We start from the raw sequence: 55820 nt of genomic DNA on the forward strand, positions 1-55820 counted from the left end.
CCCGCCCCTGTTACCGGGCACCCCGCCACATCGGCTCACCCGGACCGCAACGACGAGGGGCCCGAACCGGTACCGGTTCGGGCCCCTCGAAAAGTGTGCCGCGGAGGCTACGGCAGCTGTGCCGCCCGCGCCTCACGCCTGTTGTCGCGGAAGTTGTTCACCCGGCGGGCCGTGGCGAACAGGGGGATCACCGCGCCCATGACCAGCTGGAGGGCGCACCCCGTCTGGAGGAGGAGCTGGCCGCCCGGCGCGCCGAACGCCCAGGCCGCGAGCAGGCCCATGCCCAGGACGATCCAGGAGAGCATCCCGACCGCGAGGCGGCCCCGCGGCTTCGGGTACTCGACCCGGCTCACCATCAGCCACGCCGTCCCCAGGATCGCCAGGAGCGTCGCCACGAACGGCAGCTCCAGAAGGACGATCGAGACCACCGTCAGCGCCCCGAACGGCGACGGCATGCCCTGGAACGTGCCGTCCTTCACCGTCACACAGGAGAACCGCGCGAGTCTCAGCACCACCGCGAGCAGCACCACCACGGCCCCGACCGCGGCCACCTTCTGCGACGCGTCGTCCGCCACCATGCCGTAGACGAGGACGAAGTACGCCGGCGCGAGGCCGAAGCTGATCAGGTCGGAGAGGTTGTCCAGCTCCGCGCCCATCGGCGAGGACCGCAGCTTGCGCGCCACCAGGCCGTCGAACAGGTCGAAGACCGCCGCGCACAGCATCAGGATGACGGCGGTGGCCGCGCTGTTGCGCGCCATGCCGGACTCCTGGCTGTCGGTGAGGTGCGGGATCAGGATGCCGGTGGTGGTGAAGTACACCGCCATGAAGCCGCACGTGGCATTGCCGAGGGTGAGGGTGTCCGCTATTGAGAGGCGGAGAGAAAGAGGCATCTCCTCCTCGTCGTCGACCTCGTCGGCCTCGGGCACCCAGCCCGCCTGGGTCTCGGGATCAATCACGGTCAATGCGAGTCACCCCAGCCGTCGTCTTCTGGCCGACCTCGACCGCGACCTCCACGCCCTCGGGCAGGTAGATGTCGACGCGCGAGCCGAAGCGGATCAGACCGATGCGGTCACCCTGCTCGACCTTCGTGCCCTGCGGGATGTAGGGGACGATACGGCGGGCCACCGCGCCGGCGATCTGGATCATCTCGATGTCACCGAGTTCGGTGTCGAAGTGCCAGACGACGCGCTCGTTGTTCTCGCTCTCCTTGTTGAACGCCGGAACGAACCCGCCGGGGATGTGCTCGACCGACGTCACCGTGCCGGAGAGCGGCGCGCGGTTGACGTGGACGTTGAGCGGGCTCATGAAGATCGCGACGCGGGTGCGACCGTCCTTCCACGGCATGATGCTCTGCACCACACCGTCGGCCGGGGAGATGACCCGGCCCGGGGCGATCTCGCGCTCGGGGTCGCGGAAGAACCACAGCATGCCCGCCGCCAGCGCGGTGGTGGGCACGGCGACGGCCTTCGCGACGCCGGAGCGGCGTGCGCGCAGCAGGCTTACGGCTGCGGTGGCGACGGTCGGAAGAAGCCACGGCGATGCTCCGCGCGCGAGGCGTACGCCTGCCAGGCTGTCGCGAGGTGCAGAGGTTTGGCTGTGGGGCATGGATGACCTTCGTAGCGGATGATGCCGCGCACTAGACGGGGGACGGCGGCTTTCCGGGATCGTACCGGTCGGAGGCCACAACTGGGCAAGCCAGGAAGCCGAGTCGGCGGCTGAAGCCCGTTGACGGGGTGTGATCTTCTTCTCCAAGAAAACACCCCGTATCCGGACATCTAGCCCTGGAACCGATACTCTTCGAGCAGCCTGCGACCGATGATCATTTTCTGGATCTCGGCGGTACCTTCACCGATCAGCAGCATCGGAGCCTCACGGTAGAGGCGCTCGATCTCGTACTCCTTGGAGAAGCCGTAGCCGCCGTGGATCCGGAAGGCGTCTTCCACGACCTCCTTGCAGTATTCGGAGGCGAGGTACTTCGCCATCCCTGCCTCAAGGTCGTTTCGCTCCCCGGAGTCCTTTTTGCGTGCCGCGTTGACCATCATCGCATGCGCGGCCTCGACCTTGGTAGCCATCTCGGCCAGCTTGAACTGAATCGCCTGGTGCTGGGCGATCGGCTTGCCGAAAGTGTGGCGCTGCTGGGCGTACTGGACACCCAGTTCGAAGGCGCGCTGAGCGACGCCGCAGCCACGCGCCGCCACATTCACGCGACCCACTTCCACGCCGTCCATCATTTGGTAAAAACCTCGGCCGGTGGTCCCGCCGAGCACCCGATCGGCCGGAAGTCGCAGGCCATCCATGATCAGCTCGGTGGTGTCGACACCCTTGTAGCCCATCTTGTCGATCTTCCCGGGGATGGTGAGGCCGGGCCGGACCTCTCCGAAGCCGGGCTCCTTCTCGATCAGGAAGGTGGTCATCGACTTGTGGGGCGCGGTGCCCTCAGGGTGTCCTTCATCACTTCGGACGAGAACGGCGACCAGACTTGACGTTCCACCGTTGGTCAGCCACATCTTCTGGCCGTTCAGGACGTACTCGTCGCCGTCCTTGACCGCCTTGGACGTGATGGCGGACACATCCGAACCCAGGCCCGGCTCCGACATCGAGAAGGCGCCCCGGATGTCGCCGGCCGCCATGCGTGGCAGGAAGTGGTCCTTCTGCTCCTGCGTGCCGTGCTGCTTGAGCATGTACGCCACGATGAAGTGGGTGTTGATGATGCCGGACACCGACATCCACCCGCGGGCGATCTCCTCGACGCACAGCGCGTACGTCAGGAGGGACTCGCCCAGACCGCCGTACTCCTCGGGGATCATCAGGCCGAACAGGCCCAACTCCCTGAGCCCGTCGACGATCTGCTGCGGGTACTCGTCGCGGTGCTCCAGCTCGGTCGCGACCGGGATGATCTCCTTGTCCACGAAGTCCCGGACGGTGGACAGGATCTCCTGCTGGATGTCGGTCAGACCGGCGGTCTGGGCGAGGCGTGCCATGGGGGTCAGCCCTCCTGAAGTTCCGGGCGGCCGGGCTGCTCGCCGCCGCGCTCCTTGATGTAGGTCTCGGTGGGCACCATGACCTTGCGGCGGAACACGCAGACCAGCGTGCCGTCCTGCTTGTAGCCCTTGGTCTCGACGTAGACGATCCCGCGGTCGTTCTTCGACTTGGAGGGCCACTTGTCGAGCACGGTCGTCTGGCCGTAGATCGTGTCGCCGTGGAAGGTCGGTGCCACGTGCTTCAGCGACTCGATCTCCAGGTTGGCGATCGCCTTGCCGGAGACGTCCGGCACCGACATGCCGAGCAGCAGGGAGTAGATGTAGTTCCCGACCACCACGTTCTTGCCGAAGTCCGTCGTCTTCTCGGCGTAGTTGACGTCCATGTGGAGCGGGTGGTGGTTCATGGTGAGGAGGCAGAAGAGGTGGTCGTCGTACTCCGTGACCGTCTTCCCGGGCCAGTGCTTGTAGACCGCCCCGACCTCGAACTCCTCGTAGGTGCGTCCGAACTGCATCGCGCTCAGGCCTCCGGGATCTCGAACTTGGAGGTGCGCTGCATGCCGGCCGCGCGTCCCTTGCCGGAGATGACCAGGGCCATCTTGCGGCTGGCCTCGTCGATCATCTCGTCGCCGAGCATCGCCGAGCCCTTCTTGCCGCCCGCCTCGGACGTGTAGTAGTCGTACGCGTCCAGGATCAGCTCGGCGTGGTCGTAGTCCTCCTGGGAGGGCGAGAAGATCTCGTTGGACGCCTCGACCTGGCCCGGGTGCAGCACCCACTTGCCGTCGAAACCGAGCGCGGCGGCGCGCTGGGCGACCTCGCGGTAGCCGTCGATGTTGCGGATCTGGAGGTAGGGGCCGTCGATCGCCTGGAGGTTGTTGGCGCGGGCGGCCATCAGGATCTTCATCAGGATGTAGTGGTAGGCGTCCGCCGGGTAGCCGGGCGGCTGCTCGCCCACGACCAGCGACTTCATGTTGATCGACGCCATGAAGTCGGCCGGGCCGAAGATGATCGTCTCGACACGTTGACTGGCTTGAGCGATCTCATTGACGTTGTTGAGGCCCTGCGCGTTCTCGATCTGCGCCTCGATGCCGATCTTGCCGAGCTCGAAGCCCATCGTCTTCTCGATCTGCGTCAGCAGGAGATCGAGGGCGACGATCTGCTGGGCGTCCTGCACCTTCGGCAGCATGATGCAGTCGAGGTTCTGGCCGGCCCCTTCGACGACCGTGACGACATCGCGGTACGTCCACTCGGTCGTCCAGTCGTTGACCCGCACGACCCTCGTCTTGCCGGTCCAGTCACCCTCGTTGAGGAACTTGACGATGGTGTGCCGCGCCTCGGGCTTGGCGAGCGGGGCGCACGCGTCCTCCAGGTCGAGGAAGACCTGGTCCGCCGGGAGGCCCTGCGCCTTCTCCAGGAAGCGGGGGTTGCTTCCCGGTACCGCGAGACACGAGCGGCGGGGACGCAGACGGTTGACGGTCATGCGGGGACCTCCAGGGGGTCGAGCTTGTTCGCGTTGCGGATCTCGTCGACGATCCGGCCGATGATTCCGGTGATGTCGAAGTCCTTCGGGGTGAAGACCGCGGCCACGCCGGCTGCCCGCAGCTGCTCGGCATCTCCATTGGGGATGATCCCACCGGCGATGACAGGTATATCTGTGGCACCGGCCACACGGAGCCGTTCGAGGACGTCCGGAACCAGCTGCGCGTGCGAGCCGGACAGGATCGACAGGCCGACCGCGTGCACGTCCTCCGCGAGGGCCGCGTCCACGATCTGCTCCGGGGTCAGCCGGATGCCTTGGTAGACCACCTCGAAGCCGGCGTCACGCGCGCGCACCGCGATCTGCTCGGCCCCGTTGGAGTGCCCGTCCAGACCCGGCTTGCCGACCAGGAAGCGCAGCTTGCCGACGCCGAGGTCCTTCGCCGTGAGGTCCACCTTCCGGCGCACCTCGGCCATCGCCGAGCCCTCCTCCGCGGGGACCGCGACCGGCGCCGACGAGACGCCCGTGGGCGCCCGGAACTCCCCGAACACCTCCCGCAGCGCTCCGGCCCACTCACCGGTCGTGGCACCCGCGCGGGCGCACTCCAGGGTGGCCTCCATGAGGTTGCCGGTGCCGCGCGCGGCCTCCTTCAGCTTCTCCAGCGCCTTGCACGGGCGCGGGTGGTTGAAGGGCGGCTGGTAGCGGGTGTCGCGCCAGTTCTGGAGCGACGCGATGACCCGGGCCTCGACAGCTGGATCGACTGTCTGGATCGCTTGATCGAGATCCGCGGTCAAGGGATTCGGCTCGGTCGTGTTGAAGATGTTGACGCCCACGATCTTCTCTTGACCGGACTCAATACGAGCCCGCCGCTCGGCGTGCGACGAGACGAGCTGCGACTTCAGGTAGCCCGACTCGACGGCCGCCATGGCGCCGCCCATCTCCTGGATCCGCTCGATCTCCGCGAGGGACTCCTCGACGAGCTTCGCGACCTTCGCCTCGATGACGTGCGAGCCCTCGAAGATGTCCTCGTACTCCAGCAGGTCGCTCTCGTGGGCGAGGACCTGCTGGATGCGCAGCGACCACTGCTGGTCCCAGGGCCGGGGCAGACCCAGCGCCTCGTTCCAGGCCGGCAGCTGCACGGCACGCGCGCGTGCGTCCTTGGAGAGGGTCACGGCCAGCATCTCGAGGACGATCCGCTGGACGTTGTTCTCCGGCTGCGCCTCGGTCAGCCCGAGGGAGTTGACCTGGACGCCGTACCGGAAGCGGCGGTGCTTGGGGTTCTGGATGCCGTACCGCTCCAGCGTGATCCGGTCCCAGATGCGGCCGAAGGCGCGCATCTTGCACATCTCCTCGATGAAGCGGACGCCCGCGTTCACGAAGAAGGAGATCCGGCCGACGACGTCGCCCATGCGCTCCTGCGGCACCTGGCCGGAGTCCCGGACGGCGTCCAGGACCGCGATCGCCGTGGACATCGCGTACGCGATCTCCTGGACCGGTGTGGCGCCCGCCTCTTGCAGGTGGTAGCTGCAGATGTTGATCGGGTTCCACTTGGGCAGGTGGGAGACCGTGTACGCGATCATGTCCGTCGTCAGGCGGAGCGAGGGCCCCGGCGGGAAGACGTGCGTCCCCCGGGACAGGTACTCCTTGACGATGTCGTTCTGGGTCGTGCCCTGGAGCTTGGTGATGTCCGCACCCTGCTCCTCGGCGACGACCTGGTAGAGCGCCAGCAGCCACATGGCGGTGGCGTTGATCGTCATCGAGGTGTTCATCTGCTCCAGGGGGATGTCCTGGAACAGCCGGCGCATGTCACCGAGGTGCGCGATCGGCACGCCGACCCGGCCCACCTCGCCGCGGGCGAGGATGTGGTCGGAGTCGTAGCCGGTCTGGGTCGGCAGGTCGAAGGCGACCGACAGACCCGTCTGGCCCTTGGCGAGGTTGCGCCGGTACAGCTCGTTGGACGCCTCGGCCGTGGAGTGACCGGCGTACGTGCGCATGAGCCACGGCCGGTCCTTTTCCCTTTGCGCCTGCGGCGCAGGCGCGGGCTCCCTTGCCCCGTCGGCGTTCTGACGCTCAGTCATCTATGACCCCGGGTGTCTCAGATGTTGCGGAAGCGGTTGATGGCGTCGATGTGCTGGGCGCGCATCTCCTCGTCGCGCACGCCGAGACCCTCCTCGGGGGCGAGGCACAGCACGCCGACCTTGCCCTGGTGGAGGTTGCGGTGCACGTCGTAGGCCGCCTGGCCGGTCTCCTCCAGGGAGTACACCTTGGAGAGAGTCGGGTGGATCTTGCCCTTCGCGATGAGCCGGTTGGCCTCCCAGGCCTCGCGGTAGTTGGCGAAGTGCGAGCCGATGATCCGCTTCAGGGACATCCACAGGTAGCGGTTGTCGTACTCGTGCATGTAGCCCGAGGTCGAGGCGCAGGTGGTGATGGTGCCGCCCTTGCGGGTGACGAAGACGGAGGCGCCGAAGGTCTCGCGGCCGGGGTGCTCGAAGACGATGTCGATGTCCTCGCCGCCGGTGAGCTCACGGATGCGCTTGCCGAAGCGCTTCCACTCCTTGGGGTCCTGGGTCCGCTCGTCCTTCCAGAACTTGTAGCCCTCGGCGTTGCGGTCGATGATCGCCTCGGCGCCCATCGAGCGGCAGATGTCCGCCTTCTGGTCGCTGGAGACGACACAGATCGGGTTGGCGCCGCCGGCGAGGGCGAACTGCGTGGCGTACGACCCGAGTCCACCGCTCGCGCCCCAGATCAGGACGTTGTCGCCCTGCTTCATGGCGGCGCCGTTGCGGGAGACGAGCTGCCGGTACGCGGTCGAGTTCACGAGCCCCGGGGCGGCGGCCTCCTCCCAGCTGAGGTGGTCCGGCTTCGGCATCAGCTGGTTGGACTTGACAAGTGCGATCTCTGCCAGGCCGCCGAAGTTGGTCTCGAAGCCCCAGATGCGCTGCTCGGGGTCGAGCATGGTGTCGTTGTGGCCGTCGCTCGACTCCATCTCGACCGACAGGCAGTGCGCGACGACCTCGTCACCGGGCTTCCAGGCGTTGACGCCGGGGCCGGTGCGCAGGACGACGCCCGCGAGGTCGGAGCCGATGATGTGGTACGGCAGGTCGTGGCGCTTGGCCAGGTCGTTGGTACGGCCGTAGCGCTCCAGGAAGCCGAAGGTCGAGAGCGGCTCGAAGATCGAGGTCCACACCGAGTTGTAGTTGACACTCGATGCCATGACGGCGACCAGGGCCTCGCCCGGGCCGAGTTCGGGCACGGGCACGTCGTCGAGGTGGATCGACTTGCGCGGGTCCTTGTCGCGGGTCTCCAGGCCCGCGAACATCTCCGTCTCGTCCTTGTGCACGGTGATCGCGCGGTACGACTCGGGGAGCGGCAGTGCGGCGAAGTCGGCCGGAGTCGAGTCCGGCGACTGGATCGCGTCCAGGATGTCCTTCACGGTCACGGTGTTGCCTCCGGCGAATGGCGTCTTGAGGGGAGACGCTGAGGGTTACGTCGGTGCCGTCGGTTCGGCGGTGGTGCTGTTCGGCAGCGCTTTGTGGCGCGGGAGGTTGCCTGTGACGCAGGCGTCCGGGCGGGCAAATCGATGACTTGCTGGGACAGCCGACGTACGAAAGGTCTCTGCACGCCGGCCGCCCGGACACCCTCAACGTAAGACACCGCGTGCCACCGCGCAAGGCACTGAGTGCCATGGATTGCTCTCAGATGAAATCTTTACGTAACAAATGAGCGATGATCGATCGAACGGGGCTCGGAAGCTGCCTGAAATGGGCCCCTGACATGCCAAAACGGCCACCCCGAAGGGTGGCCGTCATCACAGCCGTCACCGGCCGTCCATAGAGCGACGAGGAGCCGCTCAGCGCTCCTTGAGCACCTGCTCGATGGCCCGCATCACCTCGTCGAGCGGCGCGTCGGTGCGAGCCACGGCCACCAGCACCTCGCCCTGGGACGTCACCGCGGCGGGAGCCGGCCGCGGTGCGGTGCCGGTGTCCCGCCCCGCTCCGATGCCCGTCCCGAAGGTCTTCTGCACGATCGCGAAGGCGTGGTCCAGCTGCGCCTCCACGTCCCCCTGGCCCCCGGCCCGCAGCCACCGCCGCAGCACGTGGTTGTGGGCCGTGACCACGGCGGACGCGGCGACCTCCGCGAGCAGCGGGTCGTCGTTGGCGTCGTCGTCGTGGGCGTGCTCGTCGAAGTGCCCGAGCAGGTACCGCGTGAACAGCCGCTCGTACCGGGCCACCGACGCGATCTCCGCCTCCCGCAGCGTCGGCACCTCGCGCGTCAGCTTGTAGCGGGCGACGGAGATCTCCGGCCGGGCCGCGTACATCTTCATGACTTCCTTGATGCCACGGCACACCGTGTCGAGCGGATGCTCGTGCGCCGGCGCCGCGTTGAGCACCGCCTCGGCCCTGATCAGCGTGTCGTCGTGGTCGGGGAAGATCGCCTCTTCCTTGGAGCGGAAGTGGCGGAAGAAGGTGCGGCGGGCGACTCCGGCCGCGGCCGCGATCTCGTCGACGGTGGTCGCCTCGTACCCCTTGGTGGCGAACAGCTCCATCGCGGCGGCCGCCAGTTCGCGGCGCATCTTGAGCCGCTGGGCGGCCGCGCGGCTGCCGGCGGCACTCTCCGGCGCGTCGGGCGTGGCTGGTGTACGGGACGACTTGGCGGGCTGGGGCATGACCCGAACGTACTGCATGTGCGCAGGTTGGCGCGCGTGTCCCGGGTTTGTCCCGCCCGGCACCGGCGGGGCGCCGCCGGGTGCCGCGGGCAGGGGAGGGCTGCCCGGACCGAGCAGTCCACCCCAGTCCTCGGCGCCGCCGAACCAGTCGCCGACGTGCTCAGCGGCGGGCATATTCGCGGAAGCCACGGCCGGTCTTGCGGCCGAGGCAGCCCGCGGCCACCAGGTGCTCCAGGAGCGGGGCCGGAGCCAGACCCGGGTCGCGGAACTCGCGGTGCAGGACCTTCTCGATCGCGAGCGAGACGTCGAGCCCGACGACGTCCAGGAGCTCGAAGGGGCCCATCGGGTAGCCGCCGCCCAGCTTCATCGCCGCGTCGATGTCGTCAAGAGACGCGTAGTGTTCCTGCACCATCTTGATCGCGTTGTTGAGGTACGGGAAGAGCAAGGCGTTCACGATGAAGCCCGCGCGGTCGCCGCAGTCGACCGCGTGCTTCTTGATCCGTGCACACACCTCGTGGACCGTCGAGTGGACGTCCTCGGCCGTCAACACCGTACGGACGACCTCGACGAGCTTCATCGCGGGCGCCGGGTTGAAGAAGTGCATGCCGATCACGTCCTGCGGGCGCGAGGTGGCGCGGGCGCAGGCGACGACGGGCAGCGAGGAGGTCGTGGTGGCCAGGACCGCGCCCGGCTTGCAGACCTTGTCCAGGGCGGCGAACAGCTGCTGCTTGATCTCCAGGTCCTCGGCGACCGCCTCGACGGCCAGGTCGACGTCCGCGAAGGACTCGTACGAGCCCGCCGCGGTGATCCGGTCCAGGGTCTGCGCGGCCGCCTCCGCGGTCATCCGGCCCTTGTCGACGGAGCGCGAAAGCGACTTGCCGATACGGGCCTTCGCGGTCTGCGCCTTCTCCTCGCTGCGGGCCGCGAGGACGACCTCGTAGCCGGCCTTGGCGAAGACCTCGGCGATCCCGGACGCCATGGTCCCGGAGCCGGCGACGCCGACCGAGCGGATCTCGCGGCCCTGGGCCCGCGAGGAGCTCTCCAGAGGCGTCAGCGCGTCCCGCACGACCGTGGCACTGCCCGGGGTCTCGTACGTGTAGAAGCCGCGTCCCGACTTACGGCCCGTCAGGCCCGCCTCGCTGAGCTGCTTGAGGATCGGCGCGGGGGCGTGCAGCCGGTCGTGGGACTCGGCGTACATGGCCTCCAGGACCGTGCGCGCGGTGTCGACGCCGATCAGGTCCAGCAGGGCCAGGGGGCCCATCGGCAGACCGCAGCCGAGCCGCATCGCCGCGTCGATGTCCTCGCGGGAGGCGTACTTGGCCTCGTACATCGCGGCCGCCTGGTTGAGGTAGCCGAACAGCAGCCCGTCCGCCACGAAGCCGGGCCGGTCGCCGACCGCGACGGGCTCCTTGCCGAGGTCAAGGGCGAGGTTGGTGACCGCGGTGACCGCGGCCGGCGCGGTGAGCACCGAGGAGACGACCTCGACCAGCTTCATCGCCGGCGCCGGGTTGAAGAAGTGCAGGCCCAGCACCCGCTCCGGGCGGGCCGAGTCGGCGGCCAGCCGGGTCACCGACAGGGCGTTGGTCCCGGTCGCGAGGATCGTCTCCGGACGCACGATCCCGTCGAGCTCGCGGAAGATCTGGTGCTTGATCTCGTACGACTCCGGAGCCACCTCGATGACGAGGTCGGCGTCGGCCGCCGCACGCAGGTCGGTGGAGGTGCGGACGCGGGCGAGGACGTCCGCGCGCTCCTGCTCGGTGAGCCGGCCGCGCTCCACGGCACGGGCGGTCGCGGCCTCCAGGACGGCGACCGCCTTGGCGGTCTGCGCCTCGCTGATGTCGATGCCGACGACCTCGCGGCCGGCCTTGGCGAGGACCTCGGCGATGCCGGTGCCCATGGTGCCGAGACCGACGACGGCGATCGTCCGGAGCGGGGACAGGGAGGGGTCGGACAGGGGAGTGGCCATCGCGGAACTCCAGGAATGAGGGTGACGACTGGGAGCGCGACCCGGTACGCCGAAGGGCGCACCGGGTGCGTTGAGGAACTGCGGAACGCGGGTGTTGCCGGGCTGCTGGCGCACACGCCCGGGCCGTCGTCACGGGCCTTGCACAGGCCCGGAGAACGGGGGATGCCGACCGGCCCTGTCCCAGGCCGGGTCGTACTGGTGGTACCCGAGGTACCGAACCGACTGCTCTCGCGGCGGCTGCGTCACCAGGCCACCGCAAGGAGTTCCACGAGTGGGTAACTCGCTCGTCTGAGCTTAACCGGTGGGTAACGAGCGCGCCAGCCCCCGGATTTGTGATGTACGTCCCGCGCGCCGGGCGGGCCCCCTAACCTCGGGTTCATGGACGAAGAGTTGCGATCGCTCACGGAGCGCTTACGGCAGGAGGCGGGGGCGTCGGCCGCCCTGGACCGGCTGGTGGCGACCGAGGACCTCGACGAGCTGGCCGGAGTGCTCACCGCGCCCGGACAGCCGCTGTGGGCCCGGGAACTGGCCGCGTTCCGGCTCGGTCTCGCCGGGGACCGCCGGGCCTTCGAGTCGCTCGTCCTGCTGCTCAACCACCGCGATCCACCGCGCTGTGCCACCGCCGCGTACGCACTCGCCCGCCTCGGAGACCCGCGCACCGCCCGCGCGGCCGCCGCCCTCGCCACCAATGAACTCCGGGTCGCCTACGCCCTGCACCCGGTCCGGCTGCTCGCGCACCTGCGCGCCCCCGAGTCGGTACCCGCGCTGATCACCACGCTGGAACGCCGGCTGCGCCCGCACGACCCGTACCGACGGGTGGCGCTCGCCTGCGTGGAGGGCCTCGGCACCCTGGCCGACACCCGGGCCAGACCCGTGCTGAACGAGGCCCTGGCGCATCCGGCGCTCGCGGAGGCGGCGGTGCGGGCGCTGGCGCGGATTCCCGGGCAGCGGGGAGGTGTCAGAGGGACAGGTCCTTGACGTACCGCACCTCGGGCACCGGGACCCCGTCCACCTCGTAGGGATCCTCCGCGCCGTCGGGCCGGAAGCCCTGGCGTTCGTAGAAGCGCCGGGCGCGGGTGTTGCCCTTGACGACCCACAGGAGCATGCGGGGGTGGCCGGCAGCCGTACAGCGGCGCACGGACTCCTGGAGCAGGGCGTGTCCGAGGCCGCTGCCGTACCGCCGGGCGTCCACGTAGATCGCGTACAACTCGGCGTCCTTCGTGCGGACTTCGCCGTCGCGGTAGGGGCCGTGGCAGGCCCAGCCGAGGATCTGGCCATCCCGCTCGGCGACCAGGTCCACCACGTCTCCCCCGCCCTGCCCGAACCGGGCCCGGCGGCGCTCGGCGTCCTCGGACACGCTGAGGGCGTCGAGGAACGGCTGGGGCATGAGTCCCCGGTACGCGCTCTGCCAGCCCCGGATCCGGATCTCGGAGACACGGTCGCAGTCGGTGAGGGTCATCTCGCGGACGAGGAGAGGGGCTTCCATGACGGCACCCTAGGCAGCCGCCGCCCGACCCGGCCTCCGATTTACCCGGGCAGCACCGCGAACGCCTCGACCTCCATCAGGAACTCCGGCCGCACCAGCCCCGCCACCTGGACCGCCGAAGCCGCCGGCAGGCGGTCGTCGGGTATGTGCTCGGCGCGGGCCGCGCGGAGGGCCGGCAGGTCGGCCAGGTCCGTGACGAAGCAGGTGAGCTTGACGACGTCCTCGAACGTCGCCCCGGCGGCGGCCAGGCAGCGGCGGAGGTTCTCGAAGACCTGGCGGGCCTGGGCCTCGGCGTCTCCCTCGCCGACCAGCCCGCCGTCCTCGTCGAGGGCCACCTGGCCCGAGATCGCGACGAAACGGCCGCGGCCCAGCACCACGTGGGAGTACTGGGCCGCGGGGGCGACCCCGTCGGGGGCGGGAATCCTGGTCAGCTCGCTCATGGGTCCATGGTGGACCACACCACTGACAACGCCGTCCCCGACGGAGCGTCAGGCACTCAGCCCCGGAAGCCGAGCAGCCCGTGCAGCGCCGCGCCCCGCGAGGACGTCGACGCCGCCTTGGCGGTCAGCGGCTTCGGGTCGGGCAGCGCCTTGCACACCGCGTCGGCCTCACCGTGTCCGCGCGGCACCTTGCCGTCGGTCAGATAAGCGGTCAGGTACTTGTCCAGGCACGCGTTTCCGCTCAGCGTGATGCCGTGGTTCCCGCCGCCCTGCTCGACGACCAGGCTGGAGCCGGCCAGCAGCCGGTGGACCGTCGCGCCGCCCTGGTACGGGGTGGCCGCGTCGTTCGTCGCCTGGAAGAGCAGCGCCGGCGGCAGCTTGCCGTTGGCGATGTTCACCGGCTTCAGCGAGCCCGTCGGCCAGAACGCGCACGGCGCGTTGTACCAGGCGTTGCTCCACGCCATGAACGGAGCCTTCTCGTACACCCGCCAGTTGTCCTTCTGCCACTGCCGCCAGTCGCGCGGCCAGGAGGCGTCACGGCACTGCACCGAGGCGTAGACGCTGTAGCCGTTGTCCCCGGCCGCGTCCACGGCGGCGAAGTTCTCGTAGGCCTCGACCAGCGGGTCGGCGTTCTTCTTGTTCACGTACGCGGAGAACGCCTCGGCCAGATAGGGCCAGTAGCCGTTGTAGTAGCCGCCCGGGATGAAGGTGTCCTCCAGCTCCGAGGCGCCCACCTTGCCGCCCGCGGGCTTCTTGGCGAGGGCCGCCCGCATGGCGTACCACTTGGCCTCGATCCTCTCCGGGTCGGTGCCGAGCTTGTACGTGGCGTCGTACTTGGCGATCCAGGCCATCAGGGCGCGGTGCCGGTCGTTGAAGGCGTAGTCCTGGCCGAGGTTGTCCTCGTACCAGACGCCGGTCGGGTCCACGATCGAGTCCAGGACCAGGCGGCGCACCTGGTGCGGGAAGAGCTTGGCGTAGACCGCGCCCAGGTAGGTGCCGTACGAGTAGCCGAAGTAGTTGATCCGCTGCGCGCCGAGTGCCCGGCGGATCGAGTCCATGTCCTGCACGGCGCTGACGGTGTCGATGTACGGCAGCACGCTCGCGTACTTGCGGCCGCAGGCGGCGGCGAAGGCCTTGACGCGCTTGAGGTTGGCCCGCTCGATCGCGGGAGTGCCCGGTACGGAGTCCGGGCGCACCGGGTTGAAGTAGCCCGGCTTGCAGTCGAGGGCCGGCTTGCTCCTGCCGACGCCTCGCGGATCGAAGCCGATGACGTCGTACTGGGCCGCGACCGCCTTGGGCAGGCCGGAGGCGATGAAGCCGGCGAAGGTCAGACCGCTGCCGCCGGGGCCGCCGGGGTTGACCAGGAGCGGACCCTGGTACTTCTTCGCGGTGTGCCGGACGCGGGACAGTGCGAGGGTGATCTGCCGTCCGCGCGGGTTCGCGTGATCGAGCGGCACCTTCAGGGACGCGCACTGGAGCGTCGGGTGGTCTGCGGTGCCGCACTTCTTCCAGACGAGCTCGGCAGCCCGAGCGGCCTGCGGGGACTGCGGGGGCTGTTGGGCACCGGCCTCGGCGGGGACCGCGGTGAAGGTCCCGGCCACGACGACCGCGGCGCCGCACAGCACGGCTGCGCGTTTTCTCATGAAGTCCTCCCAGGACGGAGGGTTTCGGGCCGCGAGGGTCACGGTCCACGCCGCATCGTCCCGGAAAGTACGCCCGGAAGAACGTGTTCTGACAATACTTGACCCAATTGGGCCGAATGATGCGCTCGAACGCTCTCAGATCAACGTGAGTTGGGTCGGTTCGGACATCGGCTCGACCTCGGGTTCCGGCTCCCGGATCCGCCGCGGCATGCCCGCGCCCGCGGGACCGATGCCGTACTCCTGTGCCAGCTCGTGGACCTGACGGGTGATCCGGCGCTGGTACCACTTCGGGGCGTAGGCGCCGTCCGCGTAGAGCCGCTCATATCGGCGTACCAGATACGGGTGCTCCCGGTTCAGCCAGGCCATGAACCACTCCCGGGCGCCCGGCCGCAGATGCAGCACCAGCGGGGTGACCGAGGTGGCCCCCGCGGCGGCGATCGCGCGCACGGTCGCCCGCAGCTGCGCGGGATGGTCGCTCAGGAACGGGATCACCGGCGCCATCAGCACCCCGCACCCGATGCCGTGCTCGCCCAGCGTCCGTACGACGTCCAGGCGCCGCTCCGGCGCCGGGGTGCCCGGCTCCACGGTGCGCCACAGCTCGCCGTCGGTGAAGCCCACCGAGACCGAGATGCCGACGTCCGTCACCTCGGCCGCCTGCTTCAGCACGTCCAGGTCGCGCAGGATCAGCGTGCCCTTGGTCAGGATCGAGAAGGGGTTCGCCCGGTCGCGCAGGGCGGCGAGGATGCCCGGCATCAGCCGGTAGCGGCCCTCCGCGCGCTGGTAGCAGTCGACATTGGTGCCCATCGCTATGTGGTCGCCGGTCCAGCGGCGCGAGGCCAGCTGGCGGCGCAGCAGATCGGGCGCGTTGACCTTGACCACGATCTGCGAGTCGAAGCCGAGGCCGGTGTCCAGGTCCAGGTAGCTGTGGGTCTTGCGGGCGAAGCAGTACACACACGCGTGGGTGCACCCCCGGTAGGGGTTGACCGTCCACTCGAAGGGCATGCGGGAGGCGCCCGGCACCCGGTTGATGATCGAGCGGGCCCGGATCTCGTGGAACGTGATCCCGGCGAACTCGGGCGTGTCGAAGGTACGGCTGACCACCGCGTCGGCGCCGAAGAGGGCGGCGTCGGCCCGTCCGTGTTCCGCGGACTCGGTGAGGTTCTCCCAGCGCATGAGGCCTCCTCGGTAGCACTGCCCTTCGAGTGAAACACTTGTTCGAATTTCTGTGCAACCCCGATTTGGGCGCCCGTGGGCGGGGGTGGTTGGCTTGCTCCAAGCCCGAGAACTTGAAGTCCTGGAGGAAGTCGATGGCGCAGGTCGAGGCCACTACGGAGCGGATCGTCGCGGCGGACGCGGAGAAGGTGTTCGACGCCGTCGCCGACTACAGCGGCACCCGTGGCAAGGTGCTGCCCGAGCAGTTCAGCGAGTACGAGGTCCGTGAGGGCGGCGACGGCGAGGGCACCCTCGTGCACTGGAAGCTCCAGGCCACCAGCAAGCGGATCCGCGACTGCCTCCTGGAGGTCACCGAGCCCACCGACGGCGAGCTCGTCGAGAAGGACCGCAACTCCTCCATGGTCACCGTCTGGCGGGTCACCCCGGCCGGCGAGGGCAAGTCCCGCGTCGTCGTGACCACCACCTGGGACGGGGCCGGCGGCATCGGCGGCTTCTTCGAGAAGACCTTCGCACCCAAGGGCCTCGGCAGGATCTACGACGCCCTCCTCGACCGGCTCGCCGCCGAGGTCGAGAAGTAAGTCCCCGGCGTCCGGGAGATGTTGATCTCGGTCACCGGATCGAGTGGATCTCCGTCCGGCGCCCTGATCTGCCGTAACTCGTCACGCTTGTTCGTAGTTGTCGCCTAAAGCGGGAATTGCGTGACAGGCGTGACGAGGGGAGCGGCAGGTGGGCGTGACGACTCCGGCGTACGAGGAACGGGTCGAAGCGCCACCGGCCGCTCCCGACCGGCCCGTCGGACTCGGCCCGCGCCGGGTGCGGTTGGTCTTCTTCGCACTGACGCTCGCGCTGCTGCTCGCCGCGCTGGAGCAGATGATCGTCGCCACCGCGCTCCCCGAGATCGTCGGTGAGCTGCACGGCCTCGACCGCATGTCCTGGGCGATCACCGCCTACCTGCTCACCGCCACCGTCGGACTGCCGGTCTACGGCAAGCTCGGCGACCTGCTCGGCCGCAAGGGCGTCTTCCAGTTCGCGATCGTGGTGTTCGTCATCGGCTCGGCGCTCGCCGGACGGGCCGGGACCATGGACCAGTTGATCGCCTTCCGCGCGGTCCAGGGCGTCGGCGCCGGCGGCCTCATGACCGGTGTGCAGGCGATCATCGCCGACATCGTGCCGCCCCGGCGACGCGGCCGCTTCATGGGCCTGATCGGCGCCGCCTTCGGACTCGCCTCCGTCGCCGGCCCGCTGCTCGGCGGCTGGTTCACGGACCACCTCTCCTGGCGCTGGTGCTTCTACGTCAACGTCCCCTTCGGCCTGGTCACCCTCGCCGTCGTGACCGCCGTCCTCAAGCTCCCGAGGCCCACGGCCAAGCCCCGCTTCGACGTCCTCGGCGCGCTCCTGCTCGCCGCCGCCTCCACCTGCCTGGTGCTGCTGACCAGTTGGGGCGGCACCGAGTACGCCTGGGACTCCCGGGTCGTCCTCGGACTCGGCGCCGGAGCGGCCGCCTCCGCGGCCCTCTTCCTCGTCGCCGAGCACTTCGCCGCCGAACCCCTGATCCCGCTGCGGCTGTTCAGGGACCCCGTCTTCAACGTCACCGGCCTGGTGGGCCTGGTGATCGGCGTCGCGCTCTTCGGCGCGGCCGGCTACCTGCCGACCTACCTCCAGATGGTCGACGGCGCGGGCGCCACCGAGTCCGGGCTGCTGATGCTGCCCATGATGGCCGGAATCGTCGGCGCCTCCATCGTCTGCGGACAACTCGTCAGCCACACCGGCCGCTACAAGATCTGGCCCGTCCTCGGCAGCGCCCTCTCCGTCCTCGGCATGTGGCTGCTGTCCCGCCTCGATGCCGACACACCCCGGCTGCACTACAGCCTCTGGATGGCCGTCCTCGGCGCCGGGATCGGCATGGTGATGCCGGTGCTGGTCCTCGCCGTGCAGAACTCCGTCCGCCCCGCCGACCTCGGCACCGCCACCAGCGCCAACAACTACTTCCGGCAGATCGGCGGCAGCGTCGGAGCGGCGGTCTTCGGCACCCTCCTCACCCACCGGCTCGCCGACGCGCTCACCGGTGAACTGCCCACCGGCACCGGGCTGCCCGACCCCGAGTCCCTCACCCCGCAGCTCGTCCACGCCCTGCCCCCGGCGCTGCGCGACGGCTACGTGAGGGCCTACGCCGAAGCCATGCCGAGGATCTTCCTCTACCTCGTACCGGTCCTCGTCCTCGGCCTGCTCATCGCCTTCTTCCTCAAGGAGAAACCGCTGATGCCGCACCACGCCCCCGAGACGGAGACCCCGCCGGTCCCGCAGGCGCGCTCGCCCCGCCCCGCGCGAGTCCCCGTCCACGGCACCGTCCGGCACTCCGACGGGACCGCCGTGCCGAGGGCCGCGCTCACCCTCATCGACATGGCCGGGGCGCAGGTCGGGCGGAGCGCCGCCGGCGAGGACGGGCGGTACAGGCTGCCGACGCCCGGACCGGGGTCGTACGTCCTCATCGCCGCCGCGGGCGGCCACCAGCCGCAGGCGGTCTCCGTGACCGTCGGCGAGCGGCCGGTCGACCTCGACATCGTGCTCGGCGGCAGCGCCGGACGGCTGACGGGCCGGGTGCGGACCGCCGACGGCACCCCCGTGCGGGACGCCGCCGTCACCCTCACCGACGCGCACGGCGAGGTCGTCGCCACCACCCGCAGCGGACCCGAGGGCACCTACGTCGTCACCGAACTGCCCGCCGGGGAGTACACCCTCGCCGCCGGCGCGTCCGGGTTCCGCCCCGCCGCGCTCCCCGTCACCCTCCGGGCCGCCCGGGAGACCCGCCAGGACGTCGAGCTCACGGGCGGCGCCCTGCTGCGCGGCACCGTGCGGGCGGGCGGGGGACGGCCGGTCGAGGACGCGCGCGTGACGCTCCTCGACACGGCCGGCAACGTCGTGGACACCCTGACCACCGGACCCGACGGCACCTTCCGCTTCGCCGACCTGGCCTCCGGCGAGTACACCGTGATCGCCGCCGGATACCCGCCGGTCGCCACCGTGCTGCGGACGGCCGGGGGCGGCCACACCGAACGGGACCTCCACCTGCGGCACGAGGACTGACAGGGCGTCAGCGCCGGGCGCGCGCCGGAGCGGGCGGACCGGACCAATTCCCGCATTGCCGCACACCGTGACCGACCGGCGCCGTACGGTGGAGCAGGCGGCACAGATCTTGCGGAGAGAGGGCCTGGGCCATGGACCGAGGCACCGAGCGGGGCGGAGCTGGGCACGGCGCGGCGGACGGCCACGCCTCGGCCGGGCGGGTCCCGCTGGCCGTGGTCGTGGTGGACCGCGTCGGCCTGGTGTCCCACTGGAGCCGGGGCGCGGGGCGGCTGTTCGGCGTGACCAAGGAGCAGGCCATCGGCCGCCCGGCCGCCGATCTGCTGCCCGTCTCCGGAGCGCTCCCCGACGACGGGGACACCCGGCCCTACGGCGTCCACGCGGCCTACGACGGCCTCGGACCCGACCTGGAGTCGTCCCTCGACGGCGGGCTCTCCTACCCGGCCGCGGGCCGCGCCCGCCTCACCCTCCCGGGAGCGGACCGCGCCGACGTCCTGTGGTGGGCCTACCCGCTGGTGGGCCCCGGCCAGGAGCGCCTGCTGGTCCTCGCCGCCGACGCGGACGGACTCCACCGGGACCTCGACCTGGACGAGGGCACCGGGGCCGTCGAGCGGATCGCGCCCGCCTTCGCCCTGCACACCGACTTCCCCGGCGCCGACGAACTCGCCCGCCGGCTCCCCGAGATCCTGCCCAGCATGAGCGTGGGCGAGAGTGCCCGCATCGTCGCGCAGATCCTCGAACTGGGCTATCCCGTCCTGGAGTTCAGCCAGAACGACCGGGTGCCCGTCACCCCCGACTGGGGCGTGCCCCGGCGTGCCGAGCGCAAGGCCCGCCGCGAGCGGGCGGCCAGGGCGGCCGCCGAGGGCCTGCCGCTGCCGCAGGACGCGCTCGACGAGGGCGAGGACCTCGAGTACGTCGCCGTACGCGAGCGCCTGGAGTTCCTCAACGAGGTCAGCGGGAAGATCGGCACCTCACTCGACCTGTCCCGCACCATCGTCGAGGTCAGCAAGGCGGTCGTCCCGCGCTTCACCGACGTCGCCGGCACCTATCTGCGCGAACAGGTCGTCGCCGGCGAGGGCTTCCCCGACGGCGTGCCCGACACCACCACCATGTGGCACCGGGTCGCCCTCGAACACACCGACGAACCCGGCCGCTGGGACGACGTGGTGCCGGTCGGCGAGGCCATGCCGTTCCCCGCGCACACCCCGTTCTTCCAGTGCATGACCAGCGGCGAGCCCGTCCTGGTGCCGCGCATCAGCGAGCAGATGGGCCACGCCATCGCCTCGCAGTTCGAGAAGCGGGACATCCGGCCGCTGATCACCGGCCGCTCGATGCTCGTCGTGCCGCTGAAGGCCCGCAATGTGGTCCTCGGGTTCATGATCCTGCTCCGGCACCCCGAGCGCGTCGAGTTCAACGACATGGACCGGGTCACCGGCGCCGAACTCGCCGCCCGCGCGGGCCTCGTGCTCGACAACGCGCGCATGTACACCTTCCAGGAGTCCGTCGCCGAGACCCTCCAGGACAGCATGCTGCCGCACATCCCGCCGCGCATGGCGGGCTGCGACATCGCCACCCGCTACCTCCCCGGCACGCTTCTCGGACGTGTCGGCGGCGACTGGTTCGACTCCGTCAAGCTGCCCGGCGCCCGCACCGCCCTGGTCGTCGGCGACGTCATGGGACACGGCCTCAACTCGGCCGCCATGATGGGCCAGTTGCGTACGGCCGTACAGACCATGGCCGCGCTCGACCTGCCCCCGGCCCAGCTGCTGCGCAACCTCGACGACCTCGCCCAGCGGCTCGGCGACAGCTACCTCGCGACCTGTCTCTACGCCGTCTACGACCCGATCGCGAGCGAACTCCACATCGCCAACGCGGGCCACATCCCGCCGGTGATCGTGCGGGCCTCGGACGGGCGCAGCGAGCTGCTCGAACTGCCCACGGGTGCGCCCATCGGCGTCGGAGGGGTGCCCTTCGAGGCCGTACGCGTGCGCGTGGAGCCCGGTGACCGGCTGCTGATGTGCACCGACGGCCTGGTGGAGGTGCGGGGCGAGGACATCGGTGTGGGGCTCGCGACACTCACCGAGTCCGCGGCGCACCCGGCCGCCTCCATGGACGACGCCTGCGACGCGATCATCCGGGCGCTGAACACGCGGGGCGGGCGCAAGGACGACGTGGCACTGCTGATGGCCCGCCTCAACGGCATCGCACCCGACGACGTCGCCGAGTGGCGGATCCGGCTCGATCCCGCCGAGGTGGGGCGCGCCCGGGCCGCGGTACGCGAGCAGCTCCATGACTGGGGGCTCGTGAAACTGGCCGACGGCGCCGAGCTGATGGTGAGCGAGCTGGTCACCAACGCCGTACGGCACTCGCATCGGCGGCCCGTCGAACTGCGGTTGGTGCGGGGGGACACGCTGCTGTGCGAGGTCGACGACGATGACCACGACCTGCCCAACCTGCTGAGCGCGGGGCCGGCCGACGAGCAGGGGCGGGGGCTGCGGGTCGTGAGCACCTTGGCGCGGGAGTGGGGTGCGAGCCGTACGAAGGCGGGGAAGACCGTCTGGTTCGAACTGACCCTGCCCCGCCGCTGATTGGTCCACGGGCGCGCGTTTCTCGAACTCACAGTGAAGGAATGCGCCATGCGCTTGTTCGCGTGACCCCGGCGCGATACACCGTACTGGCCCGCCAAGTGTGGCGGGTTTGTGTCGCATCCTGGGGAGTTGGGCATGAGCGTGACGGGTCGGTACCGGGAGTCCTGGGAGGGGTTCTGGCGGGAGGCTCCGGGGCGGCAGGGGGCCGTGTTCTGGGACGCGGAGCCGGTGTTGACCTCCGGGGTCCATCTCGCCCACTTCGAGCCGCTGCTGATCGATCCCGGGCTGCCGCTGGTGGACCTGGGCTGTGGGAACGGCACCCAGAGTCGTTTTCTCGCCGCCCACTTCACCCAGGTGATCGGCGTCGACCTGTCCGCCGCCGCTCTCGACCGCGCGCGCGACGCCGACCCCGACGAGCAGGTGACCTACCGGCAGCTGGACGCCTCCGACAAGGCCGAGCCGGAGAGCCTGCACGCCGAACTCGGGGACGCCAACGTGTACATGCGGGGCGTGCTGCACCAGGCCGCCCCCGAGGACCGCCAGCAGATGGTCGACTCGATCGCCACCCTCCTCGGGGAGCGGGGCAGGGCCTTCCTCGTCGAGCTGTCCGAGGCCGCCAAGCCCGTCCTCGTGGGACTCGCGCAGAGCGCCGACGGGCCGCCCGCCAAACTGGCACCCATTTTCCGCCACGGCATCGTGCCCGGCGAGGTGGCCGACGACGCGGTGCCCGTGTACCTCGGGGCGGCCGGGCTGGCGATCGTGGCGAGCGGAGAACTGCCGCTGATCACCACGGAGTACCGGGCCGACGGCACCCGGATCGAGCTGCCCTCGAAGTGGTGGGTGGTGGGGCGCCCCACCTGACGGACGGGTGGGGGTGGGTGCCCGCCGCGTCCGGTACCGCTGCGAACGCCTACCGGCGCCTTTGAGTGGGCACCCGGCCCGCCTCCGGCTCGGTCTTCCGGAACGCCCACTCCATCCGCGGCTCCATCACACACCGGAAGACCCGCCGCACCGGCGCGGTGCACAGCGCGGTCACCACCACCCCGGCGACCAGGGTGACGGCGATCTCGCCGAGCGGGGTGTGCGGCCACCGGTGGGCCGCCCAGTCGAAGTGGTTGCCGGCCTGGACGACGAAGCCGTGCAGCAGATAGCCGTACAGCGTGCCCGCGCCCAGCGTCGTGAACCACATCCGGCGCCCCGGCACCCAGGACAGGAAGCAGGAGACCAGGACCAGGGAGCAGCCGAAGAGGGCCAGCGTCATGAGCGGGCCGTACCAGGCGGGCACCCCGAAGTGCTCGGCGGCGTCGCGGTGGAAGAACCACGCGTAGTCCATGCGCGGCACCGCCCAGTACGAGAACACCACCGCGGCCGCGAACACCGGGAGCGCGAGCAGCCGTACCCGCCACTGCCGGACCAGCGAGAAGTGCTCGGGCCGCAGGCACAGGCCCAGCACGAAGTACGGCAGGAACTGGAGGGTGCGTTGGAGGTCGAGGTCGTTGCCGATGGACGGGCTGAGGGTGGCGAGCGCGGCGACCGTGAGCGCGATCGGCAGCGGCCACCGCACACTGCGCCAGATCGGCGTGGTCAGCCGCCAGATGAACAGCGCGGCCAGGAACCACGTCAGGTACAGCGGGTCGAGCAGGCTGACCGGGCGGTCCGGGACACCGTCGGACCAGCGGGTGAAAAGGGTGTACGCCGTCTCGAACACGACATACGGGACGACGACCCCGGTGACCAGGCGCTTGATCTTCGCCGGACTCGCGTCGAAGGTGCGCGAGAAGTAGCCCGAGATGATGATGAACGCCGGCATGTGGAAGGCGTAGACGATCGTGTACAGCGCGGTGACGGCCCGGCTGTCGGAGCGCAGCGGCTCCCAGGCGTGACCCATCGCGACCAGCACGATCGCCAGGTACTTGGCGTTGTCGAAGAACGCGTCGCGCTGCTTCGGGCGTACGGACGGGTTCCCCGGCGCGGCGGTCGCCTCGGGCGCGCCGGTCGCCTCGGGCGTCTGGGACGCCTTGGGGGCCGCCGTCGTCCGGCGTGCCGGCTGTACGGGCTGTGCGGTGTCGCTCACGCTGCTCCCTGTCCGTCTCCTGTGGAACCCGCGAGGGAGGATACGCGTCTTCCAGGGGTTGCCGGTGCGGCGGGGGTGAGCGGCATTCGGCTCGCCTCACCACGTGCGGGCGACGTAAACCTCTTCGCCGCGTAACGTGGCGCACCATGAAGATCCTGATCAGCGCCGACATGGAGGGCGCCACCGGCGTGACCTGGCCGGCCGACGTGCTGCCGGGGACACCGCAGTGGGAGCGGTGCCGGTCCCTGTTCACCTCGGACGTGAACGCGGCCGTGCTCGGCTTCTTCGACGGGGGCGCCGACGAGGTGGTCGTCAACGAGGCCCACTGGACCATGCGCAACCTGCTCCTGGAGCGGCTCGACGAGCGCACCGAGATGCTCACCGGGCGGCACAAGTCGCTGTCCATGGTCGAGGGCGTGCAGCACGACGACGTCGACGGCATCGCGTTCGTCGGCTACCACGCGGGCGCCGGTCAGGAGGGCGTCCTGGCCCACACCTACCTCGCCAACTCCATCACCGGGGTGTGGCTGAACGACGTCCCCGCCAGCGAGGGGTACCTCAACGCGCACGTGGTCGCGGAGTACGGCGTCCCCGTGGTCCTCGTCACGGGTGACGACGTGGCCTGCGAGGACGCCCTCGGGTACGCGCCCGGGGCGCTGAAGGTCGCCGTCAAGGACCACGTCTCGCGCTACGCCGCCGTGTGCCGGACCCCGGCCCGTACCGCCGCCGACATCCGGGCCGCGGCCAAGGAGGCCGCACAGCTGGCGGTCCGTCAGGAACCCGTGCAGGCGGGCCCGTTCACCATCGCCGTCGAGTTCGACGCCGAGCACCTCGCCATGGCCGCCACCGTGGTGCCCGGCGTCGAGCGGATCGGGACGCGGAAGGTGGCGTACACGAGCGAGACCATGTACGCGGGAATCCGTACCTTCAAGGCGGTCACCACCATCGTCTCGGCCGCCGTGGAGGAGCAGTATGGCTGACCAGCAGGCACTGGACGAGGTCGTCCGGTTCACCTCCGACCTCATCCGCATCGACACCACCAACCGGGGCGGCGGCGACTGCCAGGAGCGGCCCGCCGCCGAGTACGCGGCCGCGCAGCTGGCCGGGGCGGGCCTGGAGCCCCTGATGCTGGAGCGCGCCAAGGGCCGTACGAACGTCGTCGCCCGCATCGAGGGCAGCGATCCGTCGGCGGACGCGCTGCTCGTCCACGGTCACCTGGACGTGGTGCCCGCCGAGGCCGCCGACTGGAGCGTGCACCCCTTCTCCGGGGAGATCCGCGACGGGGTCGTGTGGGGGCGCGGCGCGGTCGACATGAAGAACATGGACGCGATGATCCTGGCCGTCGTGCGGAACTGGGCCCGGCAGGGCGTACGGCCCCGGCGCGACCTCGTGATCGCGTTCACCGCCGACGAGGAGGCCAGCGCCGAGGACGGCTCCGGGTTCCTCGCCGACGAGCACCCCGAGCTCTTCGAGGGCTGCACGGAGGGGATCAGCGAGTCCGGGGCGTTCACCTTCCACGACGGCGCCGGGCGGCAGATCTACCCGGTGGCGGCGGGTGAACGCGGCACGGGCTGGCTGAAGTTGACCGCGCGCGGCCGGGCCGGACACGGCTCCAAGGTCAACAAGGAGAACGCCGTCACCCGGCTCGCCGCCGCCGTGACCCGCATCGGCGAGCACGAATGGCCCCTCCGGCTCACCCCGACCGTCCGCGCCGCCCTCACCGAACTCGCCGCGCTCTACGGCATCGAGACCGACCTCACCGACGTGGACGCGCTGCTGGAGAAGCTGGGCCCGGCGGCCAAGCTGGTCGAGGCGACCGTGCGCAACAGCGCCAACCCGACCATGCTGGAAGCCGGTTACAAGCTCAACGTGATCCCGGGGGAGGCCGTGGCCTACGTCGACGGCCGCTACCTTCCCGGCGGCGAGGACGAGTTCCGCGCGACCCTCGACCTGCTCACCGGACCCGACGTGGACTGGGAGTTCAGCCATCGCGAGGTCGCGCTCCAGGCGCCGGTCGACTCGCCGACGTACGCCCGGATGCGGGCCGCCGTCGAGGAGTTCGCGCCCGAGGGGCACGTGGTGCCGTACTGCATGTCCGGCGGCACGGACGCCAAGCAGTTCTCCCGACTCGGCATCACCGGCTACGGCTTCGCGCCGCTGAAGCTGCCGGAGGGCTTCGACTACCAGGCCCTCTTCCACGGCGTCGACGAACGCGTCCCCGTGGAGGCACTGCACTTCGGGGTGCGGGTACTCGACCGCTTCCTGCGGACGGCCTGAGCGAGTGGGGGAGAACGTGCAGACGTCGCCATACGGTTCCTGGCCCTCGCCCATCGACGCGGCCCTCGCCGCCGCGCACGACGGACACCCCGAATGGCTCGGCTTCGTCGGGGACGAGGTCTGGTGGACCGAACCCCGGCCCGCCGAGGGCGGCCGCCGCACCCTGGTGCGCAGACGTGCCGACGGCAGCGAGGAGTCGGTGCTGCCCGCGCCGTGGAACGTGCGCAGCCGGGTCATCGAGTACGGCGGCCACCCCTGGGCCGGCGCGGTCGTGGCCGGCGAACCCCTCGTGGTGTTCGCGCACTTCGCCGACCAGCGGCTGTACCGGTACGAGCCCGGCGGCGAGCCGCGCCCCCTCACGCCGGTCTCCCCGGTGGGCGGCGGACTGCGCTGGGCGGAGCCACAGGTGCGGCTCGACCTCGGGGAAGTGTGGTGCGTCCTGGAGGAGTTCACCGGCGACGGGCCCACCGACGTGCGCCGGGTCCTCGCCGCCGTGCCGCTCGACGGCTCGGCCGCGCAGGACCGGGACGCCGTACGCGAACTCACCGACGACCGGCACCGGTTCGTCACCGGAGCCCGGCTCTCGCCCGACGGCTCGCGCGCGGCCTGGCTCGCCTGGGACCATCCGCGGATGCCCTGGGACGGCACGGAACTGATCGTCGCCGAGGTCCACGAGGGCACGTTCCGGGAGCCGCGCACTGTGGCCGGAGGCCCGGAGGAGTCCGTCGCGCAGGCCGACTGGTCGCCCGACGGCCGGCTCCTGTACGCGAGCGACCGCACCGGCTGGTGGAACCTCTACCGCGACGGCGAGCAACTCTGCCCGCGCGAGGAGGAGTTCGGCGGCGCCCTGTGGAAGCTCGGGCACCGCTGGTTCGCCCCGCTGGACAGCGGCCTGATCGCCGTCGTGCACGGCACCGGCTCGACGGCCCTCGGGATCCTGGACCCGGAAACCGGCGAACTCGTCGACGCGGCCGGCCCCTGGACCGAGTTCGCGCCCACCCTCGCGGTGCACGGCGAGCGGGTCGTCGCCGTCGGCGCCAGTCCCCGCACCGCCTACGAGGTCGTCGAACTGGACGCCCGTACGGGACGGGCCCGGGTGATCGGCGCCGAGCACGACGATCCCGTCGACCCCGCGTACTACCCCGAGCCCCTGATCCGCACCTTCACCGGACCGGACGGCCGGGACATCCACGCCCACGTCTACCCGCCGCACCGGCCCGGGTACCTGGCGCCCGGCGACGAGCTGCCGCCCTACGTCGTCTGGGCGCACGGCGGACCGACCGGGCACGCGCCCCTCGTCCTCGACCTCTCCATCGCCTACTTCACCTCGCGCGGCATCGGCGTCGCCGAGGTCAACTACGGCGGCTCCACCGGCTACGGGCGCGAGTACCGCAACCGGCTGCGCGAGCAGTGGGGCGTGGTCGACGTCGAGGACTGCGCGGCCGTCGCGCTCGCCCTCGCCGACGAGGGCACCGCCGACCGCGACCGGCTCGCCATCCGCGGGGGCAGCGCGGGCGGCTGGACCGCGGCCGCCTCGCTCACCACGACCGACGTGTACGCCTGCGGCACGATCGTCTACCCGATCCTCGACCTGACCGGCTGGGGCACGGGGGAGACCCACGACTTCGAGTCGCAGTACCTGGAGAGCCTGGTCGGACCGCTCGCCGAGGTCCCCGGACGGTACGCGGAACGCTCGCCCGTCGAGCACGCGGACCGGGTCACCGCGCCCTTCCTGCTGCTCCAGGGCCTGGACGACGTGATCTGCCCGCCCGCGCAGTGCGAGCGGTTCCTCGAACGGATCGCCGGGCGGCGGGTGCCGCACGCCTACCTCGCCTTCGAGGGGGAGGGGCACGGGTTCCGGCGGGCCGACACGATGATCCGGGCGCTGGAATCCGAACTCTCCCTGTACGCCCAGGTGTTCGGGCTCAACCCGCCCGGCGTCCCGACGTTGGAGCTCACCAAGTGACAGAACTCGTACGGCCGTCCAGGCTCGGCCCCGGCGCCCGCGTGGCCGTGGTCGCACCGAGCGGTCCCGTCGCGGAGGACCGGCTCCAGGCCGGACTCGACCTCCTGCGCGGCTGGGACCTCGACCCGGTGGTCGCGCCCCATGTCCTGGACGCGCACGGCGAGTTGGGCTACCTCGCCGGATCCGACGCGGACCGTGCCGCCGACCTCCAGCGGGCCTGGTGCAACCCCTCCGTGGACGCGGTGCTGTGCGCCCGGGGCGGCTACGGCGCGCAGCGCATGGTCGACCTGCTCGACTGGGAGGCGATGCGGGCGGCCGGGCCGAAGGTGTTCGTGGGCTTCAGCGACGTCACCACCCTCCACCAGGCCTTCGCCACCCGCCTCGGCCTGGTCACGCTGTACGGGCCGGCCGCGGCCGGTGTCGACTTCGTCAAGAACGCCGTCGCCCAGGAACACCTGCGGGCCACCCTGCTCACCCCGGAAACGGTCCGCACCCTGACCTCCCGGGGCCCCGCCCTGATCCCCGGACGGGCCCGCGGAGTCACCCTCGGCGGTTGCCTCAGCCTCCTCGCCACCGACCTCGGCACCCGGCACGCCCGCACCGGCGCCCGGGACGGACTGCTGCTGATCGAGGACGTGGGGGAGCAGCCGTACCGTGTCGACCGCATGCTGACCCAGCTCCTGCGCACCGGCTGGCTGGACGGCGTGCGGGGCATCGCCCTCGGGTCCTGGGCGGGCTGCGGTCCGTACGACGTCCTGCGCACGGTCCTCGCCGACCGGCTCGGCGGGCTCGGTGTGCCGGTCGTCGAGGAGTTCGGGTTCGGGCACTGCGAGGGGGCGTCGACCATGCCCTTCGGTGTCCGGGCCGAACTCGACGCCGAAGCGGGAACGCTGACGCTCGACGAACCCGCCCTGCGCTGAATCCCGGGCCGCTCGACGAACCCGCCCCGGGCCGAATCCCCGGCCGCTCGACGAATCCGCCCCGGGCTGAATGCCCGGCCGGGCCGCCGTAGGGTGACGGGATGCCGCACACCGTTTCCCGCTACCTCGCCGAGGGCCCCCGCGTGGGCATCCGGCACTTCACCTACGAGGACGCCGCCGAGTTCACCGCCCGGGCCCGGGAGAGCAAGGAGCTGCACCAGCCCTGGCTGTTCCCGCCGGACAGCGAGAGCGCGTACCTCGCCTACGCGGGCCGGCTCATCGAGGACCCGACCAAGGCGGGGTTCCTGGTCTGCGAGAAGGACGGCGAGCGGGGCGACGGGGCCATCGCCGGGTTCATCAACATCAACAACATCGTCGAGGGCGGCTTCCGGTGCGGGGCCCTCGGCTACGGCGCCTTCGCGCACGCCGCCGGACGCGGACTGATGCGGGAAGGCCTGCATCTCGTCGTCGACCACGCCTTCGGGCCGATGCGGCTGCACCGGCTCGAGATCAACGCGCAGCCCCTCAACACCGCCTCCCTCGCCCTCGCCCGCAGCTGCGGCTTCCGGCTGGAGGGGTTCTCCCCGAAGATGATCTGGATCGACGGGGACTGGCGGGACCACGAGCGCTGGGCCATCACCGCCGAGATGCGGGCTTCCGGTTGATCTTCATGGTGTCGAGGTCGGTGACCGTCGACCGCAGGTCCCGGAAGCCGTAGCCGAGGCCGCGCAGCGCAGTCTCGGCACGGTCCTCCGCGATCGCGCCCGCCATCTCCTCGCCGTCCGCCGCGTCGGAGACCACCACGTACCGCATCGAGAAGTGCTTCAGCGGCGCCGGCTCGTACGACAGGGAGCCCTCCTCGGTGAACCGCATGCTCGCCATGCCGTGGTCCGCCGCCTCGGCGAGCAGCCGGGCGCGGGCCTCCTCGGTGAGCCCGTCCCAGGTCCCGCGCACGATCACCCGGTAGGTGTGCCGCTCACTCACTGTCGCTCCCTCGCGTAGCCCCGTGGACGGTCGACTGTACGTCGGCGAGGATGATCCGCATGCGTAATATCGTCGTGCTGGACGCTCCCTCCAACCTCGGCCTGCGTCCGCCCGCCCCCGGTACCGCAGCCCGGCTGCTACAAGCTCGCCGGTGCCCTGCGGGAGCAGCGGATCGTGCAGAGGCTCGGGGCGCTGGAGGGCGGGGTGGTGGTGCCGCCGCGCTACGACCGGGGGGGACTGGCAGGAGGGCGACGGGGTCTTCAACGCGGCCGCGATCGCCGCGTACACCGTCAGGCTGGCCGACCGGATCGAGCGCCATGTGCGGGCCGGGGACTTCCCCGTGGTCCTCGGCGGCGACTGCTCCATCCAGCTCGGCGCCTCGCTCGCCCTGCGCCGCGTCGGACGCCACGGCCTGGCCGCGATTGGGGGTACCTCCCACGCCCTTCAGGCAGTGGGGGAGCCTCACCGGACTTCCGGCACACCGGCAACTCCGACCGGATCGGCGCGGCGGGCGGCGAGGAGGTCGCACTGGCCACCGGGCGCGGCCAGGACGACCTGGCGGACCTGGAGGGGCTGAAGCCCTATCTGCGGGACGAGGACGTGCGGTTCTTCGGGATCCGCGACGCGTTCGAGGAGGACCGCGCCGAACTGGCCGCCCTGAAGATCCCCGTCGTGACCGTCGGTGACGTCCGCGAGTGGGGCGCCGACGCGCTCGCCCGGGCCACCGCCCAGGCCTTCGAGATCCCGGAGATCGACGGCTTCTGGGTGCACCTGGACGCCGACGTCCTCGACCCGTCCGTCATGCCCGCCGTCGACAGCCCGGACCCGGAGGGCCTGCTGCCCGGCGAACTCACGGGGCTCCTGCGGCCGTTGCTCGCCTCCCCCGCCTGCGTCGGGCTCAACATCACCATCTACGACCCCGACCTGGACCCCGACGGCACGGCGGGCGCGCTCCTGGCCGACATCGTCGTGGACGCCTTTGCGCAATCCTGACCGGTAGCTCCCCTGGCCGACTCGATTCCGAGCGGCTTCCATGGTGATCGTGACGACGATCCGGCGAGACGTACTCACCCTGCCCGCCGCACCGCTGGGCCCGGACAACCCGCTGCCCCCGCTGCGGCTCCCGCACGAGGTTCACCGCATCGACGTACGGGACCGCGACGACCTGCCCCGGGACATGGCCCGGCAGGCCGGCTACGGGCCGCTGCACAGCCTGCTGCCGCTCCGGGTCCGGGACGGCTACGGCAGACAGCGCACCCCTCACGCGTTCGAGACGATCGTGATCGAGAACGACCGGCTCAGGGCCACCGTGCTCCCCGGTCTGGGCGGCCGGATCGCCTCCCTGTTCCACAAGCCGACCGGGCGTGAACTCCTGTACCGCAACCCGGTGTTCCAGCCCGCGAACTTCGCCCTGAACGGCGCCTGGTACTCCGGGGGCATCGAGTGGAACATCGGCGCCACCGGACACACCACCCTTGCCTGCGCACCCCTGCACGCCGCTCGCGTGGCCGCCCCCGACGGCGGGGAGATGCTGCGCCTGTGGGAGTGGGAGCGACTGCGCGACCTGCCCTTCCAGGTCGATCTGTGGCTGCCGCGGGAGTCTGACTTCCTGTACGTCGGCGTCCGGATCCGCAACCCCCACGAACGGCCGGTGCCGGGCTACTGGTGGTCCAACACCGCCGTACCGGAGCAGCGCCGGGTGCTCGCCCCGGCCGAGGAGGCCTGGCACTTCGGCCACGAGCGCCACCTGCGCCGGGTGCCCGTCCCGCCGGACCCGCTCAACGGCCCTTACGCCGCCGACTGGTTCTACGACCTGCCCGACACCCGGCGCCGCTGGATCGCCGCCCTCGACGCCGACGGTCACGGGCTGGTGCAGACGTCCACCGACGTCCTGCGTGGGCGCAAGCTGTTCGTGTGGGGCACCGGCAGCGGCGGCCGGCGCTGGCAGGAGTGGCTCACCGAGCCCGGCACCGGCGGCTACTGCGAGATCCAGGCCGGGCTCGCCCGCACCCAGCTGGAGCACGTACGGCTGGACGCGGAGAGCGAGGTGGCGTGGCTGGAGGCGTACGGGCCGCTCAGCGCGCCACCGGTAGCGGGGGAGGCGGAGGCCCGCCTGGAGGCCGTACTGCCACGGGCCGCCGTCGACGAGGCGTACGCGGCCTGGAAGCCGTACGCCGACACCGAGCCCGGCGAGGTGCTCGCCGTCGGCTCGGGCTGGGGCGCGCTCGAAGTGCTGCGCGCCGACTGGAAGTTGCCCGGCACGCCCTTCGAGGAGAGCACCCTCGGCGAGCCGCAGGCACCCTGGCTGGAGCTGCTGCGCACCGGGTCCTTCCCCGAGCCGCGCCGGGTACGGCCGCCCGGCGGGACCCTGGTCGCGCCGCACTGGCGGGACATGCTGGAGACCGCGCCCGCCACCCCGCTCACCGAGTACCACCTGGGAGTCGCCCAGTGGCACGCCGGCGACCGGGCGCAGGCGGTGCGCTCCTGGGAGCGGGGGCTCGAACTGGCGCCTTCCGTCTGGCCGTTGCTGCGCTGCCTGGCCGTCGCCGACCAGGAGAGCGGCAACCGGGAACGGGCCGCCGACCGGTACGCCGACGCCTTCGACGACCTGTGCCACGAGCGGCGCGACGACGGCGAGTCGTGGACGGCGGCGACGGCCGCGCTGGGCCGCGAGGCGCTGGAGGCACTCCTCGCGGCGGGGCGTACGGCCGAGGCGCGCTCGGTGTGGGAGCGGCTGCACGTATCGACCCGGGCGCGCGGGCGGTTCCGGCTGATCGAGGCGGGACTGCTGCTCGCCGAGGACCGGCCCGAGGCGGCGCGGGCCGTCTTCGAGGAGGGCTTCGAGGTCGCCGACCTCAGGGAGGGCGCCGAGGCGATCAGCGAACTGTGGGGCCGCCTCAGCGACGAACCGCTCCCGCCCCCCTACGACTTCCGGATGCGCCCGGAGAGCGGGTCCCCCTAAGTGACGTTGCGGTCCACGTACTCGTACACCACGCCGTCCGGGTGCATCGCGATCAGGTTGCGGCCCACCGGGGTCGGTACCGGCCCCGCGATGATCCGGGCACCGAGCTCGTCGAGGAGCCGGCGGGCCTCGTCGACGTCCTTCACCGCGATGGTCGCCGCGACCTTGCGCAGCACCTCCAGCTCGGCCTCCGGTCCGCTCATCAGCAGGAAGCAGCCCACCGCGGCCACCTGGACGCCGCCGCGCTCGAAACGGAGGGCCGTGGCGCCCGCGAGCCGTTCGTAGAAGACGACCGCGCTGTCCAGGTCGTCGACGCAGACACGCAGCGTGGTTCCCAGAATCTCCATGCCACGAGCCTAGTTCGGGCGCCCGGCCCGAGGAGATCGTTTCACGCGATCCTCCCGACCCGGCCGCCGGTGCCGCACAGGCGGTCAGGGCGCGTTACGGGTACTCCCGCACGGGTACCCGGCGGCCATGGAGCGCTTGGATCACCTGGAGCATCTGGACAAGCATCTGGTCGACGAGCTGGCGCAGGTGGCACGCGAGACCGTACGCGACGAACTGCGCGAACAGACGCGCAAGCAGCGCCGTACGGCCATGCTGTACGCCGCGTCCGGCGCCGTCGCCCTGTACGCGGGCGCGGCCCTGGCACTCGCCGTGGGCCTCGCCCTCGCGCTCGGCCTGCCCGACTGGGCCGCCGCACTGATCACCGCCGCGATCCTGGGCGCCGTGGCCTACGCGCTGCGCGGCGCGGCCAGGCCCGGTGGGTCCCGGCCGACGGCCGGTCAGGCGGCCGGCGCGGACGTCGGCGCCGATCAGGCCGCCGGGAGCGGCGCACCGGTGGCCGCCCCGCCCACCGGACTCGGGACGCCGTATCCGCCCATGCCGCCGGTCGCACCCGGAGCGACGGGCACCCCGCAGCCCGGCGCCGCGCCGACGCAGGGCGGCCCCGACTCCGAGCAGCCGCACCACCGGGCCTAGCGCGTGGTGCGGACACATGGGAGGAAGCGCGCGTGAAGCACGGCAGGACCGTCGTGGTGACCGGGGCCAGCGGCGGGGTGGGACGGGCCACCGCCCGGGCCTTCGCCGAGCGGGGCGCCCGGGTCGCCCTCCTGGCCCGGGGACGCGAAGGCCTCGCGGCGGCGGCCGACGAAGTGGAGCGCGCCGGGGGTGAGGCGCTCGTCGTGAGCGTCGACATGTCCGACGCGAAGGCCGTGGAGGACGCCGCCCAGCAGGTCGTCGACGCCTTCGGGCACATCGACGTGTGGGTCAACAACGCCTTCACCGGCGTCTTCGCGCCGTTCACCGAGATCACCCCCGACGAGTTCCGGCGGGTCACCGAAGTGACCTATCTGGGCTACGTGTTCGGCACCCGGGCCGCCCTGCGGCACATGCAGCCGCGGAACCGCGGCACCATCGTGCAGGTCGGGTCCGCGCTGGCCTACCGGGGCATCCCGCTCCAGTCGGCGTACTGCGGGGCCAAACACGCCATCCAGGGGTTCAACGAGTCCCTGCGGTGCGAGCTGCTCCACTCGGGCAGCGGCGTCCGCACGACGATGGTGCAGCTGCCCGGGGTCAACACCCCGCAGTTCGACTGGGTGTTGAACCGGATGCCCGGGCGGGCCCGGCCGGTGGCGCCGGTCTACCAGCCCGAGGTCGCCGCGCGCGCCGTCGTGCACGCGGCCTCGCACGCGCGGCGGCGCGAGTACTGGGTCGGCGGCTCCACGGCGGCCACCCTCATCGCCAACGCGGTCGCGCCGGGTCTGCTGGACCGCTACCTCGCCCGCACCAACTTCGAGGCGCAGCAGGAAGAAGGGGAGCACGACGGACCCGGGAACCTGTGGGCGCCCGCGGACGGGCCGCACGGGAAGGACCACGGGGCGCACGGCCGCTTCGACGAAGAGGCGGTGCACCGCAGCCCGCAGGACTGGCTCTCCCGCAACCGCGCCCGGATGGGCATGGGTCTCGTGGCGGCCGCGGCGGGAGCGCTGGGCGTCGCGGGGATACGCCGACGGGGCTGAACGGACGACCACGGACGCACGACCACGCGGTGAGCGGCGGGAGCCAACGGCCCCGCCGCTCACCGCCGTTCACGTCGGTCCAACGGGTAATGCTCAGCCCTGCTGGAGCTGGGGCAGCACCTTCGTGCGGTAGAAGTCGAAGAAGCCGCGCTGGTCGGGGCCGATCTGGTTCACGTAGATCCGGTCGAACCCCGCGTCGGCGAAGGCGCTCAGCGCGGCCACGTGCTCGTCGACGTCGTCCCCGCACACCGTCTTCTCGGTCACCATGTCCTCGGTGACCAGCGGCTCCAGCTGCTCGAAGTGGCTCGGTGAGGGCAGGATCTGGCCCATCTCGCCGGGCAGGAACTGGTTGAACCACAACTTGCGGACCGTACTCACGCACTCCGCGCGGTCCGTGCCGTAGCAGACCTTGGTGCCGCCGCTGACCGGCTTCCCGGCCCCGCCGCCCTTGCGGTACTGCTCGACCATCGACTCGTCCGGCATCATCGTGATGAAGCCGTCGCCGACCCGGGACGCCAGCGCGGTGGCCGCCGGGCCGAAGCCGGAGATGTCGATCGGGACCGGCTCGTCGGGGACCGTGTAGAGGCGGGCGTTCTCGACCGTGTAGTGCGTGCCGTGGTGGTTGACCTCCTCGCCCGTGAACAGGCGCCGCATCACCTGGATCGACTCCTCCAGCATCTCCAGCCGGATGTGGGCGGGCGGCCAGACATGGCCGAGGATGTGCTCGTTCAGCGCCTCGCCGGAGCCGACGCCGAGCCGGAACCGGCCGTTCGTCATCACCGCCGAGGTCGCCGCGGCCTGCGCCACCACCGCCGGGTGGATCCGCACGGTCGGGCAGGTCACGGCCGTCTCGATCGGGATCGACACCGCCTCCGAGAGCGCGCCGATCACCGACCAGACGAACGGGCTCTGGCCCTGCGCGTCATTCCACGGGTGGTAGTGGTCGGAGATCCACAGCGCGCGGAAACCGGCCTGTTCGGCCATCCGCGCCTGTTCGACCAGCTCCGCGGGTCCGAACTCCTCGCACGACAGGAAATAGCCGTATTCGGGCATGGGGGGTACCTCCGGCGGTTCCACGTACAGCGGGCTGTGGCCGAGTACCCGGCGACCCGTACGGAAACCGGCGTTTGGGCGTCCTGGCCAGGGGGACGCGGAAGGCTCCCGAGGTACGCGACAGCCCCGGAGGCGAACCGTGAGTCGACCCCGCATCGTGATCGTCGGTGCCGGCTTCGCCGGGTACCGGACGGCCAAGGAACTGTCCCGAAAAGCCCGCGGCAAGGCCGACATCACCCTGCTCAACCCGACCGACTACTTCCTGTACCTGCCCCTGCTGCCCCAGGTCGCCGCCGGCGTCCTGGAACCCCGACGGGTCACCGTCTCCCTGACCGGCACCCTGCCCCGGGTGCGGCTGGTGCTCGGCGAGGCCGACGGCATCGACATGGACGCGCGGACCGTGCACTACACCGACCCGGAGGGCGAGCGCGGCAGCCTGCCCTACGACCGGCTGGTGCTGGCCGTCGGCAGCGTCAACAAGCTCCTGCCCATCCCCGGGGTCGCCGAGTACGCGCACGGCTTCCGCGGGCTGCCCGAGGCGCTGTACCTGCGCGACCACGTCACCCGGCAGGTGGAGCTCGCGGCCGCCGCGGAGGACCGCGCCGATCGCGAGGCCCGCTGCACCTTCGTGGTCGTCGGCGCGGGCTACACCGGCACCGAGGTCGCCGCGCACGGGCAGCTCTACACCGACGCGCAGGTCCGCAAGCACCCCCTGCGGGGCGGCATACGGCCGCGCTGGATCCTCCTCGACATCGCCGACCGGGTCCTGCCCGAACTCGACGAGCACCTGTCCACCACCGCCGACCGCACCCTCAGGGAGCGCGGGGTGGAGGTGCGCATGGGGACGTCCGTGAAGGAGGCCACGCCGGACGGAGTGCTGCTGACCGACGGCGAGTTCGTCGGCACCCGGACCCTGGTGTGGTGTGTCGGCGTACGGCCCGACCCGCTCGTGGAGTCCACCGGGCAGCCCGTCGAACGCGGGCGGCTCGTCGTCGACCCCTATCTCCAACTCCCGGGCCGCCCCGAGGTGTTCGCCTGCGGGGACGCGGCCGCGGTGCCGGACCTGGACAACCCGGGCGGCTTCACGCCGATGACCGCGCAGCACGCCTGGCGGCACGGCAGGACGGTGGCGCGCAACATCGCCGCGTCCTTCGGGGACGGTGAGCGGCAGCCGTACCGGCACAAGGACCTGGGCTTCGTCGTGGACCTCGGGGGCGTCAAGGCCGCCGCCAACCCGCTGCACATCCCGCTGTCCGGGCCCGCCGCGGGTGCGGTCACCCGCGGCTACCACCTCGCCGCGATGCCCGGCAACCGCGTCCGGGTCGCCGCCGACTGGCTCCTGGACGCCGTACTCCCGCGCCAGGCCGTCCAGTTGGGCCTCGTGCGGTCCTGGTCGGTGCCGCTGGACACGGCGTCACCGGAGCTGGCCCGGGTGCCGGGCCGCCCGCGGTCACGCGAGGAGGCCGCCGCGCGCTCCGGCCCGGGGGCGGCGACGGCACGGGACACGCTGCCGGGGCCGGAGGCGGTCGGGCAGGACGATCCGGGGCCGGCGAAGGACATGAGGTCAGTGGCGGAGGCGAGGGCAGTGCAGGACGTCGAACCGAGCGCGGGCGAAGCGGTGATCACGGAGGCGAAGGCCCGCGAGGACGCGCGGAGCGGGTCCGACGACAGGCCCGCGCCCACCGATGACCGGCCCGGCGGGAAGCCCGCCGAGAACCGACCCGGTGGGGAGCCCGCCGAGAACCGGCCCGGTGGGGAGCCCGCGAAGGGCCGGCCCGGTGGGGAACCCGCCAGGAACCAACCAGGCGGGGAACCCGCGAAGAACCAGCCCGGCGGGGAACCCGCCAGGAACCAGCCGGGCCGTGCGCCCGGCGAGCAGCAGGACGGCGGGGAGTCGCGGACCAGCCCCGGCCCCGTCCGGCGCACCGACGCGGACTCCGCGGAAGGAGACTCATGAACACCGGTGAACTCGTAGAACTCGCCCAGCAGTTGCGCGTGGACAGCGTCCGCGCCTCCGCCGCCGCGGGCTCCGGGCACCCCACCTCCTCGATGTCCGCCGCGGACCTGATGGCGGTCCTCTTCGCACACCACTTCCGCTACGACTTCGACCGCCCCGCCCACCCCGGCAACGACCGCTTCGTGCTGTCCAAGGGCCACGCCTCACCGCTGATGTACGCCACCTACAAGGCGGCCGGCGTCATCGACGACGAGGAGCTGCTGACCTTCCGGAAGATCGACAGCCGCCTCGAGGGCCACCCGACCCCGCGCAAGCTGCCGTGGGTCGAGACGGCGACCGGATCGCTCGGCCAGGGGCTGCCCGTGGGCGCCGGCATCGCACTCGCCGGGCAGCGCCTCGACCGCACCGGCTACCGCGTGTGGGTGCTGTGCGGAGACAGCGAACTCGCCGAGGGCTCCATCTGGGAGGCCGCCGAACACGCCGGTCACGAGCACCTCGACAACCTCACCGCGATCGTCGACGTCAACCGGCTCGGCCAGCGCGGCCCGACCCGCCACGGCCACGACCTCGACGCCTACGCCCGCCGCTTCCAGGCCTTCGGCTGGCACACCGTGGAGATCGACGGACATGACGTGGACGCCATCGACCGCGCCTACGGCGAGGCCGCGTCCACCAAGGGCCAGCCCACCGCGATCCTCGCCCGGACCCTCAAGGGCAAGGGCGTCGAAGACGTCCAGGACCGCGAGGGACTGCACGGAAAGCCGCTGAAGAACGCCGACGACGCCATCGAGGAACTCGGCGGCGTCCGCGACCTCCGCGTGCGGGTGCAGGAGCCCCCGGCCGCCCGCATCCTGCACGCCGTCCGCGCCGGGCACCTCGAACTGCCCCGCTGGGACCTCGGCGACGAGGTGGCGACCCGGGACGCCTACGGCCAGGCGCTCACCGCCCTCGGCACCGGACGGGGCGACATCGTCGCCCTCGACGGCGAGGTCGGCGACTCCACCCGCACCGAGCTCTTCGCCAAGGAGCACCCCGACCGCTACGTCGAGTGCTACATCGCCGAGCAGCAGATGGTCGCGGCCGCCGTCGGAGTCGCCGCGCGCGGCTGGGTGCCGTACGCCGGAACCTTCGCGGCCTTCCTCACCCGCGCCTACGACTTCGTGCGCATGGCCTCCATCAGCGGCGCCGGGATCAACCTCGTCGGCTCGCACGCGGGCGTCGCCATCGGACAGGACGGGCCCAGCCAGATGGGTCTGGAGGACCTGGCGATGATGCGGGCGGTGCACGGCTCGACCGTGCTGTACCCGTGCGACGCCAACCAGACCGCGCACCTGGTCGCCGCCATGGCGGACCTGGACGGCATCCGCTACCTGCGCACCGGCCGCGGCGAGAGCCCGGTGATCTACGGGCCCGGGGAGGAGTTCCCGATCGGCGGCAGCAAGGTGCTGCGCTTCTCCGGGAGCGACCGGATGACGATCGTCGCGGCCGGAGTCACCGTGCCCGAGGCGCTGAAGGCCGCCGAGGCGCTGGACCAGGAGGGCATCCGCGTGCGGGTGATCGACCTGTACTCGGTCAAGCCCGTCGACCGGGGCACCCTGCGCCAGGCCGCCGACGACACCGGCTGCCTGCTGACCGTGGAGGACCACCACGAGGAGGGCGGACTCGGCGACGCCGTCCTCGACGCCTTCGCCGACGGCCGCCCCGTCCCGCGCCTGGTGCGGCTCGCGGTCCGCACGATGCCGGGCTCGGCCTCGCCCGAGGAGCAGCTGCACGCGGCGGGCATCGACGCCGAGTCGATCGCGGCCGCAGGACGGCTCCTGGTGGAGCAGGCGATCGTGCCGTGAGCGGGGACGACGTACGGACCGTACGCGCCGGGAAGCACACCGTGCAGGTGCACCGGCCGGACAAGGTGCTCTTCCCCGGCGGCGACGGCGCCAAGGAGTACACCAAGGGCGATCTCGTCGACTACTACCGGTCCGTCGCGCCGTTCATGCTGCCGCACCTGCGCGGCCGTCCCCTGATGCTGGAACGGCATCCGGACGGCCTCACGGGCCCCCGGTTCATGCAGAAGAACACCCCGGACTCCTACCCGGAGTGGATCCACCGCGTCGAGGTGACGAAGGAGGGCGGCACCGTCTGCCACACCGTCTGTGACGACACCGCCACCCTGCTGTACCTCGCCGACCAGGCCTCCCTCACCCTGCACCGCTGGCTGTCCCGGGCCGGCAGTGTCGAGCGGCCCGACCGGATGGTCTTCGACCTCGACCCGGCCGGGGACGACTTCGGCGCGGTGCACGAGGCGGCCTGGCTGCTCGGGGAACTGCTCGACGAGCTGGACCTGCCCTCGGCGCTGATGACCACCGGCTCCCGCGGACTGCACGTGATCGTGCCCCTCAACGGCCGGCACGACGTCGACGAGGTGCGCGAGTTCGCCAAGGACGTCGCCGACACCCTGGTCGCCGGCCACCCCGACCGGCTCACCACCGCCGCCCGCAAGAAGGACCGCGGCGACCGCCTCTACCTGGACGTCCAGCGCAACGGCTACGCCCAGACCGCCGTCGCACCCTTCACCGTACGGGCGAAACCCGGAGCTCCCGTGGCCACCCCGATGGCCTGGACCCAGCTCGACGATCCGGGCCTCGACGCCCGCCGCTGGACCATCGCCGACGCCGTCGAGCAGGCCCGCACCAACCCCTGGGCCGGGATCCCGGGCAGAGGACGGGCCCTCGGACCGGCCCGGCGCAGGCTGAACGCGTTGATGTCCTCCTGAAGGTTTGGCGAACGTATGAGCGGCCACCCGAGGTGAGAGGTGGCCATGGCGAACACAAGAGACACATCTGCATCACAGGATTCACGGAATTCCCCCAGAGGGAAAGAAAAGGACACGGAAGAGAACGTGACGGACGAGCGACGGCCCAAGCCGATGGAGGTGCTGCGCCAGGCGCGCGCCCAGCTCTCCGAGCTGACCGGCATGACCGCCGAGAACGTCTCCTCCTTCGAGCAGACCGAGGACGGCTGGTCGGTGGAGGTCGAGGTCCTCGAACTCTCCCGTGTTCCCGACACGATGAGCCTGATGGCGAGCTACCAGGTCGAACTCGACCCCGAGGGGCAGCTCACCGGCTACCGGCGCGTTCGCCGCTACGAACGCGGTCGGGCCGACGCACACAGGCAGGGCGGTCGCTAGACCGCCCGCATCGGACCGTTCACGACACCAACGACAAGGAGGCATGGTCGGCATGACCGTCGTCCCGGCACAGCAGGGCGGTGGAGGCGGCACCAGTGGTCTCTACGACGTCCTGGAGCTTGTCCTCGATAGGGGGCTCGTCATCGACGCATTCGTACGAGTCTCCCTCGTGGGCATCGAGATCCTGAAGATCGACGTGCGGGTCGTGGTGGCCAGCGTCGACACCTATCTGCGCTTCGCCGAGGCGTGCAACCGGCTCGACCTCGAGTCCGGGCGGAACAAGAGCCCGGGCCTGCCCGACATCATGGGCGAGATCACCGAGTCCGGCGCGCGCGGCAAGTCCAAGGGCGCCCTCTCCGGCGCCGCGGAGACCATCTCCGACGCCTTCAAGCAGGCGCGTGAGGGAGACGGCCAGAGCGAGTCCCGGCCGCGCACCCGCAAGTCCACCGCCTCGCGCAGGAAGGAGGAGCAGGAGTGAGCACGTACGTGTACGGCATCACCGCCGCCTCCCACCCCGAGTTTCCCGAGGGTCTGGGAGGGGTCGGCGACCCCGCACGCGAGGTGCGGGTGCTGACGGAGGGCGACCTGGCGGCCATCGTCAGCGACGCCCCCGAGGGCCTGAAGCCCAAGCGCCGTGACCTGCTCGCCCACCAGAACGTGCTGAGCGAGGTGGGTGCGGCGGGCTGTGTGCTGCCCATGCGGTTCGGCAGCGTGGCGCCCGACGACGACACCGTCACCTCGGTCCTCGCGGAACGCGCCGACCACTACAAGGAGCGGCTGCGCACCCTCGACGGCAAGGTCGAGTACAACGTCAAGGCCACGCACGACGAAGAGGCCGTACTGCACCGCGTGATGTCCGACAACCCGGAGATCCGTTCCGTCACCGAGGCCAACCGGCAGGCGGGCGGCGGCAGTTACGAAGAGCGCCTCCGGCTCGGCGAGATGGTCGTGGCCGCGGTCAAGGCCCGTGAGGCCGAGGACGCCAACGAGGTGCGGCAGGCCCTGGAGCCGGTCGCCGAGGCGATCAGCGTCGGGCCCGAGTCCAGCGGCTGGCTGGCCAACGTGTCCTTCATGGTCGAGCGCGACTCCGCGGCGTCCTTCCTGGAGGCGGTGGACCAGCTCCGCAAGAGCCATCCGCACCTCGACCTGCGGGTCAACGGCCCGCTGCCGCCGTACAGCTTCGTCGAACCCGGACCGGGCGAGCCCGCGGGCACCACGGTGGGCATCGACCACGCGGAGGAGTGAGCCGGCCGTGGGTCTCATCGGAGAGGTACTGCTCCTGCCCTTCGCCCCGGTGCGCGGCAGCGCCTGGGTGATCAGACAGGTGCTGAACGAAGCGGAGCGCCTCTACTACGACCCGGCAGCGGTCCGGGCCGAACTCGCCCGGCTCGAGGAGCGTCTCGAGGCGGGCGAGATCGACGAGGAGGAATTCGACCGACAGGAGGACGAACTCCTCGAACGACTGGAGATCGGCCTGCGCGGCGGCGCGGGGACTGGCGACGGGACGACACGATGAACCGAGTGGGAATGGGCCTCGCGGTAGGGGCCGGATACCTCCTGGGACGTACGAAGAAACTGAAACTGGCCTTCGCGGTCGGCACGATCGTGGCCGGCAAGCGGATGCACCTCAGCCCGAAGGCGGTCGCTGACCTGGTTTCCCAGCAACTGCTGAAGAACCCGCAGTTCAAGGAGATCGGCGACACGCTCCGCGAGGACCTGCGAGGCGTCGGCAAGGCGGCCTCGGGGGCCATGGTGGAGCGGCAGATCAACGCGATCGCCGACCGGCTGCACGGCCGTACCGCCCAGGTCCGCGACGAGCTCTCGGGCGCGGCGAAGGAGGTGCCCGGCCTCTACGAGGACGAGGACTCCGAAGAGGACGAGGAGCCGGACGAGGAGGAGACTGGCACCAAGGGCGCCGAAGCCGACGACGAGACCTCGGACGAGACCTCGGACGAACCCACGGACGAGGACGAGAGCGCCGACGACGAGGACGAGGACGAGTCGGACGAGGCTCCGGCCGCGGCCAGGAAGACCGCCAAGAGGGCCCCCGCGAAGAAGACGGCCAAGAAGGCGCCCGCGAAGAAGGCACCGGCCAAGAAGGCCTCGCAGAGCCGCACTGCCGGCAAGAAGACGGCGGCCAAGAAGACCACGGCGAAGAAGACGGCCGCCAAGAAGGCGACCGCGGCCAGGGGGGCCGGCCGAGGCACCCGGTCCCGGCTGCCGAAGGGAGGCGATGAGTGATGACCGAGACACTCGGATCCGCACGCGACGCCACCGACAAGGCCAAGAGCAACCCGCTGACCGACGTGGCCCACAGCGAGGCCGCCGACCGGCTCAAGGCCGAGGTGCAGGAGTACCTCTCCGCACAGGTCCAGCGGATGCTGGTCGGCGTCGGCCACAAGCTGGGCGAGACCACCGGCAAGCTCAACGACATCGCCGAGGGCAACAGCCCCGGCTTCGCCAAGCTCGCCCTCGACGGCGGCAAGAAGCTCGCCGAGGGCAAGGGGCCGCTGCGCAGCGCGCTGGAGCTCGGAGCGGGCAAGGCCAAGGACAGCGTGGTCGGCGCCTTCAAGAACCTCGGCGGCGGCAAGGGCAAGAAGAAGGGCGGCGCGGGCCAGAAGCCCACGGTGATCATGGAGTTCATCGACGTGGGCGTGGATGTGCGCACCGCCTACGACCAGTGGACCCAGTACCAGGACTTCTCCACCTTCGCGAAGGGCGTCAAGAGCGCGAACCGCGCCGACGACACCCACACCGACTGGCAGGCGAAGATCTTCTGGTCCAGCCGCAGCTGGAAGGCGACCACCACCGAACAGGTCCCCGACGAGCGGATCCAGTGGACCTCGGAGGGCGCCAAGGGCACCACCAAGGGCGTCGTGTCCTTCCACAAGCTCGCCGACAACCTCACCCGCGTCCTGCTGGTGATCGAGTACTACCCCACGGGCCTCTTCGAGAAGACCGGCAACATCTGGCGCGCCCAGGGCCGCCGGGCCCGGCTCGACCTCAAGCACTTCGCCCGCTTCATCACCCTCAAGGGCGAGGCCGAGGACGGCTGGCGCGGTGAGATCCAGGACGGCGAGGTCGTCAAGAGCCACGAGGACGCGGTGGCGGAGGAGGAAGAGGAGGGCGCCGAGGACGAAGAGGGCGCCGAGGCCTCCGCCGACGAGGACACCGAGCCCGACGACGAGTACCGGGACGAGGAGGAAGAGGACGAGGACGTCCCGGACGAGGAGGCCGAGGACGAGTACGAGGAGTACGACGAGGAGGAGCCCGAGGACGAGCCGGAGGACGAGCTCGCCGAGGACGAGGAGCCCGAGGACGAGTACGAGGAAGAGGAAGAGGCTCCGGAGGACGAGGAAGAGTACGCCGAGGGCGGGAGCCGACGATGAGCATGCCCAGCCGGCTCCCGGACCCGTACGGCCAGGGGAGCGGCGCGAACCTGGCCGACATCCTGGAGCGAGTGCTGGACAAGGGCATCGTCATCGCGGGCGACATCCGCATCAACCTGCTCGACATCGAGCTGCTCACCATCAAGCTGCGGCTCATCGTCGCCTCGGTCGACAAGGCCAAGGAAATGGGCATCGACTGGTGGGAGGACGATCCGGCCCTGTCCACCAAGGCCCGCCGGGACGAACTGTCCCGTGAGAACGCCGAGTTGCGCGAGCGGCTGGCCCGGCTGGAGGAACTGGAGCCCCGCCGGGCGCAGGAGGAGGGTTCATGACCGGACTGCGTTACGTCTACGCCGTGTGCCGTCCCTTCGGCGCCGCCCTCCAGTCCCAGCTGACGGGACTGGGGGGCGATCCGCCGCGGCTGCTCACCCACCACGGTCTGATCGCCGTGGTGAGCCATGTGCCGGAGCGGGACTTCGCCGAAGCCCCGCTCCGGGCCCATCTGGAGGACCTGGAGTGGCTGACCGCCACCGCCCGGGCCCACCAGTGCGTCATCGACGCGCTGACCGCCGTCACCACCCCGCTGCCGCTGCGGCTCGGCACCGTCTTCCGCGACGACAGCGGCGTACGGACGATGATGGAGGCGCGCGAGGAGGACTTCCACCGCATCCTCGACCGGGTGCAGGGCCGGGTGGAATGGGGCGTCAAGGTGTACGCCGAAGCCGAGAAGCGTGAACCGGAGCAGGAGAAGCCGGCCCAGCCGGTGTCCGGCCGGGACTACCTGCGGCAGCGGCGACAGCAGACCAAGGCGCACGAGGACAGCTGGCAGAAGGCGGAGTCCTTCGCGACCCGTCTCCACGACATGCTGTCCGCCCACGCCGAGGACTCCCGACTGCACGCCCCGCAGAACGCCACGCTTTCCGGCGCCCCCGGACGGAACGTCCTCAACGCCGCCTATCTCGTACCGCGCGCGGATTCCGAGGAATTCGTGGAACTGGTGGACCGTATGAAGGACGACACCCCGGGAATGCGTGTGGAACTCACCGGACCGTGGGCCGCCTATTCCTTCACGGAAATCAGCGACACGGAACTCAGTGAGGAGGAGCGCCCGTGACCGTGATCGAACGGCGCGAGGTGGCCCTCGTCGACCTCCTCGACCGGCTGCTGGCCGGCGGGGTCGTCATCACGGGGGACATCACCTTGCGCATCGCGGACGTCGACCTCGTCCGCATCGACCTGAACGCGCTGATCAGCTCGGTCAACGCGCAAGTACCCTCACCGTGGGGAGACTGACGTGACGGCCCGACCCAACCGGCTGGACCTGGAGCCCGACACCGTCGAGCGGGACCTGGTCAAACTCGTGCTGACCGTGGTGGAACTGCTGCGGCAGCTCATGGAGCGCCAGGCGCTGCGCCGGTTCGACGAGGGGGACCTGAGCGAGGAGCAGGAGGAGCGGATCGGGCTCACCCTGATGCTGCTCGACGACCGCATGACCGAGCTGCGCGAGCGCTACGGACTGCGGCCCGAGGACCTGAACCTGGACCTCGGGCCGCTGGGACCACTGCTTCCCCGGAACTGAATCCGGGTGCTTCCCCGGGAATGATCCCGGGGCACCTCACCACCTGTACCAACGGCCCCTGCCGCCGCCCGCTGTCGTCCCGCGCAGCAGGAACCCCAGCAGCCACCGGACCAGCACGGCCAGTGCGATCCACCAGAGAATCTTCACCGCGAATCCGGCACCGAAGAGAATCAGTACCAGGAGCAGTACGAGCAGGATGGCAATCATGAGCTGAACCTCCTGCTTTTCCGGGTTTCCCTAATTCCGGAATTCAGGCTTCTTTCCTGCACAGGATTTCCCCGTGCAGGACACAGAACCAGCCGTCCTCCTGCTCGCCCCATTTCCGCCAGGCGTCCGAGACGGCCCGCAGTTCCCCGGTGGTGGCGTGGCCGCCCTCGGTCGCCCGCTCGGCGTACGCGGAAGCCAGCGTCCGGTCCGCCCACAGCCCGCTCCACCACGCGCGCTCCTCGGCGGTGGAGTACGTCCAGGTGCCGGAGGTCGCCGTGATGTCCGTCAGGCCTGCCCGCAGCGCCCAGGACTTCAGCCGGCGCCCGGCGTCCGGCTCCCCGCCGTTGGCGCGGGCCACCTGGCGGTACAGGTCCAGCCAGTCGTCGAGCCCCGTGGACGCCGGGTACCAGGTCATGGCGGCGTAGTCCGAGTCGCGGACCGCGATGTAGCCGCCCGGCCTGGTCACCCGCAGCATCTCGCGCAGCGCCCGCACCGGGTCGCCGACGTGCTGGAGCACCTGGTGGGCGTGGACCACGCAGAAGGTGTCGTCCGGGAAGTCCAGCGCGTGCACGTCCGCGACCGCGAAGTCGACGTTGGCGAGGCCCCGTTCGGCCGATACGGCCCGGGCCTGGTCGAGGATGCCCGGCGCGTGGTCCACCCCGGTGACGTGCCCGTCGGGGACCAGCGCGGCCAGGTCGGCGGTGATCGTGCCCGGTCCGCAGCCGATGTCCAGGATCTTCATGTGGGGCTTGAGCGAACCGAGCAGATAGGCCGCCGAGTTGGCGGCGGTGCGCCAGGTGTGCGAGCGCAGCACGGACTCGTGGTGCCCGTGCGTGTAGACGGCGGTCTCCCGCGGTGTGCCCTGAGAGTTCGACATGGCAGAACCGTACGCCTCGAATGTCGCATGGTGAGACCCGTGTATTGCCATGTGGACTGACGAGCCATCAGGTAGGGGGTTCAGCTGCCGGGCAGCGGGCGGTACACGGTGAGTGCCTCGGGCAGCTTCTCCAGCGTCACCTCGCCCTCCACCTCGGTCACTTCGCCGTCGTAGGCGAGCAGCGTGCCCGGCGCGACACCGGTCAGGCGGAGGCGGCCGACCTGGACCGCGGCGTGGACGGGGGAGCGGGTCAGGGGGCCCGCGACGGCGGCGGCCAGCAGCCGCAGTGCGGGCCGCCGTCCCCCGTGCACCACCCGCACGTCGAACTGCCCGTCCGCGAGGTCGCTGCGGCGGCCGGGGGCGAGCCCCATCCGGTGGTAGGTGCCGTTGCCGACGAACAGCAGCCACAGCGGCCGGGCCCGGCCACGGAACCCGGCCTCCAGCGGGTGCCGGTCGGCCCGCAGCACCCGCAGCGCCCCGACCACCCCGGCCGGCCAGCCACCGATCCGGCGCGACCAGCGCTCCCGCTCCCGCACCAGCTCCGGGTACACGCCCAGGCTGCACGCGTTGACGAAGACCCCCTCGCGGCCGTCGCCGGTGTACCGCCCCACGTCCACCCGCACCCCCTCGCCCTGCCGCACCGCCCGGGTCAGATCGCGCGCACCCTCCACGCCGAGGTCGTAGGCGAAGTGGTTCAGGGTGCCGCCGGGCAGGACCGCGAGGGGCACGTCGTGGCGCAGGGCGATCTCCACGGCCGCGTTGACGGTGCCGTCCCCGCCGCACACCCCGAGCACCGTGGCCCGGGCCGCCGCCTTCTCCAACTCGGCCCGGACATCGGCCGGTTCGCACTCGACGACCTCGGCCAGCGGCAGCCCGTCGTGCAGGGCCCGCACCCGGTCGGCGGTGCCGGAGGCGGTGTTCGCCACCATCACCAGACCCTCGCCGTCCGGCAGCGCCGGAACCTGTGCGCGCGGCCGGGCGGGCGGCACGACCTGGGCGCGCGTCGGCACCAGGCCCCGTACGGCGAAGGCGGCGCCCGCACCGAGGGCCGCGCCCGCGAGGACGTCGCTCGGGAAGTGCACGCCCGTGTAGACCCGGGACAGCGCCACCGACCAGGCCACCGGGGCCACGGCGGCGCCCCAGGCCGGGGACTCCAGGGCGACGCCGGTCGCGAAGGCGGCGGCGGACGCGGAGTGGCCGGAGGGGAACGAGGTCGTGATCGGCTGCCGCTTGAGCTGCCGGACCAGGGGGACCGGGTCGAGGACGGGGCGGGTGCGGCGGACCGAGCGCTTGCCGAGGGTGTTGATGGTCAGCGAGGCGACGGCGAGCGAGGCGAGGCCCCGGGCGGCGGCGCGGCGGGAGCGGGGGGTGCGGGCGGCTGCCATGGCCGCGGCGGTGGCGAACCAGAGGACGCCGTGGTTCGCGCTTCTGCTCAGGCGGGGGAGGACCGGTTCGGCCGCGGGCCAGTTCCTGGCCGCCGCGAACCGGAAGAGGCGGGCGTCGAGGGTCCGGAGGCGGTGACGGCCGCGCTTGGGGAACGTGAGGTCGACGTCGGGGCTCATGACCTTGCGGGTACCCGCCGTGGGGGTGCTTGTGCCGTGCCGGGTGCGGGCAGTCCGTGGCTGATCGCGCAGTTCCCCGCGCCCCTGGGTGATCTCGGGACCGTGGAATATGAGTTTGCCCAGGTCTTGTCTCCGCACCGACAATGCCGCCCATGGGACATCTGGAAGCCGCGCATCTCGAGTACTACCTTCCCGACGGGAGGGCGCTGCTCGGCGATGTGTCGTTCCGGGTGGGGGAAGGGGCCGTCGTGGCGCTCGTCGGGCCCAACGGGGCCGGGAAGACGACGCTGCTGCGGCTGATCTCCGGTGAGCTGAAGCCGCACGGCGGGACGGTCACGGTGAGTGGCGGCCTGGGTGTGATGCGGCAGTTCGTGGGGTCCGTACGGGACGAGACGACCGTACGGGATCTGCTGGTGTCGGTGGCGCCGCCGCGGATCCGCGAGGCCGCCGAGGCCGTGGACCGCGCCGAGCACCTGATCATGACCGTCGACGACGAGGCCGCCCAGCTGAAGTACGCGCAGGCCCTCTCCGACTGGGCCGAGGTGCGCGGGTACGAGTCCGAGACGCTGTGGGACATGTGCACCACGGCCGCGCTCGGGGTGCCGTACGACAAGGCGCAGTTCCGGCAGGTGCGGACGCTGTCCGGCGGTGAGCAGAAGCGGCTCGTGCTGGAGGCGCTGCTGCGCGGCACGGACGAGGTGCTGCTGCTCGACGAGCCGGACAACTACCTCGACGTGCCCGGCAAGCGCTGGCTGGAGGAGCGCCTGAAGGAGACCCGCAAGACGGTCCTCTTCGTCTCCCACGACCGGGAGCTGCTGTCGCGGGCCGCCGAGAAGATCGTGTCGGTGGAGCCCTCGCCGGCCGGGGCGGACGCGTGGGTGCACGGCGGGGGTTTCGCCACCTATCACGAGGCGCGGCAGGCCAGGTTCGCTCGCTTCGAGGAACTGCGCAAGCGGTGGGACGAGAAGCACGCGCAGCTGAAGAAGCTGGTGCTGACGCTCCGTCAAGCCGCGGAGAACAGCCCCGACATGGCCTCGCGGTACCGTGCGGCCCAGACCCGCCTGCGCAAGTTCGAGGAGGCCGGACCGCCGCCCGAGCCGCCGCGCGAGCAGGACATCAAGATGCGGCTCAAGGGCGGCCGCACCGGAGTAAGGGCCGTCACCTGCAAGGGACTTGAGCTCACCGGGCTGATGAAACCCTTCGACCTGGAGGTCTTCTACGGCGAGCGGGTCGCCGTCCTCGGCTCCAACGGCTCCGGCAAGTCGCACTTCCTGCGGCTGCTGGCCGGGGACTCCAGCGTCGCGCACACGGGGGAGTGGAAGCTCGGCGCGCGGGTCGTGCCCGGGCACTTCGCGCAGACCCACGCCCACCCCGAGCTCTTCGGCCGCACCCTCCTGGACATCCTCTGGAAGGAGCACGCCCAGGACCGCGGCGCCGCGATGTCCCGGCTGCGCCGCTACGAGCTGACCGGCCAGGCCGAGCAGGCTTTCGACCGGCTCTCGGGCGGCCAGCAGGCCCGCTTCCAGATCCTCCTCCTGGAGCTCCAGGGCGTCACCGCACTCCTCCTGGACGAGCCGACGGACAACCTGGACCTGGAGTCCGCGGAGGCCCTCCAGGAAGGCCTGGAGGCCTTCGAGGGGACCGTCCTCGCGGTCACCCACGACCGCTGGTTCGCCCGGTCCTTCGACCGCTACCTGGTCTTCGGCTCGGACGGGCGGGTGCGCGAGACCGACGGGCCGGTGTGGGACGAGCGGCGCGTGGAAAGGGCCCGGTGACCTGGGGTCACCGAGCCCTTCCGGGGCGTCTCACGCCCAGCGCAGCAGTGCGCCGAGGCCACCCACCGGGGCTTCCTCCCCGGAACCCCCGGCAGCTCCCGCAGCTCCGGCGGCCGGTGTCACCGAGAGCGCCGGCGCGCCGGTCGCCACCGCCGACCTGATCAGCGCGTCGTCCGCACGGGCCGACCAGGAGTTCTGCTCGCCGAGGATCTTCAGCTCCGTACGGCGGACCGCCAGCTGGTCGGGATCCTCACCGATCCACACCTCGCGGTGCGCGTCCGGGCCGTCCGGGCGGATCAGGAGTTCGTCGATACGGTGCTCACGCGCCGCCTCGACCAGCGCGGGCACGCCCTCCACGGCGCCGGGACGCCCGTCGTCGCCCGGTGCGCGGGCCGCGAGGAACCGTTCCAGCTCCCGCTCCGCGCGCTGCCGTGCATGACCGGTGCGGGCGCGTTCGACGTCCTCGTCGAGGAGCCGGCTGCCGGCGCCGTGCTCGGCCTCGACGACCAGGTCGTGCAGCCGCTTGGGCAGCCGCTCGCGCACCGACCGCTTCTCGCGCTCCTCACCGACCAGGATGAGCAGGTCGGCGCCGGTCTCCTCCTGGCAGACGGCGAGCGCGTCGGCGATCTCGGCCGCGTTGTGCTCCCAGGTGTTCTCCACCCGCAGCTGGAAGTGCCGCTCCGACCAGTCGGCCGTGCTCGTACGGTGCACCGGCCACTGCTTTCCGGTCACCGAACCGGCGTCCCGCCGTCCCAGCGCGCCGCGCAGCTCGAAGTCGGCGCCTTTGCGGTCGACGTACGCCACCACACAGACCGGGTCCTCGCCGGCCAGCTCCAGCAGCGGCGCGGTGTGCGGCAGCGGGGCCCAGCGGACCACGCCGGACTCGGGGGACCTGGTCAGCGGCGGGTCCAGGACCACCTTGCCGGCCCGCGCGAAGACGGCCCGGCCGTGCGGTGCGGACGAGTGCCGCAGGTCCTCCAGCGCCTCCCGCACCGCCACGCAGGTGTCCTCGTCGGCCCCCTGCGCGGACAGCTCCCGGGCGACCGCGACCGCCGCGAGATGCCGCTCGTGGGGGGCGTCCTCCGTGTGGGGTGGGGTGTCCACGTACACGGAGGCCCAGGGGCCCTGATGTTCGTAGAGTGGATGCAGAAAGGCGAGATCCATGGTTCCCTCCCGGATGCCGCTCGGGGGCAGTGCGGTATTGCTTGCGGGGCGGGTACCCGAAGCGTATGGACGAACACGACGAGCGGGGTACCACCATGAACGGAGTCGACCCCAGCCGGTTGGACGACCAGCAGCTGATGAAGGAGCTGGAGACGATCCACCGCACGCGGCACGACACACTGCTCTACGCCTCGAACGACGCCCTCAGGGCGCACAACGAACGCATGGCCCGCCTGGAGGGCGAGTACCTGCGCCGCAACCCGGACCGGACCGTGGCCGCGGGCCGCACCCGCGAGGGGGCGCGGGAGCGCAAGCCGGGGGAGTCGGCCAGTCCGGCGCTGGACTGACCGGGGCGCCACCGGTGACTCCCGGGCAGCTTCGGCGATCCGGAGCATCCGTACCGACAGCGGCCGGTGACCCGCCGATCGCGTGATCGACGGGTCACCGGTGACGTGCCCGGCGGGCCGCGCTCAGTGGCGCGTCGGCAGCCGGTCCCAGTGCCGGTGCGCGGCGATCGCGGCCACGAAGGCGTCCAGGAACTCCTCGCCCGCCGGGCCCGGAGACGTCTCCGTCACCACGCCCTGATCGCTCTCCACGTGGTGGAACTCCGTGGACAGCCGCAGCCCCTCCGGCTCCAGGGCCGACAGGATCCCCACGCCCGAGCCGAGCGCGCCGATCGGCTTGCCGTGCCGGTAGGCGTCCCGGACGAACCGCATCGCGTCCTGGTCGGCGACCGCCGCCGGGGTGCCCGTGGGCCCGCCCGGCAGCAGGACGGCGTCGTACAGCACGGACGCGACGGTCGGCAGCGCGCGGTCGACGGTGTACAGCTCACCGTCGGCGCCCCGCACCTCGCCGTCCACCGGGGCGAGCGCCTCCACGATCGCGCCCTCGGCGGCCAGCCGCTCCCGCACCGAGGTCACCTGCTCGGCGTCGATCCCGTCGGTGACGAGGACCGCGATCTGCCGGGTGCGGATCGAGCCGTCGCCGCGCTGCGACTCGAGACTCAGCGCGGGGGAGGCGTGCTTGGACGCCTCCGATGCCTCTTCGGTGAGCTGGGACGGCTGTGGCACCCCGATGCCGCGTGCCACCTCGGTCGCCAACTCGCCGTTCACCTTGGCGAGTTGCTCGACCGTACGGGCCCGCACCGCCCGGGCGTCCACCTTGCCCAGCTCGAAGCGGAACGCCTCGACGATGTGCCGCTTCTCCCAGTCGGCCATGCTGTTCCAGAACATCGCCGACTGGCTCCAGTGGTCCTGGAAGCTCGGGCTGCGCCGCCGGACCTTGTGCCCGTCCACGCGCTCCGCGTAGTGGGTGTAGGCGTGCCCGTCGGCGCCCGCGTGGGCCGGGCAGCCGCCGCCCAGGGAATTCGGGAAGTAGTTCGTGCCCCGGTGGATCGCGCTCTGGTGGGCGCCGTCCCGCTGGTTGGTCCGCACCGGCGCCACCGGCCGGTTCACCGGCAGCTGCGCGAAGTTGGGGCCGCCGAGCCGGGTCAACTGGGTGTCCAGGTAGGAGAAGTTGCGGGCCTGGAGCAGCGGGTCGTTGGTGAAGTCGATACCGGGCACCACGTTGGCCGTGTGGAAGGCGACCTGCTCGGTCTCCGCGAAGAAATTCTCCGGATTGCGGTCCAGCACCATCCGGCCGATCGGCCGGACCGGCACCTGCTCCTCCGGGATCAGCTTGGTGGCGTCGAGCAGGTCGAAGTCGAACGCGAACTCGTCCTCCTCCGGCACCAGTTGGACGCCCAGCTCCCACTCCGGGTACTCGCCCGCCTCGATGGCGTTCCACAGGTCGCCCCGGTTGAAGTCCGGGTTGCGGCCCTGGCACTCCTGGGCCTCGTCCCACACCAGCGAGTGCGTGCCCAGCCGAGGCTTCCAGTGGAACTTCACGAAGGTGCCCCTGCCCTCCGCGTTCACGAAGCGGAAGGTGTGCACGCCGAAGCCCTGCATCATGCGGTAGCTGCGCGGGATCGCCCGGTCCGACATCAGCCACATGATCGCGTGCAGGGTCTCCGGCTGGAGCGACACGAAGTCCCACAGGGTGTCGTGCGCGGAGGCGCCGGTGGGCATGTCGTTGTGCGGCTCCGGCTTCACCGCGTGCACGAAGTCCGGGAACTTGATGCCGTCCTGGATGAAGAAGACCGGGAAGTTGTTCCCGACCAGGTCGTAATTGCCCTCGGACGTATAGAACTTGGTGGCGAAGCCGCGCACGTCCCGCACGGTGTCCGCGGAGCCCTTCGGGCCCTGCACGGTCGAGAACCGTACGAAGACCGGGGTGCGCACCGCCGGGTCCTGGAGGAAGGCGGCCCGGGTGAACTCGGCGCAGGACTCGTACGGTTCGAAGTATCCGTACGCTCCCGCGCCCCGCGCGTGCACCACCCGCTCCGGGATCCGCTCGTGGTCGAAGCGGGTGAGCTTCTCCCGGAAGTGGAAGTCCTCCATCAGCGTCGGACCGCGCTCACCGGCGGCGAGCGAGTCGTCGGTGTGGTCGACCTCGACGCCCTGGTCGGTGGTGAGCGGCCCGGCGGCCGGGTCGTCGGCGTGGAAGGCCTCTCGCTGACGCTGCTTTCGGTCGGGGGAGTCCACTAGGCGGCCTCCTTCGCGAACACGTCCAGGAACGTCTCGCAGAACGCCTTGAGGTCGTCCGGCTTGCGGCTGGTGACCAGCTTGTTGTTCCCGTGGTCGCAGACCTTCACCTGCTCGTCCACCCAGGTGCCGCCCGCGTTGCGGATGTCGGTCTGAAGGCTCGGCCAGGAGGTGAGCACCCGGCCCCGTACGACGTCCGCCTCGACCAGGGTCCAGGGCGCGTGGCAGATCGCGGCCACCGGGCGCCCCTGGCTGAAGAAGTCCCGCACGAACGCCACGGCCTTCTCGTCCATCCGCAGGAAGTCCGGGTTCGCCACGCCGCCGGGCAGCACCAGTGCGCCGAAGGAGTCCGCGGACGTCTCGCCCACGACCTCCTGCACGGGGAAGGTGTCCGCCTTGTCGAGGTGGTCGAACGCCTGGATCGTGCCCGGCTTCGTCGAGACGAGCACGGGCTCGTGGCCCGCGTCCACCGCCGCCTGCCACGGATCGGTGAGCTCGATCTGCTCGACGCCCTCGGGTGCGGTCAGAAACGCGATGCGCATGAGATTCAACGTCCTTTCCTGGAAAGCTTTTTCCTCACAGCCGGGCCGGCTGATTCCTCACAGCCGGGCCGGCTGTTTCCTCACAGCAGGTCCCGCGGGTCGTCACCGGGTTCCGGGGCGGGCTCGGCGCGGCTGATGTCGGCCAGGGCCGAGCCCGGGTCCCGGTCCGCGGCGAGGTCGCCGAGGCTGACCATGCCGACGGGCAGGCCGTTCTCGACGACCGGCAGCCGCCGTACGGCGTGCGCCCGCATCAGCGCCGCCGCCTGCGTCACCGGATCGCCCGGGGCGACCGTCACCGGATCCGGGGTGCACACCGACCGGGCGCTCACCGTCAGCGGATCGACGCCGTCGGCGACGGCCCGGACCGTGATGTCCCGGTCGGTGAGCACCCCGACGACCTGCTGACCGTCGGCCACCACCACATCGCCGATGTCCTGCGAGCGCATCAGCTGCGCCGCCTCGACCAGCGAGGCGTCCGGGCGGACGGCCACCACCCCGGGCGTCATCACGTCCCGTACCAGCTCGGCGGTCACGGGCCGCCCTCCGTCCGGGTCAGTGCCCGCGCGAGCTCCTGCACATTGGTGTAGTGCTCCTTGCGCGGCAGCCCCTCCACGGCCTCGACAAGGGCGTCGGGGGCGTTCTTGCGGCGCATTACCCGCACCAGCTCCACGGGAGTGGCGGGGAACGAGCTGCGGCCCAGGAGCCGGGCCAGCTCCAGCCGGACGCCCTCCAGCGACGCCCCCTCGCTGCCCGGGGTGACGGGCCCGCCCCAGACCTGCGGATCGTCGTCGGCGGTCGGCTCCGGGTCGTTCCACTCCTCGCTCCGGGTGGGGTGCCCGGAGCGGAGCAGACCCTGGAGTTCGTGCTTCATCTCGTCGTCGCGGTGGCGGCTGAGCCGGTCGCTGCCTCGCTGCATGTCTCCCTCCAGATCTTCGGGTCCGCACCGCGTACCCGAGACCCGGCCGCCGACACGGGGTTTGCCCGGCCGAAGCGGGGAGACCCGAACCGGACCCCCGCGCACCTCCCTTGGGAAGGACTGGCGATGGTGGTCCTCGCCGCGCTCATACCGATCCTCATGCTCGCCGCCCTGCTCGCGCTCGGCCGCTACGAGGAGCTGATGCTCCCGGAGCCGGAGAGCGACCGGCTCGAACCGGCCGCCCTCCCGGTGGCTACTTCTTCTCCCGCCCCGGCAGGAACTCCTGCACCTTCGCCTTGAAGCCCTGCTTCACCATGGCCCCCCGGTCCGC

The 55820-nt window shown here is 71.3% G+C and carries 55 protein-coding genes and 1 pseudogene (1 of these 56 only partly in view); 30 read left to right on the forward strand and 26 right to left on the reverse strand.

Features of this window, described 5'->3' with window-relative positions; translation table 11 throughout:
• Nucleotides 1-107: 107 nt before the first annotated feature.
• The 9 genes from pssA to AC2XR2_RS35820 form a co-directional block, all read right to left on the reverse strand.
• A complete protein-coding gene (pssA, locus tag AC2XR2_RS35780; protein ID WP_028808900.1) occupies nucleotides 108-926 on the reverse strand; it encodes a CDP-diacylglycerol--serine O-phosphatidyltransferase in 819 nt (272 codons plus the stop codon).
• Nucleotides 927-948: 22 nt separating this feature from the next.
• A complete protein-coding gene (locus AC2XR2_RS35785; RefSeq protein WP_330263504.1) occupies nucleotides 949-1605 on the reverse strand; it encodes a phosphatidylserine decarboxylase in 657 nt (218 codons plus the stop codon).
• A gap of 170 nt (nucleotides 1606-1775) precedes the next feature.
• Nucleotides 1776-2981, reverse strand: coding sequence for an acyl-CoA dehydrogenase family protein (locus tag AC2XR2_RS35790; protein ID WP_381306991.1), 1206 nt, complete (start codon nucleotides 2979-2981; stop codon nucleotides 1776-1778).
• A 5-nt stretch (nucleotides 2982-2986) separates the two neighbouring features.
• Nucleotides 2987-3493, reverse strand: coding sequence for a MaoC family dehydratase (locus AC2XR2_RS35795; RefSeq protein ID WP_007385824.1), 507 nt, complete (start codon nucleotides 3491-3493; stop codon nucleotides 2987-2989).
• A 5-nt stretch (nucleotides 3494-3498) separates the two neighbouring features.
• Nucleotides 3499-4458 (reverse strand): HpcH/HpaI aldolase/citrate lyase family protein, encoded by a 960-nt coding sequence (locus AC2XR2_RS35800; protein WP_330263503.1) that lies wholly within the window; start codon nucleotides 4456-4458, stop codon nucleotides 3499-3501.
• Nucleotides 4455-6533: a protein meaA gene (locus AC2XR2_RS35805; RefSeq protein ID WP_449349250.1), complete on the reverse strand. Its 2079-nt coding sequence runs from the start codon at nucleotides 6531-6533 to the stop codon at nucleotides 4455-4457. Before AC2XR2_RS35805 ends, AC2XR2_RS35800 begins: the two co-directional genes overlap by 4 nt.
• 17 nt (nucleotides 6534-6550) lie before the next feature.
• On the reverse strand, nucleotides 6551-7894 hold the full coding sequence (ccrA, locus tag AC2XR2_RS35810; RefSeq protein WP_381306996.1) for a crotonyl-CoA carboxylase/reductase: 1344 nt from the start codon (nucleotides 7892-7894) through the stop codon (nucleotides 6551-6553).
• A 411-nt stretch (nucleotides 7895-8305) separates the two neighbouring features.
• Nucleotides 8306-9121 (reverse strand): TetR family transcriptional regulator, encoded by an 816-nt coding sequence (locus AC2XR2_RS35815; protein WP_491517318.1) that lies wholly within the window; start codon nucleotides 9119-9121, stop codon nucleotides 8306-8308.
• Between the two features lie 160 nt (nucleotides 9122-9281).
• On the reverse strand, nucleotides 9282-11087 hold the full coding sequence (locus AC2XR2_RS35820) for a 3-hydroxyacyl-CoA dehydrogenase family protein (protein ID WP_491517319.1): 1806 nt from the start codon (nucleotides 11085-11087) through the stop codon (nucleotides 9282-9284).
• A gap of 378 nt (nucleotides 11088-11465) precedes the next feature.
• On the opposite strand from AC2XR2_RS35820, the gene AC2XR2_RS35825 reads away from it, so the two are divergent.
• Nucleotides 11466-12065, forward strand: a complete 600-nt coding sequence (locus AC2XR2_RS35825) for an adenylosuccinate lyase (protein WP_123764041.1) — start codon at nucleotides 11466-11468, stop codon at nucleotides 12063-12065.
• Here the strand turns inward: AC2XR2_RS35825 and AC2XR2_RS35830 are convergent.
• From AC2XR2_RS35830 to AC2XR2_RS35845, 4 genes are all read right to left on the reverse strand, one after another.
• Complete coding sequence (locus AC2XR2_RS35830) at nucleotides 12046-12573, reverse strand: GNAT family N-acetyltransferase (protein WP_449349386.1); 528 nt, start codon at nucleotides 12571-12573, stop codon at nucleotides 12046-12048. The genes AC2XR2_RS35825 and AC2XR2_RS35830 overlap by 20 nt on opposite strands.
• Nucleotides 12574-12614: 41 nt before the next feature.
• A complete protein-coding gene (locus AC2XR2_RS35835; RefSeq protein ID WP_381307004.1) occupies nucleotides 12615-13013 on the reverse strand; it encodes a RidA family protein in 399 nt (132 codons plus the stop codon).
• A 56-nt stretch (nucleotides 13014-13069) separates the two neighbouring features.
• Nucleotides 13070-14656, reverse strand: coding sequence for an alpha/beta hydrolase (locus tag AC2XR2_RS35840; RefSeq protein ID WP_491517320.1), 1587 nt, complete (start codon nucleotides 14654-14656; stop codon nucleotides 13070-13072).
• A 135-nt stretch (nucleotides 14657-14791) separates the two neighbouring features.
• Nucleotides 14792-15829 carry an Rv2578c family radical SAM protein gene (locus AC2XR2_RS35845; protein WP_330263495.1) on the reverse strand — a complete coding sequence of 346 codons (1038 nt, stop codon included), beginning with the start codon at nucleotides 15827-15829 and terminating at the stop codon, nucleotides 14792-14794.
• 134 nt (nucleotides 15830-15963) lie between these two features.
• Here AC2XR2_RS35845 and AC2XR2_RS35850 point away from each other — a divergent pair, with 134 nt between their 5' ends.
• The 4 genes from AC2XR2_RS35850 (at nucleotide 15964) to AC2XR2_RS35865 (ending at nucleotide 22359) form a co-directional block, all read left to right on the forward strand.
• Entirely contained in the window at nucleotides 15964-16407 is a 444-nt protein-coding gene (locus tag AC2XR2_RS35850; protein WP_330263494.1) for an SRPBCC family protein, read from the forward strand.
• 148 nt (nucleotides 16408-16555) lie between these two features.
• Nucleotides 16556-18913: an MFS transporter gene (locus tag AC2XR2_RS35855; RefSeq protein ID WP_491517321.1), complete on the forward strand. Its 2358-nt coding sequence runs from the start codon at nucleotides 16556-16558 to the stop codon at nucleotides 18911-18913.
• Nucleotides 18914-19044: 131 nt separating this feature from the next.
• Nucleotides 19045-21498, forward strand: coding sequence for an ATP-binding SpoIIE family protein phosphatase (locus tag AC2XR2_RS35860; protein WP_491517322.1), 2454 nt, complete (start codon nucleotides 19045-19047; stop codon nucleotides 21496-21498).
• A 135-nt stretch (nucleotides 21499-21633) separates the two neighbouring features.
• Entirely contained in the window at nucleotides 21634-22359 is a 726-nt protein-coding gene (locus AC2XR2_RS35865) for a class I SAM-dependent methyltransferase (protein ID WP_491517323.1), read from the forward strand.
• Between the two features lie 49 nt (nucleotides 22360-22408).
• Here the strand turns inward: AC2XR2_RS35865 and AC2XR2_RS35870 are convergent, their stop codons facing one another.
• On the reverse strand, nucleotides 22409-23572 hold the full coding sequence (locus tag AC2XR2_RS35870; RefSeq protein WP_491517324.1) for an acyltransferase family protein: 1164 nt from the start codon (nucleotides 23570-23572) through the stop codon (nucleotides 22409-22411).
• A gap of 146 nt (nucleotides 23573-23718) precedes the next feature.
• Between AC2XR2_RS35870 and AC2XR2_RS35875 the strand changes: the two genes are divergently transcribed.
• From AC2XR2_RS35875 to AC2XR2_RS35895, 5 genes are all read left to right on the forward strand, one after another.
• A complete protein-coding gene (locus AC2XR2_RS35875; RefSeq protein WP_491517325.1) occupies nucleotides 23719-24552 on the forward strand; it encodes a M55 family metallopeptidase in 834 nt (277 codons plus the stop codon).
• Complete coding sequence (locus tag AC2XR2_RS35880; RefSeq protein ID WP_491517326.1) at nucleotides 24545-25849, forward strand: M20/M25/M40 family metallo-hydrolase; 1305 nt, start codon at nucleotides 24545-24547, stop codon at nucleotides 25847-25849. The genes AC2XR2_RS35875 and AC2XR2_RS35880 overlap by 8 nt, the downstream gene beginning before the upstream one ends.
• A gap of 16 nt (nucleotides 25850-25865) precedes the next feature.
• Nucleotides 25866-27815: an LpqB family beta-propeller domain-containing protein gene (locus tag AC2XR2_RS35885; protein WP_381307022.1), complete on the forward strand. Its 1950-nt coding sequence runs from the start codon at nucleotides 25866-25868 to the stop codon at nucleotides 27813-27815.
• On the forward strand, nucleotides 27812-28735 hold the full coding sequence (locus AC2XR2_RS35890; protein ID WP_491517327.1) for a S66 peptidase family protein: 924 nt from the start codon (nucleotides 27812-27814) through the stop codon (nucleotides 28733-28735). The genes AC2XR2_RS35885 and AC2XR2_RS35890 overlap by 4 nt, the downstream gene beginning before the upstream one ends.
• A 101-nt stretch (nucleotides 28736-28836) precedes the next feature.
• A complete protein-coding gene (locus AC2XR2_RS35895; protein ID WP_449348659.1) occupies nucleotides 28837-29400 on the forward strand; it encodes a GNAT family N-acetyltransferase in 564 nt (187 codons plus the stop codon).
• Here AC2XR2_RS35895 and AC2XR2_RS35900 read toward each other — a convergent pair.
• Nucleotides 29372-29719 (reverse strand): DUF6204 family protein, encoded by a 348-nt coding sequence (locus AC2XR2_RS35900; RefSeq protein ID WP_381307029.1) that lies wholly within the window; start codon nucleotides 29717-29719, stop codon nucleotides 29372-29374. The genes AC2XR2_RS35895 and AC2XR2_RS35900 overlap by 29 nt on opposite strands.
• Nucleotides 29720-29778: 59 nt before the next feature.
• Between AC2XR2_RS35900 and AC2XR2_RS35905 the strand changes: the two are divergent.
• Both AC2XR2_RS35905 and AC2XR2_RS35910 read left to right on the forward strand, forming a co-directional pair.
• Nucleotides 29779-30712, forward strand: a pseudogene (locus tag AC2XR2_RS35905) (arginase family protein).
• 40 nt (nucleotides 30713-30752) lie between these two features.
• Entirely contained in the window at nucleotides 30753-32681 is a 1929-nt protein-coding gene (locus AC2XR2_RS35910) for a DUF5107 domain-containing protein (RefSeq protein ID WP_491517328.1), read from the forward strand.
• Here the strand turns inward: AC2XR2_RS35910 and AC2XR2_RS35915 are convergent.
• Entirely contained in the window at nucleotides 32678-33028 is a 351-nt protein-coding gene (locus AC2XR2_RS35915; RefSeq protein ID WP_020133328.1) for a VOC family protein, read from the reverse strand. The genes AC2XR2_RS35910 and AC2XR2_RS35915 overlap by 4 nt on opposite strands.
• Nucleotides 33029-33155: 127 nt before the next feature.
• On the opposite strand from AC2XR2_RS35915, the gene AC2XR2_RS35920 reads away from it, so the two are divergent.
• Both AC2XR2_RS35920 and AC2XR2_RS35925 read left to right on the forward strand, forming a co-directional pair.
• Nucleotides 33156-33662, forward strand: a complete 507-nt coding sequence (locus AC2XR2_RS35920) for a phage holin family protein (protein WP_381307034.1) — start codon at nucleotides 33156-33158, stop codon at nucleotides 33660-33662.
• Between the two features lie 32 nt (nucleotides 33663-33694).
• Nucleotides 33695-34702, forward strand: a complete 1008-nt coding sequence (locus tag AC2XR2_RS35925; RefSeq protein WP_491517329.1) for an SDR family oxidoreductase — start codon at nucleotides 33695-33697, stop codon at nucleotides 34700-34702.
• A 93-nt stretch (nucleotides 34703-34795) separates the two neighbouring features.
• Here AC2XR2_RS35925 and AC2XR2_RS35930 read toward each other — a convergent pair whose 3' ends face one another.
• The gene (locus AC2XR2_RS35930) at nucleotides 34796-35755 is read right to left on the reverse strand and encodes an LLM class F420-dependent oxidoreductase (RefSeq protein ID WP_449349242.1); all 960 of its coding nucleotides are present in this window, start codon (nucleotides 35753-35755) and stop codon (nucleotides 34796-34798) included.
• Between the two features lie 139 nt (nucleotides 35756-35894).
• On the opposite strand from AC2XR2_RS35930, the gene AC2XR2_RS35935 reads away from it, so the two are divergent.
• From AC2XR2_RS35935 to AC2XR2_RS35995, 13 genes are read left to right on the forward strand one after another with little or no spacing between them, the layout of a single operon-like run.
• A complete protein-coding gene (locus tag AC2XR2_RS35935) occupies nucleotides 35895-37712 on the forward strand; it encodes an NAD(P)/FAD-dependent oxidoreductase (RefSeq protein ID WP_491517330.1) in 1818 nt (605 codons plus the stop codon).
• Nucleotides 37709-39556: a transketolase gene (locus AC2XR2_RS35940; protein WP_491517331.1), complete on the forward strand. Its 1848-nt coding sequence runs from the start codon at nucleotides 37709-37711 to the stop codon at nucleotides 39554-39556. Before AC2XR2_RS35935 ends, AC2XR2_RS35940 begins: the two co-directional genes overlap by 4 nt.
• Complete coding sequence (gene ligD / locus AC2XR2_RS35945; RefSeq protein WP_491517332.1) at nucleotides 39553-40482, forward strand: non-homologous end-joining DNA ligase; 930 nt, start codon at nucleotides 39553-39555, stop codon at nucleotides 40480-40482. Before AC2XR2_RS35940 ends, ligD begins: the two co-directional genes overlap by 4 nt.
• 45 nt (nucleotides 40483-40527) lie before the next feature.
• Nucleotides 40528-40896: a gas vesicle protein GvpO gene (locus AC2XR2_RS35950; RefSeq protein WP_330263474.1), complete on the forward strand. Its 369-nt coding sequence runs from the start codon at nucleotides 40528-40530 to the stop codon at nucleotides 40894-40896.
• 52 nt (nucleotides 40897-40948) lie between these two features.
• Nucleotides 40949-41374, forward strand: coding sequence for a gas vesicle structural protein GvpA (locus AC2XR2_RS35955; RefSeq protein ID WP_330263473.1), 426 nt, complete (start codon nucleotides 40949-40951; stop codon nucleotides 41372-41374).
• Nucleotides 41371-42141: a GvpL/GvpF family gas vesicle protein gene (locus tag AC2XR2_RS35960; protein WP_449349239.1), complete on the forward strand. Its 771-nt coding sequence runs from the start codon at nucleotides 41371-41373 to the stop codon at nucleotides 42139-42141. Before AC2XR2_RS35955 ends, AC2XR2_RS35960 begins: the two co-directional genes overlap by 4 nt.
• A 7-nt stretch (nucleotides 42142-42148) precedes the next feature.
• Nucleotides 42149-42412 carry a gas vesicle protein GvpG gene (locus AC2XR2_RS35965; protein ID WP_030313116.1) on the forward strand — a complete coding sequence of 88 codons (264 nt, stop codon included), beginning with the start codon at nucleotides 42149-42151 and terminating at the stop codon, nucleotides 42410-42412.
• On the forward strand, nucleotides 42409-43137 hold the full coding sequence (locus AC2XR2_RS35970) for a DNA primase (protein ID WP_491517333.1): 729 nt from the start codon (nucleotides 42409-42411) through the stop codon (nucleotides 43135-43137). The genes AC2XR2_RS35965 and AC2XR2_RS35970 overlap by 4 nt, the downstream gene beginning before the upstream one ends.
• Nucleotides 43137-44285 (forward strand): SRPBCC family protein, encoded by a 1149-nt coding sequence (locus tag AC2XR2_RS35975; RefSeq protein WP_491517334.1) that lies wholly within the window; start codon nucleotides 43137-43139, stop codon nucleotides 44283-44285. The genes AC2XR2_RS35970 and AC2XR2_RS35975 overlap by 1 nt, the downstream gene beginning before the upstream one ends.
• Nucleotides 44282-44617: a gas vesicle protein gene (locus tag AC2XR2_RS35980; RefSeq protein WP_020133314.1), complete on the forward strand. Its 336-nt coding sequence runs from the start codon at nucleotides 44282-44284 to the stop codon at nucleotides 44615-44617. The genes AC2XR2_RS35975 and AC2XR2_RS35980 overlap by 4 nt, the downstream gene beginning before the upstream one ends.
• Nucleotides 44614-45399 (forward strand): GvpL/GvpF family gas vesicle protein, encoded by a 786-nt coding sequence (locus AC2XR2_RS35985; RefSeq protein WP_491517335.1) that lies wholly within the window; start codon nucleotides 44614-44616, stop codon nucleotides 45397-45399. The genes AC2XR2_RS35980 and AC2XR2_RS35985 overlap by 4 nt, the downstream gene beginning before the upstream one ends.
• Nucleotides 45396-45578, forward strand: a complete 183-nt coding sequence (locus tag AC2XR2_RS35990) for a gas vesicle protein (RefSeq protein WP_020133312.1) — start codon at nucleotides 45396-45398, stop codon at nucleotides 45576-45578. The genes AC2XR2_RS35985 and AC2XR2_RS35990 overlap by 4 nt, the downstream gene beginning before the upstream one ends.
• 1 nt (nucleotide 45579) lies before the next feature.
• Nucleotides 45580-45864, forward strand: coding sequence for a gas vesicle protein K (locus AC2XR2_RS35995; RefSeq protein ID WP_381306893.1), 285 nt, complete (start codon nucleotides 45580-45582; stop codon nucleotides 45862-45864).
• 36 nt (nucleotides 45865-45900) lie between these two features.
• Here the strand turns inward: AC2XR2_RS35995 and AC2XR2_RS36000 are convergent, their stop codons facing one another.
• The 3 genes from AC2XR2_RS36000 to AC2XR2_RS36010 form a co-directional block, all read right to left on the reverse strand.
• Nucleotides 45901-46071, reverse strand: a complete 171-nt coding sequence (locus AC2XR2_RS36000; RefSeq protein ID WP_491517336.1) for a hydrophobic protein — start codon at nucleotides 46069-46071, stop codon at nucleotides 45901-45903.
• A 43-nt stretch (nucleotides 46072-46114) separates the two neighbouring features.
• Nucleotides 46115-46948 (reverse strand): class I SAM-dependent methyltransferase, encoded by an 834-nt coding sequence (locus tag AC2XR2_RS36005; protein ID WP_491517337.1) that lies wholly within the window; start codon nucleotides 46946-46948, stop codon nucleotides 46115-46117.
• A gap of 80 nt (nucleotides 46949-47028) precedes the next feature.
• Nucleotides 47029-48510: a bifunctional phosphatase PAP2/diacylglycerol kinase family protein gene (locus AC2XR2_RS36010; RefSeq protein ID WP_381306898.1), complete on the reverse strand. Its 1482-nt coding sequence runs from the start codon at nucleotides 48508-48510 to the stop codon at nucleotides 47029-47031.
• A 152-nt stretch (nucleotides 48511-48662) separates the two neighbouring features.
• Here AC2XR2_RS36010 and AC2XR2_RS36015 point away from each other — a divergent pair, with 152 nt between their 5' ends.
• The gene (locus AC2XR2_RS36015) at nucleotides 48663-50285 is read left to right on the forward strand and encodes an ABC-F family ATP-binding cassette domain-containing protein (RefSeq protein ID WP_491517338.1); all 1623 of its coding nucleotides are present in this window, start codon (nucleotides 48663-48665) and stop codon (nucleotides 50283-50285) included.
• 30 nt (nucleotides 50286-50315) lie between these two features.
• On the opposite strand, the gene AC2XR2_RS36020 is transcribed toward AC2XR2_RS36015, so the two are convergent.
• Nucleotides 50316-51449 (reverse strand): baeRF2 domain-containing protein, encoded by a 1134-nt coding sequence (locus AC2XR2_RS36020; RefSeq protein ID WP_491517339.1) that lies wholly within the window; start codon nucleotides 51447-51449, stop codon nucleotides 50316-50318.
• 65 nt (nucleotides 51450-51514) lie between these two features.
• Here AC2XR2_RS36020 and AC2XR2_RS36025 point away from each other — a divergent pair, with 65 nt between their 5' ends.
• Nucleotides 51515-51796: a DUF6158 family protein gene (locus AC2XR2_RS36025; protein ID WP_330263463.1), complete on the forward strand. Its 282-nt coding sequence runs from the start codon at nucleotides 51515-51517 to the stop codon at nucleotides 51794-51796.
• A 123-nt stretch (nucleotides 51797-51919) separates the two neighbouring features.
• Here the strand turns inward: AC2XR2_RS36025 and AC2XR2_RS36030 are convergent, their stop codons facing one another.
• From AC2XR2_RS36030 to AC2XR2_RS36045, 4 genes are all read right to left on the reverse strand, one after another.
• Nucleotides 51920-54031 carry a catalase gene (locus AC2XR2_RS36030; RefSeq protein WP_491517340.1) on the reverse strand — a complete coding sequence of 704 codons (2112 nt, stop codon included), beginning with the start codon at nucleotides 54029-54031 and terminating at the stop codon, nucleotides 51920-51922.
• Nucleotides 54031-54573: a type 1 glutamine amidotransferase domain-containing protein gene (locus AC2XR2_RS36035; protein WP_330263461.1), complete on the reverse strand. Its 543-nt coding sequence runs from the start codon at nucleotides 54571-54573 to the stop codon at nucleotides 54031-54033. The genes AC2XR2_RS36030 and AC2XR2_RS36035 overlap by 1 nt, the downstream gene beginning before the upstream one ends.
• An 80-nt stretch (nucleotides 54574-54653) precedes the next feature.
• Complete coding sequence (locus AC2XR2_RS36040) at nucleotides 54654-55106, reverse strand: CBS domain-containing protein (protein WP_449349234.1); 453 nt, start codon at nucleotides 55104-55106, stop codon at nucleotides 54654-54656.
• The gene (locus tag AC2XR2_RS36045) at nucleotides 55103-55489 is read right to left on the reverse strand and encodes a DUF2795 domain-containing protein (protein ID WP_381306910.1); all 387 of its coding nucleotides are present in this window, start codon (nucleotides 55487-55489) and stop codon (nucleotides 55103-55105) included. Before AC2XR2_RS36045 ends, AC2XR2_RS36040 begins: the two co-directional genes overlap by 4 nt.
• A gap of 126 nt (nucleotides 55490-55615) precedes the next feature.
• Between AC2XR2_RS36045 and AC2XR2_RS36050 the strand changes: the two genes are divergently transcribed.
• The gene (locus tag AC2XR2_RS36050) at nucleotides 55616-55789 is read left to right on the forward strand and encodes a hypothetical protein (protein ID WP_381306911.1); all 174 of its coding nucleotides are present in this window, start codon (nucleotides 55616-55618) and stop codon (nucleotides 55787-55789) included.
• Here the strand turns inward: AC2XR2_RS36050 and AC2XR2_RS36055 are convergent.
• Nucleotides 55743-55820, reverse strand: partial view of a thiamine pyrophosphate-requiring protein gene (locus AC2XR2_RS36055; protein ID WP_491517341.1) — the 3' end only. The gene runs 1719 nt beyond the window's last position; the window shows 78 of its 1797 coding nt (coding positions 1720-1797); its start codon lies beyond the right edge, outside the window; it ends in the stop codon at nucleotides 55743-55745. The genes AC2XR2_RS36050 and AC2XR2_RS36055 overlap by 47 nt on opposite strands.

This window comes from Streptomyces sp. LS-MS-L19, assembly GCF_058382285.1.

Bases quoted from the DNA above. Each gene is read 5' to 3' on its own strand.
- AC2XR2_RS36005 (WP_491517337.1), bottom strand. From the start codon at position 46,948: ATGTCGAACTCTCAGGGCACACCGCGGGAGACCGCCGTCTACACGCAC.
- AC2XR2_RS35980 (WP_020133314.1), top strand. From the start codon at position 44,282: ATGAGCATGCCCAGCCGGCTCCCGGACCCGTACGGCCAGGGGAGCGGC.
- AC2XR2_RS35975 (WP_491517334.1), top strand. From the start codon at position 43,137: ATGACCGAGACACTCGGATCCGCACGCGACGCCACCGACAAGGCCAAG.
- AC2XR2_RS35830 (WP_449349386.1), bottom strand. From the start codon at position 12,573: ATGGAAGCCCCTCTCCTCGTCCGCGAGATGACCCTCACCGACTGCGAC.
- AC2XR2_RS35950 (WP_330263474.1), top strand. From the start codon at position 40,528: ATGGCGAACACAAGAGACACATCTGCATCACAGGATTCACGGAATTCC.
- AC2XR2_RS35815 (WP_491517318.1), bottom strand. From the start codon at position 9,121: ATGCCCCAGCCCGCCAAGTCGTCCCGTACACCAGCCACGCCCGACGCG.
- AC2XR2_RS35955 (WP_330263473.1), top strand. From the start codon at position 40,949: ATGACCGTCGTCCCGGCACAGCAGGGCGGTGGAGGCGGCACCAGTGGT.
- AC2XR2_RS35895 (WP_449348659.1), top strand. From the start codon at position 28,837: ATGCCGCACACCGTTTCCCGCTACCTCGCCGAGGGCCCCCGCGTGGGC.
- AC2XR2_RS35970 (WP_491517333.1), top strand. From the start codon at position 42,409: ATGAACCGAGTGGGAATGGGCCTCGCGGTAGGGGCCGGATACCTCCTG.
- AC2XR2_RS36015 (WP_491517338.1), top strand. From the start codon at position 48,663: ATGGGACATCTGGAAGCCGCGCATCTCGAGTACTACCTTCCCGACGGG.
- AC2XR2_RS35920 (WP_381307034.1), top strand. From the start codon at position 33,156: ATGGAGCGCTTGGATCACCTGGAGCATCTGGACAAGCATCTGGTCGAC.
- AC2XR2_RS36025 (WP_330263463.1), top strand. From the start codon at position 51,515: ATGGACGAACACGACGAGCGGGGTACCACCATGAACGGAGTCGACCCC.
- AC2XR2_RS35915 (WP_020133328.1), bottom strand. From the start codon at position 33,028: ATGGAGATTCTGGGAACCACGCTGCGTGTCTGCGTCGACGACCTGGAC.
- AC2XR2_RS35845 (WP_330263495.1), bottom strand. From the start codon at position 15,829: ATGCGCTGGGAGAACCTCACCGAGTCCGCGGAACACGGACGGGCCGAC.
- AC2XR2_RS35850 (WP_330263494.1), top strand. From the start codon at position 15,964: ATGGCGCAGGTCGAGGCCACTACGGAGCGGATCGTCGCGGCGGACGCG.
- AC2XR2_RS35825 (WP_123764041.1), top strand. From the start codon at position 11,466: ATGGACGAAGAGTTGCGATCGCTCACGGAGCGCTTACGGCAGGAGGCG.
- AC2XR2_RS36000 (WP_491517336.1), bottom strand. From the start codon at position 46,071: ATGATTGCCATCCTGCTCGTACTGCTCCTGGTACTGATTCTCTTCGGT.
- AC2XR2_RS35785 (WP_330263504.1), bottom strand. From the start codon at position 1,605: ATGCCCCACAGCCAAACCTCTGCACCTCGCGACAGCCTGGCAGGCGTA.
- AC2XR2_RS35940 (WP_491517331.1), top strand. From the start codon at position 37,709: ATGAACACCGGTGAACTCGTAGAACTCGCCCAGCAGTTGCGCGTGGAC.
- AC2XR2_RS35790 (WP_381306991.1), bottom strand. From the start codon at position 2,981: ATGGCACGCCTCGCCCAGACCGCCGGTCTGACCGACATCCAGCAGGAG.
- AC2XR2_RS36035 (WP_330263461.1), bottom strand. From the start codon at position 54,573: ATGCGCATCGCGTTTCTGACCGCACCCGAGGGCGTCGAGCAGATCGAG.
- AC2XR2_RS36020 (WP_491517339.1), bottom strand. From the start codon at position 51,449: ATGGATCTCGCCTTTCTGCATCCACTCTACGAACATCAGGGCCCCTGG.
- AC2XR2_RS35820 (WP_491517319.1), bottom strand. From the start codon at position 11,087: ATGGCCACTCCCCTGTCCGACCCCTCCCTGTCCCCGCTCCGGACGATC.
- AC2XR2_RS35910 (WP_491517328.1), top strand. From the start codon at position 30,753: ATGGTGATCGTGACGACGATCCGGCGAGACGTACTCACCCTGCCCGCC.
- AC2XR2_RS35865 (WP_491517323.1), top strand. From the start codon at position 21,634: ATGAGCGTGACGGGTCGGTACCGGGAGTCCTGGGAGGGGTTCTGGCGG.
- AC2XR2_RS35875 (WP_491517325.1), top strand. From the start codon at position 23,719: ATGAAGATCCTGATCAGCGCCGACATGGAGGGCGCCACCGGCGTGACC.
- AC2XR2_RS35985 (WP_491517335.1), top strand. From the start codon at position 44,614: ATGACCGGACTGCGTTACGTCTACGCCGTGTGCCGTCCCTTCGGCGCC.
- AC2XR2_RS36010 (WP_381306898.1), bottom strand. From the start codon at position 48,510: ATGAGCCCCGACGTCGACCTCACGTTCCCCAAGCGCGGCCGTCACCGC.
- AC2XR2_RS35795 (WP_007385824.1), bottom strand. From the start codon at position 3,493: ATGCAGTTCGGACGCACCTACGAGGAGTTCGAGGTCGGGGCGGTCTAC.
- AC2XR2_RS35930 (WP_449349242.1), bottom strand. From the start codon at position 35,755: ATGCCCGAATACGGCTATTTCCTGTCGTGCGAGGAGTTCGGACCCGCG.
- AC2XR2_RS36050 (WP_381306911.1), top strand. From the start codon at position 55,616: ATGGTGGTCCTCGCCGCGCTCATACCGATCCTCATGCTCGCCGCCCTG.
- AC2XR2_RS35880 (WP_491517326.1), top strand. From the start codon at position 24,545: ATGGCTGACCAGCAGGCACTGGACGAGGTCGTCCGGTTCACCTCCGAC.
- AC2XR2_RS35805 (WP_449349250.1), bottom strand. From the start codon at position 6,533: ATGACTGAGCGTCAGAACGCCGACGGGGCAAGGGAGCCCGCGCCTGCG.
- AC2XR2_RS35800 (WP_330263503.1), bottom strand. From the start codon at position 4,458: ATGACCGTCAACCGTCTGCGTCCCCGCCGCTCGTGTCTCGCGGTACCG.
- AC2XR2_RS35840 (WP_491517320.1), bottom strand. From the start codon at position 14,656: ATGAGAAAACGCGCAGCCGTGCTGTGCGGCGCCGCGGTCGTCGTGGCC.
- AC2XR2_RS35860 (WP_491517322.1), top strand. From the start codon at position 19,045: ATGGACCGAGGCACCGAGCGGGGCGGAGCTGGGCACGGCGCGGCGGAC.
- AC2XR2_RS35835 (WP_381307004.1), bottom strand. From the start codon at position 13,013: ATGAGCGAGCTGACCAGGATTCCCGCCCCCGACGGGGTCGCCCCCGCG.
- AC2XR2_RS36045 (WP_381306910.1), bottom strand. From the start codon at position 55,489: ATGCAGCGAGGCAGCGACCGGCTCAGCCGCCACCGCGACGACGAGATG.